Source organism: Nocardia sp. JW2, assembly GCF_051843015.1.
Classification (GTDB): Bacteria; Actinomycetota; Actinomycetes; order Mycobacteriales; family Mycobacteriaceae; genus Nocardia; species Nocardia coubleae.
Genome location: NZ_JBPXLK010000008.1, coordinates 114935 through 171599 on the forward strand (window position 1 = coordinate 114935; position 56665 = coordinate 171599).

Consider the following 56665-nt stretch of genomic DNA (forward strand, 5'->3'; position numbering starts at 1 on the left):
CCACCTCGGCCGCGCCCTACTCCACGACAGCCGGCCCCCTGCCCACGGCACCTTTTGACCCGCTCGACCGACGATGCCGAGCCCATCGTCGTTGCGCCGCACCGACGTCCAACGGCCGATGACACCCAACGCGTGGCGGCTACGTGGACTTGCGCCGGAACAGATCAGCGAGGTCGTCCGCTCGATCCGGACCGCAGGGGCCGCCCATCGGCGCGCTCGAACGACGCGCGGACATGCCCAGGGGCGGGCGGGCGACCGCTATCCGTCGCGCGCTTGCCGGGCGATCATCGACACCAGCTCCGAGACGAGTTCCTCGGCGGTGACACCCCATTTCTCCTCGCCGAGGTGACCGTTGACCTCCATGTCCGTGATCCCGTGCACGCTGGTCAGCAGCAGCGCGCCGATGCGGCGGACGTGCTCGGTGCCCACGACATCGCCGACGATGGTGAGGAATTCCTCCTGGGTCCGGTCGGCGGCGCGGACCGCCGCGGCGATCACGCCGGGGTCGCCCAGCGGGGCGGCGAACATGAGCCGGTAGGTGTGGGGGCGGCGGCGGCCGATCGTCATCAGCGCCAGCATGGCCCGGCGCAGCCTGTCGGCAGGGTCCGATCCGGTGTCGACGCGCACCTCGTGAGCCAGGTCGGCCAGCTGGTCGAGGGCCTCGGTCGCCACGACCGTCAGCAGGCTGTCCTTGTCGGGAAAGTGCCGGTAGGGCGCACCCCGGCTGACACCCGCGCGAGCACCGACCTCTCGAAGGGTCACGGCACCGGGACCCCCGCTGTCGAGCAGATCGGCGGCGGCATCGAGCAGGGAACGACGCGTCACAGCGGCGGACTCGAGGCGGCTGACCATGCCATCACTATACAGTTGACACTGTCACCTCGAATCCCTACGGTTGCTCAGATGACAACGTCACCTGAAAATCGGATCGGTACCCAGGGCTGCGTCGTGGTGACGGGAGCCTCGACCGGAATCGGCGCGGCGACCGCTCGCGAGCTGGCGCACCGCGGATTTCTCGTGCTCGCCGGCGTCCGCCGCGATCGAGACGCCGATGCCTTGCGAGCCCCGGGCATCGAGCCGGTCATCCTCGACATCACCGATCCCGACCACATATCGGCGCTGGCCACCCGCGTCGACTCTCAGACGACGCCGTTGCGGGCGGTGGTGAACAACGCAGGCATCTCGGTCAACGCCCCGGTCGAGGCCCTTCCGCTGAACGAGTGGCGCACGCTGTTCGAGGTCAATCTATTCGGCCATGTCGCGGTCACCCAGGCGCTGTTGCCCGCGCTGCTGCGGGAGTCCGGGCGGGTGATCAACATCAGTTCGGTCGGCGGGAAGATCGCCATGGCGACCTTCGGCCCCTACGCGGGAACAAAGTTCGCCCTGGAGGCGGTCAGTGACGCACTGCGCCGCGAACTCGCGCCGCTGGGGGTGGCGGTGGTGGTCGTCGAGCCGGGTGGCGTCCACACGGAAATGGGTGAGCGTGGCATCGCCACCACGACCCGCCTGGCCGAGGCCATGTCGCCGGATCACCGGGATCGCTACGGCCAGTTGGTCCAGGCAGTCGTGGCGCTCACCGCCGCGGGCACCACTGGCGGATCCACCGCCGAGCAGGCGGCCCGGGTCGTCGCCGAGGCGGTCACCGCCAGGCGCCCAAGCACCCGCTACACCGTCGGCCGCGACGCCGCCATGATCACTCGCCTGTCGCGGGTCCTCTCCGACCGGATGCTCGACCGTGTCGCAGCGGCGACCCTGCGTCGCCACCACCCGAAGGCCGCCGCATGAATCCCTGATCGACGGGAACGGTCGGCCTCCCGGCAGCTGCCATGACCCGCGCCCTGCTCATCGCCGGTCTTCACGAACCGGTTTCCGAGGACGAGGAAAAGCGCTGGCGCACAGCGTCATTCCCTCCGCAGTAGCGCCGGGGGTACTGTGCGCGATCGCGCTAACCCGTCTTGCGGTTTTCCCTGGCCTTGCGCCGGTAGGACAGTTCGTCCTCCGGGCGGTCGGTGATGGCGGTGGCTCGTTCGGCGGGGAAGTCCGCGATGGCGCCGGTCAGTTCCCGCATGGCGCCGCTGACCGCGATTCCGAAGACGCCCTGCCCGCCCTGCAGTAAATCGACGACTTCCTCGGGTGAGGTGCATTCGTACACCGAGGTGCCGTCGGAGAACAGGGTGATCCCGGCCAGATCGCCCACGCCACGACTACGCAGGTGATCGACGGCGATCCGGATGTTCTGTAAAGAGATGCCCGCGTCCAGCAGGCGCTTCACGATCTTGAGGACAAGGATGTCCTTGAACGAGTACAGCCGCTGGCTCCCCGATCCCGCCGCGCCCCGGATCGACGGAACGACCAACCCGGTCCGCGCCCAGTAGTCGAGCTGACGGTAGGTGATTCCCGCGACCTGACACGCGCTCGGCACCCGGTAACCGACCAGATCATCCGGAACCGAGTCGTCCGGGAACAAGCCAGGCTGCACTACATCCTGCGTTTGCTCTTCCACTGACCGCTCCTTGCTCTGCCGACGTTCTCGAGTACCGGAGTCACGACGGATGTTGCCCGACTTTCGAGGTTACTCCTGTCATTGTCGGACCCATACGGTCATCGGACCAAGCACCGTGAGCGGCGATTCCCTCGACCTCTACTTCAGGGTCAGAAAATAGTCCGGCCCTAGCTGTCGGTCGCCTTGAAATCGTCGGGGGACACCGAGTCGAGGAACTCCTTGAACTTCTCGACCTCGTCCTCGCGCTCGTCGGGCATCACCAGCCCGGCCTCGGCGAGCACCGGCTCCTCGGCGAAGATCGGGCATCCCACGCGCAACGCGATGGCTACCGAGTCCGACGGTCTGGCCGAGACCCGCAGGTCGCCGTCGAAGACCAGATCGGCGTAGAAGGTGCCCTCCTGCAGATCGACGATCCGCACTTCCTTGAGGGTGTGTCCGAGTTCGGTGATGAGAATCTTGATCAGATCGTGGGTGAGCGGACGGATGGGGGTGACCCCTTCCTGCTCGAGCACGATCGCGGTGGCCTCGGCCTGCCCGATCCAGATCGGCAGATACCGCTCGCCCGCCGCCTCCCGCAGCAGCAGCACGGGCTGGTTCTGTGGCTGCTCGACACGGATGCCGATAACGCGCATCTCACTCATGCTGTTACACCTCGCATGCTCGGGCGGCCTCCGTGGTTACGCTCCGCTGCCGCCTCCGGCCGCTGACCTCTCATGCGTAGTCCTGCCTCCCATACTCGCCGCCGACGGCACGACCGCTGCCCCGCCCGGTATCACGAGTCTAGGCGAATCCGGCCACCCGGCGCTCGCGCGCGTCAGCTACCCAACGCGTTGCGCACTGCGGCTTTCACCAGTGCCGCATGCAGGTTCAGTGACAACGCCGCCAATTCGCGAACTGTTTCCTCGGCGCGGGCCCGCGCGTCGGCGTCGCGGCTCTTCGCGATCGGTGCGGCGATCTGGGCGACCAGTGCCGCCTCCCGGTCGGCGGCCAGCTTGAACGCGCGCAGATGCCGTGCCTCCAAACCGAATTCGGCCATCGCCTTGGCCGCGCGCGCCAGCGTCACGGCGTCGGCCTCGAAGAATCCACCCGCCCCGGGGACGATGAGTCCGGCCCGGAGCAGGTCGTCGAGGAAACGCTCCTCGATGCCCGCCTTGGCGAGCAGATCAGCGCGGGTGAGCCGCACCGCGACATCGAAACGTAATTCTTCGGGCGTGATCTCCCCCGGAACGACACCGAGGCGGCGCGGCGCGGCGGCGGGCGCGTCGTCCTCGGTGTACTCCTTGACGCCACGCAGGGAGTGCGCGCGAGCTCGCGCCTCACGCACACCCAACGTCGCAGCACCGCTGTCGATCGCTTCCAACTGCTCCTTGATCACCTTCAACGGCAGGTACTGATCGCGCTGTGCGGTGAGCACGAAACGCAGCCGTTCGTAGTCGGCCACCGAGAACCGCCGGTATCCCGACGGTGTCCGTTCCGGCCGGATCAGGCCCTCCGATTCGAGGAACCTGATCTTGGAGATGGTGATGTCGGGAAAATCTGGTCGCAGCAGGTCGAGCACGGAGCCGATCGACATCCCTCCGCGCGCCCACTGCGCCGCCCCGGTCACAGCACTGCGCCCTTCGCGAGCACCAGCACCGGACGGGTCATCGCGAACCCGCGCCCGTCGACGACTCGGTGGCCTGCGCGCGCGGCCCCGTCAGGAAGACCAGCCGGAACTTGCCGATCTGGACTTCGTCGCCGTTCTGCAGCTCCGAGGAGTCCACCGGCTCCCGGTTGACGTAGGTGCCGTTGAGGCTGCCCACATCCACCACCTGGAACGAGTCGTCGTCCTGCCGGAACTCGGCGTGCCGACGGCTGACGGTGACGTCGTCGAGAAAGATGTCACTGTCGGGGTGGCGACCGGCCGACGTGGTCGGCTGGTCGAGCAGAAAGCGCGAACCCGCGTTCGGGCCTCGCTTGACCACCAGGAGGGCGGCACCGACCGGCAGGCCCTCGACGCCCTGCACCGGCTGTTCGCCGGCCGGCTCTCCGGAGCGCGACGAATCGACCTCGTTGAGGAAATCCGCGCGGAAGACCGATGTCGTCTCGGCCGCGGTCTCCCCGTAACCCGGGTCCCTGTTCTCGCTCACCGTTTCTCTCCTCCTCGAACCTGATTATCCATGCAAGCAGGTGCTGTCTTCGGCATTGACCGTACCCTGCCGGGGCGTGCCCGTGCAGGGAGAACTGTGAAGGCTGCGTCAGCCCCCGATAACTCCTTGATAACCCGCCGCATCCAGCAGTTCGGCGAGCGCCGCGTCCAGGCTCGCCGCGTCGTCGAAGGCGAGCTCGAACAACCAGCCCGCCTCGTAGGGGTCGCTGTTGAGCGTCTCCGGGGCCTGGACCAGATCCTCGTTCACCGCAACGACTTTGCCGCTGAGCGGGGCGTAGATGTCGGACACGCTCTTGGTCGATTCGACCTCGGCGATGCTCTCGCCCGCCGTGACGTCGGCGTCGGCGTCGGGCAGTTGGACGAACACCACGTCACCGAGCTGTGACTGGGCGTAGTCGGTGATACCGACACGGACCGCTGTGGGGCTGGTCCGCCGCACCCATTCGTGCTCTTCGGTGTAGTGCAGATCCTCAGGGGTCCGGGTCACAGGACGTCCTTTCGTCGTGAACGTTGCACGCAACAGTAACGGCTAGCTCCCTCGGTGCGGCACAGGCGGTATCGATCGTGCGACCGCGACCGCCAGACCCGCGTAGAGCACCCCGGTCCACACGTACAGTGCGGTGCCCCAGATCAACAGTGCCCAACCGAAGGCCCAGCCGAAACCCGCGCCCACCCAGTCCATTTCCCCGGTGAGCAGCCACGGCAGACCCGACATCAGCGCGAAGGTCGCCGCTTTGCCCAGGTAGATCACTTCCGGCGCGGGCAGCTCACGCCGTTTGTACACCGACAGGGTCACGGTGAGAACAAGGTCGCGAGCGATCAAGATCACTGCCAGCCACCACGGAATCAGGTCGCGCAGGACGAAGGCGGCCAGTGTCGTCAGCAGATACAGGCGGTCGACGAACGGGTCGAGCAGGGCGCCGAGGCGCGAGGACTGATCGAGCAGTCTGGCCAGTTTGCCGTCGAGGAAATCGGTGAAGCCGCTGGCGATCAGCAGGGCGAAGGCCCAGCCGTCGGCGTGTTCGACCAGCATCAACCACAGGAAGACGGGGATGCCGATGAGGCGGAGCACGCTCAGGGCGTTGGGCACGGTCAGGATGCGGTCGCTGAACACGCCACCGCCGTCGGTGTCGCTCGTGCCAGGCGTTCCCGATTCGGTTGCCACGCCCCTGCTTACCGCACCGACCCCCCGACGCGCCATCCGGCCACGCCGAAACCCGCGCCCATTTCGCGGCCGGTGATCGGTCGTGGCGCTGTCCGGCCGCCGAAGCGCTAACCTCGACAGTCGTGTCCGACAGTGGTATCGATCTGCGCTCCTCCGTCTCCTCCGAGCAGGCCCGCGCCCGTGGCCGTGCCGCCGCCGCGAAGGTGCCGGTGACCGAGCGCGATCGCCCGGCCGAGAGCCCCGACCGACCGGGGGTGCTCGAGTTCGTCGAGGCCAGCAATCAGGGCAGGCTGGAACACCTGCTCCCGTTGCGCATCGGCAGGATGGCGGCCTCGCCGTTCAGCTTCTTCCGCGGCGCGGCGGGCCTGATGGCCGCCGATCTCGCGGCCGGTCCGGACAGCGGTCTGCCCGCCCAGATCTGTGGCGACGCGCACGCCGCCAACTTCGGCCTCTACGGCACCCAGCGCGGCGAGATCGTGATGGATATCAACGATTTCGACGAGACGATTCTCGGGCCGTGGGAATGGGATCTCGAACGCCTCGCCGCGAGCCTCGTCCTGGCCGGACGCGAGAGCGGTGCCGACGCCGACGACTGCCTGCGCGCGGCCCGCGACGCCGCGGCCTCCTATCGCCGGACCGTCGCCGGCCTCGCCGAGCTGCCGTTCCTGCAGTCCTGGACCGATCTGCACGACGAGTCGATTCTCACCAAGGCCAAGGCCCAGGACCTGCACGACGACTTCAAGAAGGCCGCCAAGAAGGCGCGCAAGAACACCAGCGCGAAAGTGGTCGCGAAACTCACCGAGCACATCGACGATCACGAGACCGGCATCCGCAAGCACTGCTTCATCAGCGATCCGCCGGTCCTCACCCCGGTCGACGAGCAGGTCCGCGAGGCGGTGATCGACGGGTTGGAACGCTACGCGGGCACCATCCGGGAGTCGCGGCGCACGCTGCTGTCGCGGTTCGCGGTCTCCGATGTCGCGTTCCGGGTCGTGGGCACCGGCAGCGTGGGGCTGCACAGTTACGTGGTGCTGCTGCACGGCAACGACGGCGAGTCGCTGGTGCTGCAGGCCAAACAGGCGAGACCGTCCGCGCTGGCGCCTTTCCTTCCGGCGACCACGCACCGGCACGAGGGTGAGCGCATCGTCGCCGGGGCGCGCAGCGTGCAGTCCGACACCGACATCCTGCTCGGCTGGACGACCATCGAGTTCGACACGCCGCTGCCGTTCATCGTGCGTCAGTTCCGCAACTTCAAGGGCGCCATCGACCCGGCCGGGTTGTCGGCCGACGACCTCGACGACTACGGCAGGCTGGCGGGTGCCCTGCTGGCGCGGGCGCACGCGCGCTCGCTCGATCCGCGCACGCTGGCCGGGTACCTGGACGGTGACGGTGCCGACGACGACCGCTTCGAGGAGGCCGTGGCACGCTTCGCGGTGCGCTATGCCGACCGTACCGAAGCCGATCACGCGCAGCTCGTCGCCGCCGTCGAGGCGGGCGAGCTCGCCGCCGAGCCCAGCTGAGCCGCGCGGCGCCGGCCGGGCACCGGCCGCATCTTGACCGGCATCGGCACGCCGGCGAGCTACGATGTACGCCAACGGTTCTCGGCTTGCGGCGCCACCGACCAAGAAGGGCGGACCTCCATGCTCGTGCGCGTGCAGAATGCGGCAGGCACCGATGCCGAGCGGGCTCTGATCAATTGGCTGCGCACCTGGAAGGACCCGTCGAGTCCGCACGGTGTCGCCACCATCAACTGCAGCCTGTTCCACAACGATCGGCTGCACCAGTTCGACGCGGTGGTGTGGACGCCGACCAGCTGTGTGGTGATCGAGGCCGAAACGTTCACCGCCACCCAGCACGGTGTCCTCGAGATCCCGCTCAACGGCCCGTGGATGGTCTCCGGCGAATTGGCGCAGTTCGCCGGTGGTGAGAAGTCGACGCCGCTGGAACGCTCCAGGGAGCACACCTTCGCGCTGCAGGACTACCTCGCCGCGCGTGGGCTCGGGCAGCGTGCGGTGCACGGTCTCGGCCTGATCGTGCCGCAGCCCGGCGCCGATATCGACATCCATCAGGGTTGGCACGACCCCAGTTTCGATGTGGTCGTCACCGACGATCCCTACCGGCTCGAGCAGTACTTCGAGGTGCTCGCCGAGAAGGAACACAACCGGTGGACGGCCAACGACATCGCCATCGCGTTCCGTGGCCTCGGCATCCTGCCGTACCTGCCCGCCCCGCAGGATCTGCTCAACGAGGGATTCCTGGGGCCGATCGATGTGACGCTGTGGCACGGTGGGCCCACCCAGGCCCAGGCCGAGGCCTACGCGGAGGAGCAGGCACGGCTCGAGCAGGAGGCGCAGTCGCGGCGCGGTCTCGTCGCACCCTGGTACAGCCCGTGGAAGCTGTATCCCCGGGTCGGTGGTGATCTCGATTTCGGGCGTGCGTTCCTGCGGATCACCCTCGCCGTCGGGATGATCATCGCGATCGTGTGGGTGCTGTGGTTCGTGGTCACCGCCGTGCTCACCTACGGGCCTGCCTGAACCGAACGCTATCGTCGGGGCCGTGATCCACCCCGGCCAGGCACTTCGCACTACCGTCCTCGCGGCCTGCGCGAGCGTCACCGCCCTGATCCCGCTGACGTTTCCGGCCGACGACGGGGCGACCGATATCGACCGGGCGATCGCCGAGCCGGTGCGGCGTTCGGTCTCCCCCGAGTGGGGCTCGATTCTGGTGTCGCCGAGCAACGGCGCGACCGTGCTGATCGGGTTGCTGGTGTTTTGCTGCTGGTTCCTGGTGCGGCGCCAGTGGTGGCGCGCGGCGACGATGCTCGTCGTCCCGGAGCTCGCGGTGACGATCAATACGTGGTTGTTGAAACCTTTGTGGGACAGGCAGTTACACGACTATCTCGCCTACCCGAGCGGCCACACCGTCCACTTGGTCGCAGTCGCAACGACATTCGTGTGTCTGGTGACGAGCGCCCGGGCGCGGCTCGTGGTCGTCGGGCTCACCGCGCTGATGCTCGTCCCGGTCACCCTGGGGATGATCGAGCGGGGCTACCACCACGCCACCGATGTCTTCGGTGGCGCGGCGGCAGCGGTCACCCTCGCCGTGGCGGGGGTGTGGGCCGTCAGCTGCGGTCGAAAACGCTGGCGTCGTGCAGCATCTCGGCCCGCAGCATCGACTCCGGCACCCCCATCGCCTCCACCAGCGTGAGAGCGTCGGGACGCAGCCGGTCGACGAGCTCGTTCACCCCGCGGCGAACCGCCTTGGCCCGTTCCACCGACATGAACCGGTGCATGATGTACCATGACAGGTTTTCCTCCAGCGAGGAATACACGTAGAGGTCACAGACGGTTTCGGCCAGTGCCCTGGCATCGGGATCCTCGATGGTGGCGATCCCGTCGACGAATTCCTCGAGCACCAGCCGGTCGATGTGGGCGGTGCCCGCGGCGAGGATGTGGTCCTGGGCGTTGTTGAACGCCTCGAAGGGACCGGTGTCCTCGGCGCGGGCCCGCAACCGGTGCGCGGCGGTGCGCAGCAGGTAGTCCTCACGGTCGGCGAACAACTGCAGCTGCACGTCGCGCTTGGACAGGTCGCCCTCGTCGACCGATTCGTCGTTGCGGTCGCGCAGTGTCTGAATGAGTTGGCGCACACCGGTATTGCGGCGGACCACGTCGCCTGCCATGGTCGCGGCGAAGCGCACCCAGCCGAGTGCGTCCAGGTCGCGGACCTCGTCGGCGTAGGCGGTGAGCAGCTCCTTGGCGACCAGCTGGGTGAGGACCACATTGTCGCCCTCGAAGGTGGTGAACACGTCGGTGTCGGCCTTGAGCGTCACGAGACGATTCTCGGTGAGATACCCGGCGCCGCCGCAGGCTTCGCGGCATTCCTGGATGGCGCGCGTGGCGTGCCGGGTCTGGGCGACTTTCAGACCCGCGGCGCGCTTCTCCAGCGAACGCTGCGCACCGGGCTCGATCTCGGCGCCACGCTGGACGAGGTCCATCCGGCGCACCAGGTCGTTTTGCGCGAAGGCCAGCGCGAACGACTTCGCGACCAGCGGCAGCAGCCTGCGCTGGTGGCTGCGGTAGTCCAGCAGCAGGGTTTCCGCCCCGGTGTCGGGGTCGGCGAACTGACGCCGGGCCAGGGCGTAGCGCACCGCGATGCTCAGCGCCACGCGTGCACCCGCCGCGGCGGCGCCACCGACGCTCACCCGTCCGCGCACCAGCGTGCCGAGCGTCGTGAAGAAGCGCCTGCTGGGGTTCTCGATCTCGGAGCTGTAGGTGCCGTCCGGCGCGACATCGGCGTAGCGGTTGAGCAGGTTCTCGCGCGGGATGCGCACGTTGTCGAACACGATGCGCCCGTTGTCGACACCGGGCAGACCACCCTTGCGGCCGTCGTCGGAGGTGGTCACACCGGGCAGGTCGGCGCCGTTCTCGTCGCGGATGGGCACCAGGAAGCAGTGCACGCCCTGGTTCTTGCCCTCGGTGACGAGCTGGGCGAACACCGCCGCCATCCGGGCGTGCTCGGCGGCGCCACCGATGTAGTCCTTGCGCGCCGACGGCGTCGGGGTGTCGACCACGAATTCCTGAGTGGCCGGGTCATAGGTGGCCGTGGTCTCGAGAACCGCGACATCGCTGCCGTGCCCGGACTCGGTCATCGCGAAACAGCCGAGCAGGTCGAGCGAGATCAGCCGCTTGATGTAGTCGCGGTGCCGCTCGGTGCCGAGGTTTTCCACGGCGCCGCCGAACAGGCCCCACTGGACGCCGGATTTCACCCACAGCGAGAGGTCGGCGTAGGCCAGCATCTCGAGACCGGTGACCGCGCCGCCCGGATCGCCGGTGCCACCGTTCTCGGGGCGGAACCCACGCTCGGGGTAACCCATCCCCGCGATCACCCGCATCTGCTCGAGCACTCGCGCGCGGGCGTCCTTCAGATCGAGGTCGGGATCGCCGGTGAAGCGGTCGTCCGCCAGCTGGGTGCGTGCCTGTTCCCTGACCGCGCGCCACGGTCCGTCCAGCGCTGCGCGGAGGTGTTCTGCCGTCGTCGATGTGCCGGTAGCCATGCCTTCGACCATAGCCCGGTCGGCGACGTACCGGCGGCGGCGAAACTCCCTCGCACACCCTCTTGTGGACTGATTGAACACTCGTTTAGTATATTGAACATGTGTTTAACCAACAGCCCGTTTCGCAAGGATCCCCCACCGACCTGAGCACGGCCGCGCGCATCCGTGACGCCGCGATCGACCTGTTCGGAGAGCAGGGATTCGGTGTCGGCGTGCGTGCCATCGCCACTGCCGCCGGGGTGTCACCGGGCTTGGTCAATCACCACTTCGGGTCCAAGGACGGCCTGCGCGCGGCGTGCGACGAACGAGTGATCGAGATCATCCGCGACGAGAAGTTGCGGGCCATCCGCGCCACCGGTCCGACCGGGATGCTCGACGCGTTGGCCGAGATCGAGATCTACGCGCCCTTGGTGGCCTACATGCTGCGCAGCTTCCAGGCCGGCGGACCGCTTGCCGAGTCGCTGCTCGAGCACATGATCGACGACGCCGTGCAGTACACCCAGACCGCCGTCGACGAAGGCCGCATCAAACCGAGCCACGATCCCGTGGCCCGTGCCCGCTATCTGGTGCTCTGCCATGTCGGAGCCATGAACCTCTATCTGCAGATGCGTAGTCAGCGCGAGGGAAAACTCGACTACCGCAAGGCGATTCGCGAGCTGTCCACCGAACTCACCTTCCCGGCCGTCGAGCTCTACACCCAGGGCATGCTGACCGACCCGTCTCTGCTCGACTCTCTCCTCGAGGAGTAGCAATGCCGTCCCCCACCCAGCAGGTCGTCGAAACCCACGACCTGCGCAAAACTTTCGGTCGCTTCACCGCTCTCGACGGGCTCGACCTACAGGTCGGGCCCGGTGAGATCCACGGGTTCCTCGGACCCAACGGTGCGGGCAAGTCCACCACCATCCGCATTCTGCTCGGCGTGCTCCGGGCAACCGGCGGTTCGGCGCAGTTGTTCGGCCGCGATCCGTGGGCCGACGCGGTGTCACTGCACGAGCGGATCGCTTATGTGCCAGGCGATGTCACGCTGTGGCCGTCGCTGTCGGGCGGGGAAACCATCGACCTGCTCGCCCGCATGCGCGGTGGCCTCGACCAGGCGCGCCGCGCCGAGCTGATCGAGCGCTTCGAACTCGACCCGACCAAGAAGGCACGCACCTATTCCAAGGGCAACCGGCAGAAGGTGGCGCTGGTGTCGGCCTTCTCCGCCGAGGCCGACCTGCTGATCCTCGACGAACCGACCTCGGGCCTGGATCCGTTGATGGAGCAGGTCTTTCAGGAATGTGTGCGGGACGCCGCCGCGCGCGGCGCGACGGTGCTGCTGTCGAGCCACATCCTCTCGGAAGTGGAGCACCTGTGCGACCGGGTGACCATCATCCGCGCGGGCCGAACAGTCGAATCCGGTTCGCTGCGCGAACTGCGTCACCTGAGCCGCACCGCGATCACAGCCGAATTGATCGGCGACCCAGGCGATCTGAGCACGCTACCCGGTGTCGACGACGTGGAACGTGACGGTTCGACCCTGCGCTGCCAGGTCGACGCCGACAATCTGGGCGCGCTCATCCGGGTACTCGGTGACGCGGGCGTCCGGAGCCTGACCAGCACTCCCCCGACGCTGGAAGACCTGTTCCTGCGCCACTACCACGTCGATCAGCCCGAGAAGGTGCGCGCATGAGCACGCTCACCGCCACCGGTCGCTTCACCGGAACATCGCGTGCCGCAGACGAGTTCACCGGCACCGGGCAGATGCTGCGGCTCGCGCTGCGCCGTGACCGGGTGGTCGCCCCGCTGTGGGCATTGCTGATCGGGCTGATGCCGGCGATCCAAGTGGTGTCGATCAAAGATCTCTACTCCACCCAGGAACAGCTCGACAGTTTCGCCACGACGACAGCCGCCAGCCCGGCTCTGGTCGCCATGTACGGTCCGGTGTTCAGTTCGGCCCTCGGGTCTATCGGCACCTGGAAGGCCGGGGCCATGTACGCGCTCATCGCGATCGCGGCCGTGCTCACCGTGATCCGGCATACCCGGGTCGAGGAGGAGACCGGGCGTGCGGAACTGGTCGGCGCGACGAGCATCGGCCGGTTCGCCGGCCTCACCGGCGCGCTCCTGCTCACCTACGGCGCGTCGGCGATCGCCGGAATCGCCTGTGCGGCTTCGCTGCTCGCGACAGATCTGCCCCTCGCCGGGTCGGTCGCGTTCGGTGCGGCACTGGCCGGGTCCGGTGTCGTCTGGGGCGCGGTGGCCGCGGTCGCCGCGCAGCTGAGCACGGGTGCCAGGATCGCGCGTGGCATCGCCCTGGGATCCCTGGGTGCGGCGTTCGCGGTGCGTGCCGTCGGTGACGCGGGAAACGGTGTGCTGTCGTGGTTTTCGCCGGTGGGCTGGTGCCTGCAGATCCGGCCCTTCGCTCAGGAACGGTGGTGGGTGCTCGTGCCGCTGCTCGTCCTCGGTGCCGGTGCGACACTGCTGGCCTACCAGCTGCTGCGCACCCGTGACCTCGGTGCGGGCCTGCTGGCCGACCGGCCGGGCCCGGCTACGGCCGGCACCTCGCTGTCGGGACCGTTCGGGCTGGCCTGGCGGCTGCAGCGTGGGTCGCTGCTGGCCTGGACGACCGGTTTCGCCCTCTACGGTCTGCTCATCGGTGGCGCGGTGACGGGCATCGGCGACATGCTCGACGGCAGCGAATCGCTGCGTGATGTAATCACCTCGCTCGGCGGTTCGGACGATCTGGAGAAGTCGTTCATCGCCTACGCGATCGCGATGCTCGCGGCCGCCGCGTCGGCCTACTCGGTGTCGGCCGCGCTGCGACTGCACGAGGAGGAGAACACCGGTCGCACCGAAAGCGTGCTGGCGGCCGCTGTCGGCCGGATCCGGTACGCGGGCAGCCATCTGCTGTTCGCCCTCGGCGGTCCGGCGGTGGGCCTGCTGGCCGCCGGGTTGGCGATCGGTGTGGTCTGGGGTGCGACCGGTGGCGACCCGGGAAGCAAGATCGGCCAGGCGCTCGCCGCGGCGGCCGTGCAACTGCCCGCCGTGTGGGTGGTCACCGCCGTCGCGGTGCTGCTCGTCGGCGCCCTGCCCCGGTTCGCGCCGCTGAGCTGGGGTGTGTTGAGCGCGATGGTCGTCGGGTTCTTGCTCGGCTCACTGGGCAGCTTCCCGCAGTGGGTGCTCGATCTGGTGCCGTTCGTGCATCCGCCGAAGCTGCCGGGCGCGGAGTTCACCGCCACCCCGATCGTCTGGTTGCTCGCGGTCGCGGGAACCGGCATCGCGGTGGGCTTGTTCGCCTACCGTCGCCGCGATCTGCGCTGAAAGGGACTGGGCCGGTGCGTGTTCGGCGCACCGGCTCAGTACGCGCCCTCGCCCCGGGTGACCACCCCGATGGTTCGGGCGATGAGGGCGACATCCAGCACCATCGACCAGTTCTCCACGTACGACAGGTCCAGGCGCACCGAATCCTCCGGTGACAGGTCCGAGCGTCCACTCACCTGCCACAGCCCGGTGAGCCCCGGCTTCACCAGCAGCCGCCTGCGCATCTCGCCGTCGTAGGTGTCGACCTCACGCTGCACCTGCGGCCTCGGCCCGACCACGCTCATCTCACCGCGCAGCACATTGAAGAACTGGGGCAGCTCGTCGAGACTGTATTTGCGCAGGAAGCGGCCGACCGGCGTCACCCGGGGATCGTCTTTGACCTTGAAGAACACCGGGTTTCCGCCGTGCTCGGCGATGAGCTCGTCGACGGCGGTGTCGGCATCCGGGCGCATACTGCGGAACTTGATCATTCGGAACGGCACGCCGTCGCGGCCGATCCGCTCCGACAGGTAGAAGACCGGGCCGGGGCTGCTCAGCTTCACCGCCAGCGCGATGGCGAGCAGCACCGGAGCGCTGAGCAGCACCACCATGGCCGCGAAACAGAAGTCGAACAGCGCCTTACGAGTGGACTTGGCCCGCCCGTAGCGCGGGCGGTCGATGTGCAGCATCGGCATCCCGGCCACCAGCCGGTGATTGAGGCGCACACCGGCGATATCCACGACACCCGGTGCCACGATCAGATCGACGCCGAGCGGGTCGAGTTCCCATGCCATGCGCCGCAATTCGGCCGGGCCCAGATGGTCGGTCGCCGCCACGGCCACCGAGCCCGCCCCGCTGCGGCGCACGGCGTCGAGTACGGAGCGGTCGTCACCGAGAACCGATGCGCCGCCGAGGGTTTCGACCCGCTCCCCCGACCCGGTCGGCACGCACACCCCGACCACCCGATACCCGGAGGCCGGGTCGTCGGTGAACGCCGTAGCCATGGCGTGGGCGGCTTCGGGCGAGCCGACGACGAGCACCGCGGTGTGGCAGCGGCCTTCGGCCCGCAGGCTGCGCAGCTGCCTGCGCCAGGCCAGTCGCCCGGCGATCAGGCCGAACAGCCCGGCGGGCAGGGCGATGGCCAGGTAGCCACGGGCGAATTCGATGCGGAACAGCAGTGCGAGGATGGCGAGGACACCGAACAGGCGCAGACTCGCCGAAACCAGCCTGCGGAATTCCTCGCTGCCGGTGCCGATCACCTGGGGTGCGCGGGTGCCGTACCCGTGCAAGAGCGCGAGCCAGCCGAGCGCGAGGGCGAGCGACACCGCGGAGTAGCCGATGTCGTACGGCAAGGGCCAGGCCAGCGTCGAGTCGACGGGTCCGTCGAACCGCAGCACCTGCGCGGTACCCACGGCACCGACGACAGCGACGGCATCGGTGACGACCAGGCGCCGCACGAACGCGGTCTGCCAGCTTTCCCGTCGCAAGTCGTGCACCGCGTGCACGCCGGTGACGGCATCCATCTCGCCACTACTGGTGAGCTCGTAGCTCATGAACCGACACACCTCCCCTATCGGGAGTCGAACCCTTCCGATCGCCGGCGACCAGAACGCGACCATTGCGGTGGCCGCTACGCCCCTCGATTCGAAACCCGTGGGACGATCGTTACACACCGCCGAAATTCCTCCACATCGAAGCGCAAGCGCCACAATGTGATCCAGAGATTAGCCCAGCGGCGCGGAGAGCGGTGGACGAGATGACGGAAAGTCCATGGCAATTCGATATGAAAGCAGGAAAAACGATTTCTCGAGTGGGTGACATCACACCCGTGGGAGGAATGGTCGCCTTCGCCGGAAATTAGCCGATCGCGGTTTCACCTGGCCTGATCCCCGATATGGGCACCGCGGTGTTTGCCAGGTCGCAACATTTTCCGGCGGCTATGGCCTGGGCCGCGCTGTAACGTCTCGTGCCGCAGGACCGAAGTTCGGCATGTCCGGCATCGGCCGCGACAATTCTCGCGTCTGATGAAGGTGGACCCGTTGCAATGTCGGCTGTGTGATTCCGGGCAGCTCACGAGCGTGCTCGACCTGGGCGCCACCCCGGCGTGTGAGAGCTTCCTCGACAGCGAGCGGCTCGAGTCACCCGAAATGACCTATCCGCTGCATCTGCGACTGTGTGAACAATGCCTGCTGTTGCAGATCCCGGCGCTGATCACCCCCGAGGACACGTTCACCGAGTACGCCTATTTCTCGTCGTTCTCCGACAGCTGGGTGCGTCATGCCGAGGACTTCGTCGACACCGCGGTGCGTCGTCTGGGTCTCGGTGCCGAATCGTTCGTCGTCGAGGTGGCGAGCAACGACGGATATCTGCTGCGGCACGCGGTGGCACGCGGTATCCCGTGCCTTGGCATCGAACCGTCGGTCAATGTCGGTGCCGCGGCCCGCGCGGTCGGTGTGCCGACGGAAACCACGTTCCTGCACGAGGATTCGGCCGCGCGGGTGCGGGCCGAGCACGGACCGGCCGATCTGGTCGTCGCCAACAACGTCTACGCCCACATTCCCGATCTGCGCGGTTTCACCCGGGCGCTGCGCACCCTGCTCAGCGACGACGGCTGGCTCAGCATCGAGGTGCACCACGCGCTGAACCTGGTGCGCCACGGCCAGTTCGACACCATCTATCACGAGCATTTCCAGTACTACACCCTGCATGCGGCGCAGCGGGCGCTCGCGGTGGGCGGCCTGACGGTCGTCGACGTGGAGTTGCTCGACACCCACGGCGGTTCGCTGCGGCTGTGGGCGCGTCCGGACGCCGTCGCCGAGCCCGGTCCGCGGGTCGCCGAGGTGCTCGACCTCGAACGCGAAGCCGGGCTGCACACCCCCGCCGGATATCTGGACCTGGCGCCACGCGCGGAGGCGGTGCGCCAGGAGTTGCTGCGCTTCCTGCTCGACTGCCGTGCGCAGGGCAAGCGGGTCGTCGGCTACGGTGCTCCCGGCAAGGGCAACACCCTGCTCAACTACTGCGGTATCCGACCCGACCTGCTCGAGTACACCGTCGACCGCAACCCCTACAAACACGGGCGCTACACCCCTGGCACCCGCATCCCGATCCATCCGCCGGAGCGCATCGACGCGGACCGGCCCGACGTTGTGCTCGTGCTGCCCTGGAATCTCGAAACCGAGATCAGCGCGCAGCTGCGCCACGTGGGCGAATGGGGCGGCGAACTGGTCTACCCGCTGCCGGTGCTGCACCGCGGCGAGCTGCAAACGAAAGTGAATCGATGAAGGTCGTGTTGTTCTGCGGCGGATACGGCATGCGCATGCGCGGCGGGTCCGACGACATCGTGCCCAAGCCGATGCAGCTGGTCGGTCCCCGGCCGCTGCTGTGGCACGTGATGCGGTACTACGCGCACTTCGGGCACAAGGAGTTCGTGCTGTGCCTCGGCTACGGTGCCGAGCACATCAAGAGCTTCTTCCTCACCTACCAGGAGACGGCGTCCAACGACTTCGTCATCCGCGACGGAAAGGTCGAACTGCTCGGCACCGATATCAGCGACTGGTCGATCACCTTCGTCGACACCGGGGTGGAATCGGCGATCGGTGAGCGGTTGCGCCGGGTGCGCGAGCATCTCGACGGTGACGAATTCTTCCTGGCCAATTACGCCGACGTGCTCACCGACGCACCGCTCGACACCATGATCGAGCGTTTCCACGCCTCGGGGGCGGCGGCGTCGATGATGGTCGTTCCCCCGCAGTCGTCGTTCCACTGTGTGGACATCACCGACAGCGGCGAGGTGAAGGACATCATGCCGGTGGCGCGGATGCCGCTGTGGGAGAACGGCGGATTCTTCGTGCTCAGCCAGGAGATCTTCGATCTCCTGCCACCCGGTGGCGACCTGGTGGCCGACGCGTGCGGCACGCTGGCCGGGCAGGGTCGCCTCTTCGGATATCGGCACCTGGGCTTCTGGAAGCCCGCCGACACGTTCAAGGAGCGCGCCGAACTCGACGACGCCTACCGCAACGGTTCGCGGCCGTGGATGGTGTGGGAGTCGGCGTGATCGGTTTGTTCACCCGTCCGCCGAAGCGGATCGCGGTGCTCGGTGCGCACTGTGACGACATCGCCATCGGTATGGGTGCCACCCTGCTCGCGCTCACCGCCGCAGACCCGGAGGTCGAGGTGCGGGCACTGGTTCTCGCCGGCGGCGGCACCGCGCGCGAGGACGAGGAACGCGCGGCACTCACGGCGTTCTGTTCCGGGACGAAACCCCAGCTAGAGGTGCTCGACGTGCCGGACGGGCGCGCACCCGCGCACTGGGACCGGATCAAGGACGCGCTCGGCGCGTTCCGCCGCGGCGGTGAACCGGAGGTGGTGTTCGCGCCGCATCGCGGTGACGCCCACCAGGATCACCGGTTGCTCGCCGAGTTGGTGCCAACCGAGTTCCGTGACCACCTGATCCTCGGCTACGAGATCCTCAAGTGGGAGACCGATACTCCGGCCCCGACGCTGTACCACCCGATGGATGCCGAACTGCTGCACCGCAAGTCGCGGTTGCTGCACGAGCACTATCCGTCGCAGGCAGGCCGGGACTGGTTCGACGAACAAGCCTTCCTCGGATTGGCCCGGATGCGTGGCGTGCAGTGTCACGCGCCGTATGCCGAGGCGTTCGTGCTCGACAAAGCGATCATCAGATGGGAACAGACGTGAACATGCGGGTACTTGTCACCGGGCATCAGGGGTACCTCGGCACGGTGATGGTTCCGCTGCTGCAGGCGGCGGGCCACGAGGTCACGGGCCTGGACATCGGGTACTTCGCCGAGTGTGTGCTCGGCGAATTCGCCGGTGACCCGGCGGGTCTCGCCGTGGATCTGCGGGAGGTGACGGTCGAACAGTTGCGCGGGTTCGACGCGGTGATCCACCTGGCGGCCCTGTCCAACGATCCGCTCGGCGCACTGGCGCCCGAGATCACCTACGACATCAACCATTACGCCTCGGTCCGGTTGGCACGCCTGGCCAAGGAAGCAGGGGTGCGCCGGTTCCTGTACGCCTCCACGTGTTCGGTGTACGGCGCGGCGGGCGAGGAGCTGGTCTCCGAACAGGCGCCGCTGCGCCCGATCACGCCCTACGCCGAGAGCAAGGTGCGGGTCGAAGACGATGTGGCGGCGCTGGCCGACAGTGACTTCGTCCCGGTATTCCTGCGCAACGCAACGGCTTTCGGGTTCTCGCCGCGGCTGCGTGCCGATATCGTGCTCAACAACCTGGTCGGATACGCGGTGCTCACCGGTGAGGTGAAGGTGCTCTCCGACGGCACACCGTGGCGCCCGCTGGTGCACGCCGCGGATATCGCGACCGCGTTCGCGATGTGCCTGACCGCGCCGGCGGCCGACGTCTCGTGCCGCGCGTTCAATATCGGCACCGAGGTCAACAACCTCACCGTCGCCGAGATCGCGGGGGCCGTGGTGGACGCGGTGCCGGGTTCGCGGTTGGTGATCACCGGTGAGAGCGGTGCCGATCCGCGCTCGTACCGGGTCGACTTCTCGGCCGCGCGCGAGGTTCTCGGCTACGAGGCGACGTGGACGGTGCCCGCGGGTGCCGAGGAACTGTTCACCGAGTACACGACGCGGGGACTCACGTCCGAGGCGTTCTTCCAGCGTTTCACCCGGCTGCCGCACCTGCGTGGGCTGTGCGAGGCGGGTGTGCTCGACGAGCGGTTGCGCCGGATCAGTGCGCGGGCGTCAGCGTAGCGCGCAGCCGCGCCCAGCTGCCCGCGCGCGCGTCGCGGTCGGAGACCACGGTCACCGGCAGCGGCCAGTCGATGTCGAGGTCGGGGTCGTCGTAGGCGACCCCGAGGTCTTCGGCGGGGTCGTGTGGGCGGTCGATGCGGTAGCACACATCAGCGATATCGGTGAGCGCCTGGAAGCCGTGCAGGAAGCCCGGCGGCACGTACAGGTGGTGGAACAGCTCGTCGTCGAGGCGGAAGGCTTGCCGCGTACCGAATGTGGGCGAGCCGGGGCGGATGTCGACGAGCACGTCGTGCACCGCGCCGTGTGCGCAACGCACCAGTTTGGCTTCGCCACGACCGCCGCGCCCGTGCATACCCCTGATCACCCCGCGCTTCGACCGCGACTGCGAGTCCTGGACGAATCTCGCTGCGGCACCGTCGATTCCGAGGTGGGCGTCGAATTCTTCGGCGTCGAAGGTGCGGGTGAACAGGCCGCGGTCGTCGCGGAACGGCTCGGGGACGAGCACAACCACATCGGCCAGTTCGGTCGTTTCGATACGCACGAGGACATCGTGCCATGACCCGCCGCTGCCGAGGTTGCGGCGACACCGCGCTGCGCACCCTGCTCGACCTGGGCACGGTGCCCGCCGCCGACCACTTCCCACCTCGCGATTCCCCGGTGCGGCCGACCGAGTCCGGGCATCCGCTGCGGATGGACCGGTGCGCGGCGTGCGGGCTGGCCCAGCTCGCCGACGACGACACCGTCACCGCCGAGCCGCGCGGGATCGAGCCGCAGGCGCTGCGCGATCAGGCGGCCGACGCGATCGACCGGGTGCGTGCGGCCGGTCTGCTCACCGGCGCGACCGTGACCGAGTTCGGCAGTCCGCACGGCGGTACCTGGTTGCCGCTGCCCGGTTTCACCGAGACCACCGGGCCCGCCGATGTGGTCCTCGACTGTTTCGGCGTCATGCACGAACCCGACCAGCGCGCCGCCTTCGCCGCCCGCGCCGCCGCGACCGCACCCGCGGGCGTGCTGCTCGTGCAGTTCCATTCGCTGGCCGCCATCGTGGCGCAGGGGCAGTGGAACGCGTTGCGGCACGGCCACTTCGCCTACTACTCCCTCGCTTCCCTGCGTACCCTTCTCGCCGCGGCGGGGATGAGCGTCGTGACGGCATGGGACTTCGACCTCTACGGCGGCACGGTGCTGGTCGCCGCGCGGCACGGTTCACATCCCGCCGACCGGGCGGTCGAGCAGTTGCTGGCAGCCGAGGAGGAGGTGCTTGCGGCGGCAAGCGGACTGCAGCAGGTGGTGGATCGCCACGTCGACGCTCTCCACGATTGGCTGGAAGACCGTGCCGCCCGGGGTCTTCGGACCTTCGCCTACGGCGCTGCTTCCCGCGCTGTCGCCCTCCTGGCGATGGCGGGCGCGCACCGGGAACTCCTCGCCGGCGTGGCCGACGCCTCGCCCGGCAAACAGGGCCGACGCATGCCAGGAACCGACGTCCCCATCATCTCCCCCACCGACCTGGTGGCGGCCGAACCCGACGCTGTCCTGCTCACGCTCCCCGACCTCCTCCGCGAAGTCCGAGCTTCCCTCCCGCAACTCGACGGCCGCTGGTTCGTCGACGATCCTCTCCGCCCACGGAAGGTCGACCGGTAGCCGATTCCCGTCAACTCGTCGTCCCCGATCCGCACGACCCGCCGGAAACCCACTGGCCGAGCGCCGCGCACGGCCGATGGGGCCCACCGTCGAAGGACGGCCGGTACGCCAGGACCCACCCGACGTCCGACCTGCGGGCCGATTCACCGAGGTTTCACGGTGAGCCCGGTGCTGCCGACGTCGAGTCCCCGGCCGGTGTCGACATCGCTCGGTCCCCGTCGCCGACCACCGTGTCGAACATGTGCGGGCGGGTCCGGGTGCGGTTGTGCCGGGTGGCGATCTTCGCGAGTCCCGCTTCGCGGAGCCGAGCGCGCAGGGCGTGTTCCTCGGTGATCCGGCTCAGCGCCTCGCGCAGGGCGTGTGGGTCGTCGGGGCGGACGCATACCGCGACGTCGGTGCTCACATTGCCGCCGTGGTCGGTCGCGACCACGGGGACGCCCACGCTCATCGCCTCGAGCACAACCAGCGGTCCCGCTTCGGGGAGGACGCTGGCCGAAACGAGGACGTCCCAGCCTCGGATGGTCGGCAGTGGGTCGACGTGGCCGAGGAAGCGCACACGGCCGGCGAGGTCGGGTTCGGCCGCGCGGTCGCGCAGGCGCGCCAGGTACGGTTCGTCGCCGGGCAGGGCCGTTCCCGCGATCTCGACGCACACGCCGGGCAGTGCCGCGACGGCTTCCAGCAGCACGTGGTGGCCCTTCCACTCGGTGATCACTCCGAGGATGCCGACCACGGGGTATGAGCGATCCAGCACGGGTGCGGGCTCGACCGGCCACGGCACCCCGAGCCAGGCCACCTCGGTCTCGATCCCGAGCGCGCGCACCGGGGCCGCCGCCCGTTCGGACACCGCGACGGCCCGTGCCAGCGCCATCCGACCGATCCGCGCAACCGCGAATTGTCTTGTGCTGGCGAGAATGTCGTGTACCAACCAGACCGTGTCACGACGCCGGGGCACCGACATCGCCACGGCGGGCAGGGCCATCGTCGAGTTCACCACCAGCCGCGCCCGGCCACCGCGCGAGGCCTTTCGCAACGCGGCGGCGGCCAGCACCCAGTGCCACAGCATCACCAGTGCGGCCGCGAACCGCGCACCGCCCTGCTGACCCGACAAGCCGAGTTCCGGGATCGGCACATGTCCCACCGAGCCGGGCAGCCGTTCGCTGAGCGCGCCGACCGGGCACGCCACCCGCACCCGGTACCCGCGCGCCACCGCCAGCTCGATCAGATCGAGCATCACCTTCTCCGCGCCCGAGGCCTGTGCGCTGTGGGCGACGAACAGCAGGTCCCGATCAGCGCCCGGCACGCAGCACCTCCGCGTGGTTGCGCACCACGGTCACCGCCGGTTTCTCGGAGTAGTCGCGGCGCAGCAGACCGAAGTTGTCCTCGAGGTCGTGCGGGTCGGCGCCCGCGTCGACCAGCGAGTAGACGAACACGGGGCCGATATCGTGGATGGCGGCGACCATGCCGAGTCCCTGATCGATGATCTGGGCCTGCACGTCTTCGCTCACGGCGCGCGCACCGGAACCGGTCGGCGCACCGAACTCGGTGGGCCACAGCTGCATCGTGGTGTCGTGGTTGGCGTCCATGATGCGCCGGATCCGCATGAGGTTGCCGAAGGCGTTGTACCAGCTCTGCGATTCGGGCAGTTCTGGGTACGAGTACGGGTGCACGGCGACGGCGTCGAAGTCGGGGGCGGCGCCGATGGCGTAGAGCGCTTCGACGAAGGTGGCGGGGGCGATGTCGCGGCCGTCGTCGGCGGCAGGCGCCAGGCCGCCGACGAGGATCTGCCCGTGCGGCTGACGGGCGCGCACCGCGAGCGCGGCTTGCCGCAGCAGGTGCGCGTAAGTGGCGACATCGGGCTTCGGCGCGAAGAACGCGGTCACATTGGGTTCGTTCCAGACCTCCCAGTGTGCGATCTGGTCGCGATAGTGATCCACGGCGTCACCGACGAACCGCCCGAACAACACCGGTTGCGGTGCGGTCTTGCTGCCGCCGTCGCCGCCGTGCGGGCCGGCCCAGGCGGGCGCGTAGGTAAGGATTGCCAGCACCGAAAGATTGTGGGCGCGCGCGGCACGCACGGCACGGTCGGTGGCCGACCAATCCTGTTCGCCGCGAACAGGTTCGATCACCGACCAGTCGATGTCGATCCGCACCCAGGTGGCGCCGGTCTGCGCCACGATACCCATCTGCCGGTCCAGTTCCGCGGCGTCGAGCTGCAGCCAGGTGTGCCCGCCCGAGATGCCGAGACCGCCGCGCACCACCGGTTCAGTGCTCGCCGTCGGCTCCGGTGCGCACCCGAGGACTGTCGCCATGACGACCACTGCGGTCAATCCCGCCCGAGCGATTCGCCACAGTGTCATCGGTTTCCGGTCCTCGCAAGCTTCGTATGGTCAATCCCTCGGTCCTTCGCATGATGCTTCCGGCGATGAGAACGTATATCAGGCAGGCCAGGGCGCAGGTGAGAATCCACGGGGGCGCCCAGTGCCGTTGGGCCAGGCTCGCGACGACCACGACGGCGACGGCGACACCGGTGAGCGCGGCCACCGTGGCGACCGGGAGCAGCCGCCGCAGCCGTACCGTCGCGAGCACCGCGATCCACACCGAGATCAGCAGCACCACCTGGGCGATCAATCCGGCGATGGCGGCGCCCTCGTACGACATCCGGTCGATCAACGGCCACGCGACGCCCAGGTTCACCGCGAGCGCCAGCGCGGCGATCCACGGGATCAGGGTGTTGCGTCCGGTCGCCATGAGCGCGACCAGGCCGAGGTTCGCGACCGCACCGAGCAGGCCTGCGGCCACCTGGACGCGGCCCGCGTCGGCCGCCTCGACGAAGTTCTCGCCGAACAGCAACCCGATCACCTGGCCTGCGACCGGCCAGAAGGCCACGAGGGCGAGCAGGCCCAGGGCGATCAGCGCGACATTCGCCTGCCGGAAGTAGCGCCGGAAGCGGGGCGGGTCGTCGGGCCACAGCGCGATCAGCAGGGTCGTCAGCGGCGCGACGACCGAGACGGCGGCGGTGTCGAGCAGGTCGGCGAATTTCATGCCGACGGCGAACAGTCCGACGGCTTCGAAGCTGTCGGCGTGCCCGAGCAACAGCAGCCCGACCTTCTGCAACATGATGATGAGCGCCAGCCCGATACTCAGTGGCAGCGCCTCGCGCAACATCGGCCCCCACCAGCGCAACTCGATGCGCCGCGCCGGAATGGGCCCGCCGAGGCCGCGCGTCACCGCGACGATCTTCACCGCGACCGCGACGACCTCGTAGGCGATGGCAGGCACCACGACCCACAGCAGCGTCGGCGCCCACAGCACCGCGGCGACCGTGAGCGCCAATTGGACGCAACGCGCGAGGGATTCGGCGGCGGCGACCAGGGTCAGGCGCATCGTCGACTGGAACAGAATGGTCAGCGCGTGGCTCGGGGTGGCGATCACCACTACCAGTCCGGCCAACGCCGTGGCCGCGACAACCGGTGTGGGACACCGCATCACGAGGACATAGCCGATGGCGAGCCCGTAACCCACCAGGCCGAGAACGGTGCGCAGCACGATGAACGAGGCGGCCACCTCGGAGGCCTCGGTGGGATCGCCGTGCACGAGTTTGCCGATGACCGCCCGCCCGACCCCCAGGTCGGTGACGATCGCCAGCATGCCGAGCAGCCCGAAAACGAACGAGAAATAGCCCCATTCGACCGTCGGCAGCGATCGCGCGATCAGGGTGGTGCCGAGCAGGCCGAGCGCGGCGGCGAAGATCCGGGCGGCCAGCATGGCGGCGGTGTTGTTGGCCGCCGCGCGACCCGATTGCGCGCGGCGCCTGCCCGCGGCTTGCTCGTCGATGGCGGCGGTCTGCTCGCTCACGGCAGCAGTCCCGCTGTGCGATAGGCGACGACGGTGGCCTCGGCGGTGGCCTGCCAGCTCAGTTTCGTCATCGCGACCAGGCCACGGTCGCGCAGTTCCCGATTGGCGGCCTCGTCGTGCAGCAGCGGACGCATCGCCCGCACCCACGCCTCGGGGTTCGTGCCCTCGACCAGGACCGCACCGTCACCGCAGACCTGGTGCAGCGCGCCGACCGCGCTGGCGACGACCGCGCCACCGCAGGCCATGGCTTCCACCGGCGGCAGACCGAAGCCCTCGTATTCCGAGCAGTAGGCCACCACGGTCGCGGCCGCGTAGAGGGCGGGCAGGTCGGCGAGGTCCACGTAGCCGAGCCCGATCGCCGAGGCCGGTGCCTGCGGTCCGTCCGACCCGGCGCCCGCCAGCACGAGCGGGATGTCGAGGTCGCCCGCCACCTGCGCCAGCATCGCGACCTGTTTGCGTGGTTCGACGGTGCCGACCTGCAGCACGAAGCGTGGCGGCAACGCGTACCGGGCGCGCACCCGGTCCACGGCGGCCTCGTCGGGCACCGTCGCCCAGGCGGCCGGGGCGAGCGGAACGACGACGGCATCGCGTCGGAAGCGGTCCGCGATGCGCTCGGCGGTGAATTCGGAGACGGCGATGAGCAGGTCGGCGCGGGTCAGCGACATCCGCAGCAGTAGTTGCTCGCCGCGGGCCCGGTAGCGGCTGAACGCCCACGGCACGTCGAACACCGACAGGTCGTGCACGGTGCTGACCGTGGCCCTCGGGCCGGTGAGCGGGATGTCGACATCGAGTCCGTGGAACACGTCGGCACCGCGCTGCGGGGCGATGCCGTGCCAGGCCCGGCGCGCCCCCGCCGCGACCGGTCGCGTCACCGCGGCGATGCCCTCGGGCAGCACGGGCGCGGCATCGGCCTGGACCAGCGCCGACAGCGTGGTTCCCGGCATCAGGCCGGCCATCCTCGCCAGCAACTCACGCTGGTAGGTGGCGACACCCGCACCGTTCGGCCGGAACGCCAGCGCCCCGAAACACACTGCGCTACTGGAGTATTCATTCATGACGGCACCTGTTCGGGGACAGTGTTCGGCGCGGCGGAGACCGGCTCGGGTCGGCGTTGCGTGACGGCACACCCGACGACCGCGGCGAGCAGCCAGAAATAGAAGTCGGTCGGGAAGATCTCGAAATAACTGGACGCCACCGCCGCTACCGCGCTGGCGAGCACCGACGCCGCGACACCGAGTGCCAGGGCCGAGTCCGGTCCGCGCAGTGCACGGGCACCACGGAACGCGAGCAGGAAGATCGCGACAAGGATGGCGCAGAACAGCCACACCCCGATCGGCCCGAGCTCGATGAGCAGCTTCACGTAGTAGTTGTCGGGTTGATAGGGACGCCCGTAGATCTGGACCTCACCGGTGGCGTACGGCATCTCCCCTGCCATCGGCCCGAGTTCCTCGACGAGCAACCGTGCCGCGGCCGCACCGGTGGAACCGAGTCCGTCACCGAAGGGATGACTGCCGACCGTGCGCATCACGGTGTTCCAGCCGGTGCTGCGGTCGGCCAGGCTCGACGAGGAGAACAGCGAACTGCTGGCCTGCGAGGACACCGCGATCCCGCCGACGACGACCACCGCGACGGACCCGAGGATCACCGGCATCAGCTGGCGGCGATACCGCACGACCGCCAGCAGCAACGCCCCGACGAGCAAACCGGCCAGCGCCGCCCGCACCACGCTCGCCGCGGCGCCGAGCACCAGGATCGGGGTGGCCATCAGGAACATCCGATTGCGGGCGCGCCGAGGATCGGCCAGCGCCACCGAACCACCCACCAGCAACACCGTCACCAGGTAGAACGCATAGGGGAACGGTTGATTGAACGTGCTGAAGGACCGGAGCAGACCACCGGCGAAGCGGATCGTCTCGTTGTACTCGTAGCCCATCTTGGCCAGCCCGGCACCGCCGATCACCTGTTGGGCCAGGCCGAACAACGCGATACCCACCGATTCGACCATCATGATCGTCACCAGCAGATCGCGGTCGCGGGGGGTGAAGGGGCGCAGGTAAAGGAGCAGCGGGATCACGACGAAGTAGAAGAACGTGATCTTGATGGCGAACAGCCCGAGCGTTCCGGCCGTGACGAACGCCGACACCACACCGAACACACACAGCGCGGCACCGAAGGGCACCCACGGCAGCGCCGGACGCGGCTCTGTCTGCCGGTGCGGAACGAACAGTGCCACGGCCAGCGTCAGACACAGCAGCGCCTCTTTCCAGCCCGCCACCTGCATCCAACCCGGAGCGATCTCGAGCAGACCGTTGAACGGGACGAGCGCCGCCACCAGCAGCACCCCGCGCTGGGGCCGGAAACGAATCCAGCGCAGGAATACCCAGCCCACCGGGACGGCGGCCAGGTACAGCAGCGAGCTCATCGCGCCTCAGCCCCGCCCGGCCAGCTGCCTGGCCCGCGCACCGAGGCGGACCAGCGCCTGCCGGACCACGGTGGCATCGCCGGCGAGCACGTCGACCGGACGCACGAGATCCCGGTATTCGCGGCGCGCGTGATGGTTGAAGCGCACCACGTCGGAGAACTTGCTCAGCGTCGAGGTGGTGGAGGAATGGTTGAAGATCGACGCCCGGTTCACCGCGAGCGGGCGGTTGTGCCCGTAGAACCCGCCGTGCGCGCACAGCCGCGCGATCAGGTCGATGTCCATGGCGTAGAAGAAATCGGTGCGGAAGCCGCCGGTCGCCTCGAACTCGCGGCGGCGGAACAGGAACGCGGCGGTGGGACACAGGTCGTCGGGCAGCCTGCGCACGAAGGTGCGTACCGCCGCTCGCGAGGACTTGCGCCCGATCAGCCCGGCCAGCCCGCGAGCTCTGGCCAGGACGGTGCCGTCGTCGTCGATGATGTCGAATTTCGCGCCCGCGACGGCGATTCGTGGGTCGCGCAACGTCTCCACCTGTGCCGACAGGCAATCCGGAGTGATGAGGTCGTCGGCGCAGACCAGTTTCACCAGCTCGCCACCGGCGAGGCTCATCACCCGGTTCCAGTTCTGGGTCATCGGGAGCACGGTGTCGTTGCTGTGGAGCCTGATCCGTTCGTCGTCGATGGACCGGACCAGTTCACCGGTGCCGTCGGTGCTGGCGTTGTCGAGGACGACGATCTCGAAATCCCCGAACTCCTGGGCACGGATCGAATCGATGGTCTCGGTGATGGTGCGCGCCGCGTTGAATGCCGGGACACAGACCGATACAGGCACCCCCACCACAGCACATCCTCCAAGACATTCAGCAGGCCCGCGTCGCGCGTCGGGTGCCCGTTTGCGTGCACAGTACCCGCCGAGCAATCGACATTCACATCGAGACGACGGGCGATAATGTTTCACGATTCCCAGTACGGGTACTCATGACGCTCGCCACAGTGCTCAGAGTTCGCTAGTCAGTGGAACCCCAGCTAACATCGCTGCACAAGATCGGCGAAATGTGGGGACAGCGTGAGCGAGACCGACCCGGCGGACACGGGCGCCGATTCCCCGGCCATGTCCGGGGTGAACATTGCCGACCATCTGCGCGAGCTGCTGCGCGCCCTGCCGATCGCCCTGGTCGTCGCCGCGATCGTCGGTGGTGTGGTGTGGGTGGTGCGCGACGGCAGTCCACGCACCTATGAGGCGAGCCTGACCGCGCAGATCTCGCAGCAGTCCATCGGTGCGGTCTTCAACGAGCTCACCCAGCCCTACATCGTGCTCGTCACCGAGAGCCGGGTGCTCTCGGATGTGGTGAAGAACGGGCTCGCGCCGTCGGAACAGGATCTGCGGCCACGGGTTTCGGCCATGACCGGTCCCGCGCCCTCGCTGTTGATCATCAAGGCGCAGGCGGGGTCGCCCGAGCAAGCCGAGAAGCTGGTCTTCGCGGTGCAGCAGTCCCTGGACAGTGTCGCCTCGCAGATGCGCACCGAGGCCATCGCCCGTTCGGCGGCCGACCTCGAGACGCATCGGCGCGCGGTGGAGGACACCTTCACCAAACGCCTCGCCGACGACCCGCTGCGCCCCGAACTGAGCTTCGACGCCAGGGATGTGGCCCGCGAGATGGAATTCCGGCAGGTGCTCGGCATGCCGCGACTGACGGTGGTGGCGAATCCCCGCTCGGAACTCGTCGCCCCGCATCCGGTGCAGGAGGGCCTGTTCGCAGCGCTGGCCACATTGATCATCGTCGCGGAGTCGGTGGTGCTCGCTCGTGGTGCGATCGTCCGGCGTGGTGGTCTTCGCCGCGGCGGGGCGAAGCCGGATCCTGCGCAGGCCTCGCCGACACCGGATCTGAGGAAGCCGGAACCCGCCGAGCCGCAGCCTGCCCCGCCGACACCACCGGCGCGCACCGACACCGCGACCGTGCCGCACGTGACCGGCAGCGCGAGTGTCCACTACGACCCCGCGACGACGGTGCTGCCACGGCAATGGCCGGTGCGGGCGGCACCGGTGCCGAAGTCCTCCGGTCCGCGCGAGAACTGAGGCGCCGACCGTGATGTCGAGCCTGACCTTCGGCCCGATCCGCCACGGCGACAGCCTCGTTCGCCTGCGCCCGCCGCGATTGTCGGACTTCGACCGGTGGCGTGAGATCAGGTTGCGTGACCGGGCCTGGATCGAACCGCACTGGGGCACCTCACCGCTGAGCTGGGAGCAGCGGCACACGCCACGGATCTGGGCGCGCGAGTGCCTGGTGGCTCGGGCCGATATGCGGGCCGGTCGCCGGTTCGTCGGCGTGATCGAGGTCGACGGGTGGTTCGCGGGGCAGATCGAGTACACGATCATCGACGCCGACTCGGGGACGGCGGAGGCCAGCGCCTGGATCGATGCCGGTGCGGCCGGTCGCGGTCTGATCGGCCGGGCCCTGCTGTTGTTGTGCGACTACATGTTCCGCGTGCACGGGGTGGCGCGGGTGCTCGCCCCGGTGTCCGTCGACAACGACCCGGCGCTGCGCTGCCTGCGGGGTCTGGGCTTCCGGCACGAAGCGACGATGGTCCGGGCCTACGACGCGGGCGGTGCGCGCAAGGACCACACGCTGTGGGCACTGACCCCTGCCGATCTGGCGGCCGCGCAGCTGCCGCCGCTCGTTCCGGCCGATCCAGCGGACGTTCCTGTCGTGGAGCCGAGAACTTCCAGGTCGACCTACCCACCGAGCACCGCACCGGGCGCAGTCGCGGCGAGTACCGGCGTACCGCGCGCGGTGGTCGCACTGGCCGCCCTGCGATGGTCGGTGTGGTCTGTGCGGGAGAAGCTGCGGCGCTACCGACCCGCCGGCCCGGTTGCGCTGATCTTCCCCGAGGGTCCGAACACGGTGGTGCGCACCCTGACTCGCATGGACAGGGCGCAGTGGAGTCGGGTGCGACGCACAAGGGTGACGGCGACGAGCTCGTTCCCCCGGTCCCGGCAGGAGGGACTCCGCACCGAGGAAGGTTCCTCGGCCGGGCAAGACCGGTCGAAGAGCCGCGCCCAGTGGTATCGCACGCTGTGGCACACCCGATTCGGCCTCCGATCACCGAGTGGACTGCGCCTCGTACTCGACGTGAACGGTACTTACGCAGGCGAATTCCACCTCTACGATTCACCGCTGCCGTGCCAGGCCACCGGGCTCTACACCTGGGTCGATCCACTCCGGGTCGAACCCGAACTGTGGGCGGCAGCACTGCGCTCGGTCGTCGAGCACGCTTTCGCGGAGCTGGGTGTGCGGCGGATGGCGGCCGAGATTCCCGTCGGCGACACCGTCACCGCCGCGGTGGTCGCCGCCGCCGGCTTCGCCCACGAGGGACTGCTGAGGGCCCATCGCGGGCCGAGCGGACTGTGTGCAGATCACGATCTCTGGGGGCTCACCTGATGCGCGACTTCACCCGAAGCACCGAAATCCAGGCGCGTCTGCACGACCTCGTCCCCGGCGGCGCGCATACCTATGCCCGCGGCGCCGACCAGTACCCCGAGTCGATGGCACCGGTGCTGATGCGCGGCAAGGGCGCTCGCGTCTGGGATGCCGACGGTAACGAGTTCGTGGAATACGGGATGGGATTGCGGTCGGTCACCCTCGGCCACGGGTACGAACCGGTCCTGCGTGCGGCCACCGAGGCCGCCGCCGACGGCATGAGCTTCTCCCGCCCCACCGAACTGGAATTGCTTGCCGCGCAAGACTTCCTGAACCTGGTACCGGGTGCCGACATGGTGAAGTTCGCCAAGAACGGCTCCGACGCGACCACGGCGGCCGTTCGGCTCGCCCGCGCGGTCACCGGGCGCACCACCGTCGCGGTCTGCGCACAGCCGTTCTTCTCTGTCGACGACTGGTTCATCGGCACCACCGACATGTCCGCAGGCATCCCCGCCGTCGACACCGTGACATTCCCCTACAACGATCTCGACGCGCTCGCGGCGGTCCTGGCGGGCGAGACGGTGGCGGCGGTCTTCCTCGAGGCGGCGACCGCGCTGGCCGAGCCACTACCCGGATACCTGGAAGGCGTTCGCGCACTGTGTGATCGGCACGGCACGCTGCTGGTGTTCGACGAGATGATCACCGGCTTCCGGTGGTCGGCAGGCGGCGCCCAAGCGGTCTACGGGGTGACACCCGATCTGTCGTGCTGGGGCAAGGCGATGGGCAACGGATTCCCGCTGTCCGCACTCGCGGGCAAACGCCAGTACATGGAACTCGGCGGCCTGCGCACCGATCGCGACCGGGTATTCCTGCTCTCCACCACCCACGGCCCCGAAACCGCCTCGCTCGCGGCGTTCCGCGCCGTGGTGCACGCCTACCGCACCGAGGACCCGATCACCCGCATGGAAGAGGCGGGCCGAGCCCTCGCCGACGGTGTGAACGCCGTCGCCGCCGAACACGGCATCACCGACCACCTCCAGGTGCGCGGGCGCCCGTCGTGCCTGATCTTCCGCACCCTCGACGCCGAAGGCCTACCGTCGCAAGCCTTTCGGACCCTGTTCCTGCAGGAACTGCTCGAGCACGGCGTGCTCGGACAGTCCTTCGTCACCTCCGCCGCCCACGACGCCGAGGCCGTCGCCGACACGGTCTCCGCGTGCGCCGGGGCCGCCGGGGTGTATCGCCGCGCGATCGAGCGCGGCTCCGTCGACGGGCTGCTGCGTGGCCGCCCGGTCGCGCCCGCGTTGCGCCGCACCGCCGCACCCCGCCGGATCGAAACGAGAACCTCCCCATGACCCGTGTCGCCATCGTCCACGAACGATTCACCGAATTCGGCGGCTCGGAGGCCGTGGTCGGCGAGTTCGTCGAAACCTGGCCCGACGCCGAGGTTTTCGCGCCCATCGTGGCGCCCGGCGGACTGCGCGAGCCGGTGCGCGCGGTGCACGACACCTGGCTCAGCCGCGCCCACACCGTCACCGGCGGCAGGCACGCTCCCCTGCTACCGCTGGTGCCGCGGGCGTTGCGGCGCATGCCGCTTCGCGACTTCGACGTGGTCGTGGTGAGCCACCATGCCTTCGCCACCCAGGCCGCGCTCGCCACCGACGCACCCGTGGTCGCCTATGTGCACAGCCCGGCACGGTGGGCGTGGGATCGGGAATTCCGCGCCCAGGAAGCGGGCGGCCGGCTGGGTCAGCTCGCCCTCGGTGCGCTCGGAACCCTCGCTCGCCGTGGCGAATTGCGCGCCGCACCCCGCCTCACCCATGTGGTCGCCAACTCGCATGCCGTCGCCGACCGGGTACGGGATTGGTGGGGTCTGCCCGCCTCCGTCGTGAATCCGCCGGTGCAGGTCGCCCGCTTCACGCCCGATCCCGGGGTCGGGCGGGAGGACTTCTTCCTGTGCGCGGGCAGGCTCGTGCCCTACAAGCGCGCGGATCTGGCGATCCGCGCGGCTCAGCGCGCGGGCGTGCGGCTGGTCGTGCTCGGCGAAGGCCGGTTCCGGGACCAACTCGAAGAGCTCGCCGGGCCGGAGACCACGTTCCTCGGTGCCACCTCCGCCGACGTCCTGCAGGACATGTACCGGCGCTGCCGGGCGCTGCTGATGCCGGGCATCGAGGACTTCGGCATCGTCCCCGTGGAGGCCATGGCCTGTGGCACGCCGGTGCTCGCGGTCGGCACGGGTGGCTCGCTCGACACGGTGCGACCCGGCGTGACCGGCGAATACGTGCCGCCGGGCCACGACGACGCGGTCGTCGCCGCCCTCGCCGAACGGATGCGCGACTTCGATTCGGGCACCTACGATTCCGCGAAGATCCGCGCACACGCCGACAGCTTCGCCCCCGACAAATTCCGCGCCAGGATGGCCGACACCGTCGCCGGAGTACTCGCCGCGCACCGTTAGCGAGAAGTTGCCCGAAACTCGGAGTTACGGAAATCAGCTGTCACACATACCCTTTGACCTGCGACGACGGGTGACAATTCCCACACGGTGACAGACACCCCGTCGCTTGCCCCCTTTGTTACCGACGAGTACGGTTAGCCCCACCCGGACGACGACGTTCCCGGGTTCTCGTGATCCCCACATCCACCGCCGCATGCCGGATCACTTTTGCGCACACCGTGTTTCGAGACATTTTCAGGAGGGGCGATGGTTTCCTACATCGTGACGGGCGGTACCGGTTTTCTCGGTCGGCGAGTGGTACGTGAGCTGCTCGCCGCCGACCCGGCCGCGATCGTGCACGTGCTGGTGCGCGCCGAGTCGCTGGCCAAGTTCACCGCGCTCAACGCGCAGCATCCCGACGGCGATCGCGTGTTCGCCCTGGTCGGCGACCTGACCGCCGAAGGGCTCGGCTTGGGCGATGAGCCGCCGCGCGCCGACCATGTGCTGCACCTCGGCGCGGTCTACGACATGACCGCCGACGAGGAATCCGCCCACGCGGCCAATGTGAACGGCACCCGCGCGGTGATCGAGCTGGCCCGCAGGCTCGGTGCGGTCCTGCACCACGTGTCCTCGGTGGCGGTGGCGGGCGATCATCACGGCAAGTTCTTCGAGGAGGATTTCGACCTCGGCCAGAACCTCACCTCGCCCTATCACCGCACCAAGTTCGCGGCCGAGAAGCTGGTCCGCGAGGCCGGCGACGTGCGGTGGCGGGTGTATCGCCCCGCGATCGTCGTCGGTGATTCGCGCACCGGCGAGATGGACAAGATCGACGGCCCGTACTACTTCTTCCCGGCGATCGCGGCGCTGTCGGATCTGCCCGCCGAACTGCCGCTGCCGCTGCCCGATCTGGGTGCCACCAATGTGGTTCCGGTCGACTACGTGGCCGAGGCGATGGTGCGCCTGGTGCGCCGCCCGGGGCTGGACGGGCGCACATTCCACCTGGTCAACCCGCAGCCGCAGCCGTTCGGCGAGATCTACCGTGCGCTGGCGAGCGCGGCGGGCGGGCCGACCGGGATCGGGACCGTGCCGGGCAGCGCGTTCGCGCTGCGCGGGCTCGGGCAGGTGCCCGGTGCGCACGCGGTGCGCGACTTCCTGTTCGAGCAGGCGGGCATCCCCGCGGAGGTGGCGCCGCATGTCGGTTTCACCGCCGAGTTCGTCTCGGACTCCACGCGGGCGCTGCTGCCGGGGCTCGAGGTGCCCGCGTTCGAGACCTACGCCGCCCGGCTGTGGGAATTCTGGCGGGCCAACCTCGATCCGCAGCGCGGCCGTGTCGAGTCCGGGGCGCATCCGCTCGCGGGCCGCACGGTGCTCATCACCGGCGCGTCGTCGGGCATCGGCCTGGCCACCGCGCATGCTGTCGCGCGTCGTGGCGCGGTGGTGCTGATGGTGGCGCGCGGCGTCGAAGATCTCACTGCCGCAGCGGAATCCATTCGTGCCGACGGTGGGTCGGCTTTCGCCTACCCGTGCGACATCACCGATGCCACGGCCGTCGGCGCGCTGGTGCAGACGGTGCTCGCCGAGCACGGCCACGTCGATTATCTGGTGAACAACGCGGGCCGTTCGATCCGGCGCTCGGTGGCCAATTCGGTGGACCGCATGCACGATTTCGAGCGGACCATGGCAGTGAACTACTTCGGGGCGGTGCGGCTCATCCTCGCGCTGCTGCCGTCGATGCGGGAACGCCACTTCGGCCACATCGTGAACATCTCCTCGATCGCGGTGCAGACCAAGGTGCCGCGCTTCGCCGCGTACGCCGCGAGCAAGTCGGCGCTGGACAATTTCAGTGACATCGCCGCGGTCGAAAACCGTGACGCCGGAATCACTTTCACCTCCATCCGGATGCCACTGGTCCGCACCCCCATGATCGCGCCGACCGAGCTCTACCGGGCGCTGCCGCTGCCGGATCCGGAGCGGGCGGCGGGCATCGTGGTCCGCGCCCTGCTCGAACGCCCCGACCGCATCGACACGCCTGTCGGCACGTTCTCGCAGGCGGTCGAGATGTTCCTGCCGTCGCTGAAACGGACCATCATGCACACCGGGTACCGCCTCTTCGGTGAATCGACCGCCGCGCAGGGCAAGCAGGAACCGGTCATCGCGGAACCCGCCGAGACGACCGAACCGTCGCGTGGACCCCTCACGGTGCTCGGCCCGGTCCTCGCCCCGCTGATGGTGGTTCCGAGTCCGGCCGCGCGGATGAGCCGGATGCTGCCCGGCGTCCACTGGTGATCTGAGTCCCGGTCACGACACTCGCTGTGTCGGGGGGTGTCGTGACCGGGTCGGGTCATCCCACAGCTGCTGATGGCCTGGCCCACGTCATGTGGGGCGGGATAATCCCGGTGATCAGGGCAGCTGACGGCAGACCCACTCGGCCAGAGTCGTCGGCGTGGTGGTGAGCAGGGTTCGGGGGTCCTCCGGGAGGTAGTCCGTGCTGAGACCCGCTGCCATTCCGGCGATTCCGGCGATTTGGCCGTCACCGAGCCCCGCCGATCGCAGGGCGTTGCGGAACTCCCGGTCGGAGAGGTGGATCGGGGTGACGTCGCGCCCGAGTTGTGCGCCGAGGATCTCGGCCACGCGCGCGAAGGTGAGATCCTCGGGTCCGTGGACCGCCTGGACGACGCGGCCCGACCAGTCGTCGGACAGCAAGCGCACCGCGGCGACCTCGCCGATATCGCGGGGATCGACCCACGGCATGGCGTGATCCAGTGGCCAGGGCGTGGACAGGGTGCCCGCCCGGATCTCGTCGAGTTGAGGCAGCAGGTTCGTGAAGAAGTACCCGCATCGCAGATGCAGCACATCGGCACCGGTGGCGTCGAGTAGCTCCTCGGTGCGTGCGAGTCCGTCGATTTCTCCGGCGCCGGAACGTTTCTCGGCTCCCCCGCTGCTGAGGAACACCGTCTTCTCGATGCTGTTCTCGACTACGGCCCGCGCCGCGGAGGCACCCATCAGCGCGTAGCCGGCTACCGGATCACCGTCCACCAGTGCGGGCGGGTCGACCCAGAACAACCGATCGGCCCCCTCGGTGGCCCGCACCACGGCGTCCGCGTCCCCCAGGTCGACCTGCACCACGTCGACCAGTTCCCGAACGCCGTCGTCGAGCCGCCCCGGGTGCCGCATCAGCACCCGCGGCCGAACTCCCGCCTGCACCAACAGCCGCACCACCCGCGACCCCACGTGTCCCGCGGGAGTGGTGACCACGATCCTCTTCGTTCGATTTCCCATAACCGCACGATAGAAGCCATCGCGGTCACTTTCCGTCCGCGCATGCCGGTGTCACCACGTCCGCAGGACCGATCGGGTGTCCCATGGTGATGAAGGTGGCCTTCGGGCCGATCATCACACCGGAGCCCAGCCGGATCCCCGCGTAGTCAGGAACGTACTTCCCTCCGGCGGGCGACTTCACAGCCGGGCGTTCACCTGTCCCGCCGCATCGGCGAAGGCCCATTCGTAGGTGCCGTGGGCGGCGGGGAAGATGCCGCCCGCGCATACCGGATCGCCTGCGGCGCAGTAGTTCTGCGTGCGATCCGCGTACCACGGGTGGACTGTTCCGCCGACGAGGCGGAGTGGGTCGCCGAACAGCAGTACCGCGAGGATACGGTGGGACAGCTCGGGCGGGAGTGTCCACATCCCCGGAAGTACCAGTGCGGCAGAAGAACCCAGTACACCGTGGGTGACCACCGCACCCTGCGAATAGCCGACCAGGATGAACCGCTGGTCCGGGCAGGCGGCCGAGCGGGCGACGAGATGACCTGTCATGGCGCGGGTCCCCTCGCTCACCGAGGACGGCACCAGCAGATCGGCGGGGTATTCCACGCGGTGCGCACTGGTGTCCACCGCCAGATGCTCGCGCAGGACCGCGTAGAGCGGGTCCCCGACGGCGGCCCCTAGATATCCGGGCTCCGTTGTGCCACGGGCGATTACGACGTCCACCGCGGCACAACCCTGTGCCCACGCCGTAGGTCCGGGCGTTATCGCCGAACCGATTCCCGTGGCGAGAAGCCACACCGACAGCATTGTCGCTGTGCGCTTCCAACCGATACGCATTACCTTCCGATAGGCCATGGGGACCACCTGCTCACGCCGTTGTGAGGATTAGAGAACCGAGCAGTTACCGCCTGCCTCAACGGCATTCGGGGTGCTCAGAGGTGGAATACCCGGTCATCGGCATCGGCACGGCATGCGTTGCGCATCCCTTGCGCCACGGTTGCGTCTCGGATCGCCTGCGGCACAGGGCCGCCCGAGGGATTTACTTCTTCTTGGACTTCTTTTTGTACTTCGGCTTGTCGTTGTCGGGTTCCCACTCGTAGCCGGGGGTGTTCTTCTCGCAGTAGGAGTCGGCCACGTGCACATCGCCGAGGTCGCGTTCGCACCAGCGTGACTTGCCGCAGGAGGTGGCGCCGAGGGACGCCAGCACGGCGAGGGCGAGCACGGCGGCGCCCGCGCGGATCCGGACCTTCATGGTTTCTCGAGCCTTTCTTCGGTGAACATCGCTGGTCAGGTGAATTCCAGGACTCCCCCCGGTCACCGTCGCAGCAATGCTAGCTTTCCTACATGTCGAGCGCAGCACCTCAGCCCACCGATGATTTCTCCCCCGACGCGATCGTGGTCGGCTCCGGGCTCGCGGGCCTGGTCGCCACCCACGAGCTGGTGTTGGCCGGACGCAAGGTGCTCGTGGTCGATCAGGAGAACCGCGCCAATCTGGGTGGGCAGGCGTTCTGGTCGCTGGGTGGGCTGTTCCTGGTCGACACCCCCGAGCAGCGCCGCCTCGGCATCAAGGATTCCTACGACCTCGCCCTGCAGGACTGGATGGGGTCGGCCGGTTTCGACCGCCTCGACGGCGAGGACAGCATGGCCGTGGAGTGGGCGCGCGCCTACGTCCGCTTCGCGACCGACGAGAAGCGGGACTACCTGCACGCCTTGGGTTTACGCATCACACCGATCGTCGGCTGGGCCGAACGCGGCGGCTCCCTCGCCGACGGCCACGGCAATTCGGTCCCCCGTTTCCACCTCACCTGGGGCACCGGCCCGGAGGTCCTGCGGGTGTTCCTCGAGCCCGTGCTGGCCGGTGAGGCCAAGGGCCTGGTGCGGTTCGCGTTCCGCCACCGGGTCGACGAACTGGTGGTCACCGACGGTGCGGTCACCGGTGTGCGCGGCAGCGTGCTCGCACCGAGCGACACCGAGCGTGGTGTCGCCTCGAACCGGGACGTGGTCGGCGACTTCGATTTCCAGGCGCCTGCGGTGCTGGTGAGCACGGGCGGTATCGGGCACGCGCACGACATCATCCGCCGCAACTGGCCGACCGAGCGCCTCGGCCCGTGCCCGGAGACGATGATCTCGGGCGTACCCGCCTACGTCGACGGGCGGATGCTCGGCATCTCCGAGAGCGCGGGCGCGGCCCTGGTGAACCGCGACCGCATGTGGCACTACACCGAGGGCATCAACAACTGGGATCCGGTGTGGCCCGATCACGCCATCCGCATCCTGCCCGGTCCCTCCCCGCTGTGGTTCGACGCGAACGGTCGACGCATGCCCGCACCGTGCTTCCCCGGTTTCGACACCAATGCCACGATGCGCCAGATCCTGTCGACCGGCTACGACTACTCCTGGTTCGTGCTGAACCAGACCATCATCGAGAAGGAGTTCGCTCTCTCCGGCTCGGAGCAGAACCCCGACATCACCGGCAAGGACTGGAAGCTCACGCTGCGCAGCCGCCTCGCCAAGGGCGCACCGGGTCCGGTCGAGGCGTTCAAGCAGCACGGTGTGGACTTCGTGGTCGCCGACTCGCTCCCCGCCCTGGTGGACGGCATGAACGAGATCGCGCGCGGGCCCAAGCTCGATGCCGCCGAACTGGAACGGCAGATCGTCGCTCGCGATCGCGAGGTGACCAACCCCTTCACCAAGGACGCGCAGATCGCGGCGATCACCGCCGCCCGCAAGTACATCGGCGACAAGTTGCAGCGGGTGGTCACCCCGCATCGCATCCTGGATCCGGCCCACGGCCCGCTCATCGCGGTGCGGCTCAATGTGCTGACCCGCAAGACGTTGGGCGGCTTGCAGACCGACCTCGACTCGCAGGTGCTGCGCCCGGACGGTTCGGTGTTCGACGGCCTGTACGCCGCCGGTGAGGTCGCCGGGTTCGGCGGCGGCGGTGTGCACGGGTACAACGCGCTCGAGGGCACGTTCCTCGGCGGCTGTATCTTCTCCGGCCGCGCCGCGGGCCGGGCGATGGCGCGCCGGAGCTAGTCAGCCGCGCCCGTGCCGGGGTGTCAGCGCGCGCGATGCCTCGTTGGCGACCTCGGCGAGGGCGCGCGCCAGCCGGGCGGTGTCGAGGGCGGCGCGGTCGCCGTTCACAGTGCCCGACAACGAAATAGCGGCTACCGCCACTCCTCGGCCACGGATCGGCACCGCGACACAGCCCACGCCGGGTAGCGATTCCTCGGTGTCGACGGCGACGCCCTGACGGTGCCGGATGCGGGCCAGTTCTCGGTGCAGTTCCACCCGGTCGATGATGGTGCGGGCCGTGCGGGCGACGGTGTTGCCGCGCAGCGAAGCCTCGGCGATGCCGGGTTCGAGCGTGGCCAGCAGCGCTTTGCCGAGGGCCGTACAGTGCGCAGGCAACCGGCCGCCGATGCGGGTGGGGATCGCCACCTGCCCGCGCCTGCCCGCGCGATCCAGGAACAGCACCTCGCGGCCGTCGAGCACGGCGAGGTGCCCGACCAGGCCGGTGCGCTGGCTGAGGTCGTAGAGCAGCGGGCCGACCACTTCACGTAGTTCGTTGTGTTCGGCGGCGAGCCCGCCGAGTTCGAGCACCCGCAGCCCGAGGCGGTAACCGCCGGGAGTGTGTGCGAGCCAACGCAATCGGATCATCTGATCGAGGATGCGATGCACCGTTGACCTGGGCAGGCCGGTGCGCTCGGCCAGGCCGAGCAGAGTGAGGGTCGGGGTGGTCGCGTCGAAGGCGTCGAGGATGAGTGTCATCCGCTCGATCATCGACGTGGGCGGTGTCCCGGCCGACCGGGCCGATCCGGTCCACAGTTCCTCCGGCGCCGGTTCGGTCACGATGTCGACCGTCATAGATCCAACCTCCACAGTGTGTAGCGAATACAGCCTAGAGCTGTCCGTGCCGCAGACGCACCATTTCGCTGGACCGAGCGGTACACACCGGCCGAATTCGCTAGCGGCGGGCCTCTTCGAGGCGGGCGGCGCGCTCGACGAGGAGCGCGGCGGGGCCGGTCGGTGGGCTGCTACGCCGCCAGATGGCCCGGAACTTGCGGGTGAGGCGGGTGGCATCGGTCGAGGACACCTCGACCAGGGCGCCGGTAGCCAGATCAGGTGCGGCGATCAGGCGGCTCAGCACCGCCGGGGCCATCCCGGTTCGCGCGGCGGCAACGATGGCCGCGGCCGAGCCGAGTTCGGCGGCCGGGCCCGCCGGTGCGCCCTCGCTGCTGAGCAGGTCCCAGACGGTGTCGCGGGTGCCGGAGCCGGGTTCACGCCAGAGCAGGGCGGTGTGGGCGAGCTCGGCGAGTGTCACGGGGGTCTTCCGGCGCGCCCACGGGTGGTCCCGCGCCACGACGACGACCAGTTCGTCGGAGCCGAGCACCCGGCTGCCGAGCCCGGCCGGGGGGTGTGGACCCTCGACGAAACCCACGTCGGCGGCGCCGTCGCGGACCAGGGCGGCGACCTGGGTGGAATTCTCGACGTCCAGGGCGACGATCACCTCGGGATGGTCGGTGCGCAACGCCGCCAGCCAATGCGGAATGCGATGATCGGCAATGGTTTTCGATGCGGCGATCCGCAGGCGCGTGGCCTGGGCGGCACGCAGCCGGTCGATGTCGTCGACGAGGTCGCGCACGGCCGCGAGCACCGGCCGCGCGTGCTCGACGACGGCGCGGCCGGCGTCGGTGAGTTCCGATCCGGTCGGCCCGCGGTCGAGCAGTTTGACCCGCATTCGGCGTTCCAAAGCGCTGATGCGCATGCTCGCGGCGGGCTGGGTGATGCCGTGGCGGCGCGCGGCGGCGCCGAGACTACCCAGCTCGGCGACCGACACCAGCAGATCGAGGACGTCGAGGTCGGGGGTTCCCGGTGGCAGCATCACGCACCGGTCGCCGGTGTGCGGCGCAGGTTCTTCGCGACCCCGTAGAGCGCGATCACCGGTTTGAGCGGCATCCACTCCCCGAATCGGTAGTCGCGCCCGCGCACCAGGCGGGTAGCGAGCTCGGGGCTCTGCTCCGCGAGGTAGCGGCGGGCGACGGCGGCGTGCGTCGGCAGGGAGACGATCTTGATCCGATCGACGTCCTTCAGGAACGGGAGGGCGAAGGCGATGTTCTCCCAGGTGGATCGGCTGTTCTCCTCGAGCACGAGCTCACCGGTGTATCCGCGTTCGCGCGCGTAGCGGGCCAGCAGCGATGCCTCGGTGTCGGGCCCCGCGCAGGCACCGCCGCACAGCACCAGCCGCGATTCGCTCGCCCCTGGGTCGAGGGAACGCAGACCCGCGCGCACTCGCCATCGGTTCATGGCGTTAGCGCTGCGACCGGCATTGCGGTATCCGAGCACGACCACCGCCTCCGATCCGCCGGTGTCGGGGCGCGTCTCGGTTCGGGACGCACGCCAGTTCACCCACTCGCCCCACAGCATGGCGCCGAGGGCGGCGGCGGCGATCCGGCTTCGTGTGCGCACCTCTCCAGCAAACCACGATGATCTCCGCGAGGCGCCGAATACGCACCTGACCTCGGGTTTCAGCACCAGCCGGTGAGCGCCATCAGCGCCAGGCTCGAGGTGCCGAGCACCACGCCGATGGCGCCGCCGAGGAGCAGCGGACGTGGACCCGCGGACCGCAGGCGGTCCAGGCTCAGGGACGTGCCGATGGCGGCCAGGACGGCGGTGATCAACCAGCCGCTCGTCGCGGCGAGTGGCTCGGTGAGAGCCGGGGGCAGGACCCCGGTGGCGGCGACGATGGACGACGCCACGAACATCACGACGAACAGCGGGAAGCTCTCGCGCAGGGAGCCGGGGGATGTGCCCGTTCGCTCGGCCATCCGTCGGCGTCCCAGATGCAGGCCGAGGCAGAGCGGGACGATGGCCAGACTGCGGACCAGCTTCACCACGACGGCGAACTGCGCGGCACCCGCCCCGAACACCACCCCGGCGGCCAGCACCGAGGAGGTGTCGTTGATGGCGGTGCCCGCCCAGAGGCCGAACGCCTGCGGCGACATCCCGATCGCCCGGCCCAGCGGTGGATAGACGAGTACCGCAACGACATTGAAGACGAAGATGGTGCCGAGTGCGTAGGCCACCCGTTGCCGATCGGGTCGGAGCACCGCCGTCGCGGCCGCGATGGCGGAGGCACCGCAGATGGTCGACCCGGCGGCGATCAGGGTGGCCGACTCACGATCCACGGCGAGCATCCGCCCTATGACGAACGCGGCGACGGCACCGGCGACGAGTGTGCCGACCAGTACGACAGCGGTCTCGCGCCCCACACCGAGCACCGAACCCATCGGCAGACCGAGCCCGAGCAGCACGATGGCCCACCCGAGCACCCGCTGCCTGGCCACGTCGAGGCCCGGCTCGAACCTCGCACTCCCCCGGCGCCGCAACCACATTCCGGTCACCGCGCCGGCGATCAGGGCCACCACCGGCGCTCCGGCCATCGGCAGCGCCTTGCCCACCGGGGTGGCGACGGCGGCCAGCAGCAGTGCCAGAGCCAGGCCCGGCGCGACAGTTCCTACGCGATTCACCTCCCCACCATCGCCGGGCCGCGCACCCCCGGGTAGATCCCGATCCACGACGAGCACATAAGCATGGCTTATGCCGCGACACGGCTGCGCCCGCGTGCTTGGACGAGCGGTCCGTGGGTAAGGCGGAGGCAGGATCGAGCCGGCATGGAGTGCCGCCGAAGACAGGAGGATGTTGTGAGAGCTGGTTACCGGATCGTCACCGCCGCGGCCGTCGCGGGTGCCTTCGCCCTGAGCTCGGCCGCGGTGGCGAACGCCGAGGAACCCGAAGCGCCGAAGACCCCGCTGGTCCAGTACATCGAGTCCTGGCCACCTGCCCCGGAGAACTGCAACCGGGTGTGGGATCCCATCGAGGACGCGGCCGAAGACTCCGTCCCACCCCAGTACGAGGCCGAGTTCGAGGCATTCGACGACTGGTGCGAAGGCGACGAGGACTGACGGGAGGGTCGCCGCGGGTTCGTCACCGCGGCGACCTTTCCGCCGTCACCCGTCGTCGAAATCCGGTTCGGCGGTGAGTAGTTCGTCGGCTCGGGCGAGAGCCGCGTCGAGGTCGTCGGTGACGCTGTCGAGCAGGGACATGCCGTCGAGCATGTCGGTGAGTTCGGCGCGGAGGGCGTCGATTTCGGCGAGCGCGGGGTCGACGGTCGTCCAGGCGACGGTGTCGGACCACCAGGTGTCGCGCTGGATCCAGGACCAGACGACATCGCGCACCAGCACCGCATCGGTGGTGAACAGATGGCGGTGGTCGGTGCCCGCGCTGTGCTCGATCTCGTAGGTGCCGTCGGGCAGGTAGCGGGCCTGGATGTGGTCCGGCCCCCGCGTGAGCAGGAGGAAGGGGTGGTCGGGGGCCGGGTTCACGGCGTCGGCGCCGGGGCGGGCGGGGTCGACGGCGCGTGGCGCGCCCGCACCGTCACCGACGTGGACCACGACCTCGGGCAGGTCGACATGCTCGGCACCCATCCGGCCAGTGTGCCGGACGCCGCCCCTCGACCCGTGACCGGCATCGTCGCGATAATCGGACTGCGGGATCGGACGACGGCGACTAGCCTCGCACCCATGACCTGGCAGGCGCCCGAACTCGTGCCGACCCGCACCCTGGTCGGCGCCGACGAACGCCCGATGTTGCAGTCCTGGTTGGACTTCCATCGTCAGACGTTGCTCAACAAATGCGGCGGGCTCGATGCCGCGCAGCTGGCGAAACGTTCGGTTCCGCCGTCGAACCTGTCGCTGCTCGGGTTGGTTCGTCATCTCACCGAGGTCGAACGCGGCTGGTTCCGGGTGTCGGCCGCCGGCGAGGACATCGGCCCGGTGTACGCCTCCGAACTCGAACCCGACGCCGACTTCGACGACCTGGATTCGCGTCCGGCACCGGAGGTCTTCGACCTGTTCCACGCCGAAGTCGCCGCCTGCGACGCCGCGGTCGCCGACCTCTCCCTCGACCATGTGTTCCAGGTGCCGTGGCGTTCCGACGGCTACACGCTGCGCTGGGTGTATCTGCACATGATCGAGGAGTACGCTCGCCACAACGGGCACGCCGACCTGCTGCGCGAACGCATCGACGGCGTGACCGGCAGTTTCTGATCAGCCGGTGATCACGTCGGCGGTGAGCTGATCGAGACCGTCGAGCACCGCCTGGGCCTGGGCGAGTGCCTCGGCCGAGGCCGGGAACTCCGGGCGCGGCACCGCGATCACCCGCATCCCCGCGGCGTGCGCGGATCGCAGGCCGTTGGTCGAATCCTCCACCGCCGTACAGTTCTTCGGGTCGACTCCCAACCGCTGCGCGACGGTGAGGTACACATCGGGCGCGGGCTTGCCGCGACCCACCTCCTCGGTGGACAGCACGACCGCGAAACTCTCCATCAGCCCGGCCTTCTCCAGAACGAGCGCGATCAAGGAGGCAGGAGAAGAGCTGGCGAGCCCGAGCTTCCAGGAATCCGCGCAGCGGCGAACGGCGTCGACGGCGCCGGGCAGCAGCGGCAGGTGCTGGGCGTACTCGTCGGCCATCAGATCGATGACATCGGCGGCGACCTTGTCGGCCGGTTGGGCGACACCGAGGTCGTCGGCCAGATACGACGACCACTCCACGGTGGACATGCCCATCATGCGCTGCTGCGAATCCGGTTGCCAGCGACCACCATTGACGGTGACGTAGTCTTTGCGGACCTTTTCCCAGACGGGCTCGGAGTCGATCAGCACACCGTCCATGTCGAACACAACCGCCGCGATACTCATGCCAAGCCTCTCGCCGTCGATGATGATCGGCATCGAGCCTAACCGACCGGCGGCGGTCCCCCGCGCGAACGCCCAGCTCGGAAACGATAACGTGTTGCATATGGACGAGAAGAACGTCGGCGACTCGCGGCCCGACCAGACGCATCACGAGGGCGGCTTCCGGCCGATGGCCGAACTCATCGAAGCGCGCGCGAGCGAGAGCGACACCCTGATCGGCGGACCGCACTACGGCGAGTTCATCGAGCAGGTGCGCGAGCTGATGGACCGCGCGCGACTGGCGAACCCGTCCGACGAGCTGGCCAAGGAGACGATCGTCGCGCTCGAGCAGCTCAATGCACGCCTGGACGAGGCCGTGGTCGACGAGTGGTCCTCGCCGAGCTGGACGCGCACCGATCTACCCGCGCGCGGCAACATCACCCTGCCGCCGTACACGGTGGTCAGCGGTGACCGCGACGGGGTGACCGCGAAGGTCACCTTCCGTACCTTCCACCTGGGCGGCAACCAGGCCGCGCACGGTGGGCACATCTCGCTCGCCTTCGACGACATCCTCGGCATGACCGCCGCCCTGGCCACCGGTGCGGTGACCCGCACGGCCTCGCTCACCGTCGACTACCGGTCGGTCACCCCGCTCAACCGTGAACTCACCGTGCGCGCCCATGCCGAACGACGCGACGGCCGCAAGGTGTACCTGAAGGCGACCATGCACGACGGTGACCGTCTCTGCGCCGAGGCCAACGGCCTGTTCATCGTGCTCAAGCCGGGGCAGCCCTGACATTACGATCGGCCTGATTCCAAGGCCGTCCGCGTGGCGCCGGGTGGCGCAATACCCGGAGCGGGCCGGGTTCGCGCAGGTCGCGCGACCCGCCACCCGGCGCAAACAGATCAGCACGATTTCGTGCCGTTCCGCGTGCCGCGGGCACCGGCGTAATCGCCACTATCGTCGCTGTTCATGCAGGTCAGCGAGAGAACAGGCACGAAAGAGCCGGGGCACGACCGGCGCGCCGATCGGGCTCGTCGCGTCGCCGACGTGGTGCGCCACCAGATCCTGTCGGGTGCGCTCGACGGTACGGTGCCCGGCGAGCAGGAGTTGGCCGCCGAACACGGCGCCTCCCGTAATACCGTCCGCGCGGCGCTGGCGCTGCTGCGCGACGAGGGACTCATCGACCGTGCCCCGAAGGTGGGCACCCGGGTGGCGGCGCGCAAGTTCGATCACGGACTCGACGTGCTGCTCGGTTTGCAGGAAACCCTCGCCGAGCACGGCACGGTGCGCAACGAAGTGCGCGTGGCGGGCACCGTCACCGCGCCGCCCGCCGTGGCCCGCAGGCTCGGGCTCACACCGGGTGAGCAGGTGGTCTACATCGAGCGGTTGCGGTTCCTCGCCGACCTGCCGCTGAGTCTGGACCTGACCTACCTCGTCCCGGACATCGGCGCCGAGGTGCTGGCCCATGATCTCGCGAGCACCGATGTGTTCGTCCTGCTCGAACAGATCACCGGCCGCTCGCTCGGTGACGCGGAGATCGCCCTCGAGGCGGTGGCCGCCGACCCGCACACCGCCGTCACCCTCGACGCCCCGGCCGGTGCGCCGCTGCTGATGCTCGAGCGGCTCACCCGCCTCGACGACGGCAGACCCGTCGATCTCGAGTACATCCGCATGCGCGGCGATCGAATCACCATGCGCGGCAGCCTCGTGCGCAGCGCACCCGAATGGAAGGTCCGTTAGATGGCCCTCGTGCCCCAGCGCGCCGACGTCCCCGTGACGATCGACGAATCCCTGTGCATCACCGGCTGCACGTTGTGCGTCGACATGTGCCCGCTCGATTCCCTTGCCATTCACGAGGATTCGGGCAAGGCCTACATGCACGTCGACGAGTGCTGGTACTGCGGCCCGTGCGCCGCGCGCTGCCCCACCGGCGCCGTCACCGTCAACATGCCCTACCTGCTCCGCTGAACCCGGGAACCCCACGCATGAAGATCACTCGCTTGCTGCCCGTCGCCCTTGCCGTCGCCCTCGCCGCGGCCGGGTGCTCGCTCGAAAGTTCGACAGCCGCACCGGCCGGCACCGTCAGGGTCGTCATCGGCTATCAGTCCAAGACCATCAACACCGTCACCGCGGGCACGCTGCTGCGCGCGCAGGGCTACCTGGAACAGCGCCTGCAGCGCATCACCGATTCGGGTGGTGCGAAGTATCAGGTGGAGTGGCAGGACTACGACACCGGTGCGCCGATCACCGCCCAGATGGTGGCGGAGAAGATCGATATCGGGTCGATGGGTGACTACCCGTTGCTGATCAACGGTTCACGCACGCAGGCCGCCGAGCGTTCCCGCACCGAACTGGTGTCGATCACCGGCTACAACCCCAAGGGTGCGCTGAACATGGTTGTGGTGCCGCAGGATTCGCCCGCGCGGTCGCTGACCGACCTGGCCGGGCAGAAGATCTCGGCCAGTGTGGGTTCGGCGGGTCACGGCACCCTGGTGCAGGCGTTGAGCCGGGCGGGAATCGATCCGGCGAAGGGTGTGGAGGTGCTCAACCAGCAACCCCAGGTCGGGGCGACGGCACTGGAATCGCATCAGGTGAGCGCGCTGTCGCAGTTCGTGGCCTGGCCGGGTCTGCTGGTGCAACAGAACAAGGCCAAGCTGCTCTACGACGGTGCCGAGCTGAATGTGCCGACCTTCCACGGGGTGGTGGCCCGGCGAGCGTATGCGGCCGAGCATCCCGAGGTGCTGCAGGCATTCCTGGCCGCACAGCTGGACGCGACCGCCTTACTCAACGAAAAGCCTTTCGAGGCAGCCGATCTCGTCGCCAAAGGCTCCGGTCTCCCGCGGGAGGTCGTGTACCTCTACAACGGTCCGGGCGGCACCAGCTTCGACACCACGCTCAAGGCGAAGCTGATCGAGGCGTTCAAAGGCGATGTGAACTATCTGAAGTCGATCGGTGACTTCGCCGACCTCGACATCGACGCGTTCGTCGAGGACGGGCCGCTGCGGCAGGCGTTCGCCGAGACCGGCCGCGATTACGACGCGACCCTGGCCGAGTCGACGAACCCCAGCAAGGTCACCGGCACCGACCCGGTGTGCGCTGTGCCCGTGACCGATCCGGCCCTGGCCGGTGAGGTGTGGGTCGAGGGCGCCGAGAAGCCGCAGCCCGCCGCGAATCCCGACTGCCTGCTGCGGGCGGTGCAGGCCGCCGAGGCACAGGGCAAGACCGTTCGCGCGGCCTACGTTCCCGATGCGGAACTCGGCACCCGCTGGTTCGCGGACAAGGCGATCTGGTTGCGTGACGGCACCCGGCACCTGCCATTCACCACCCAGGCCGCGGCCGACCGCTATCGGGGCACCCACCGGACAGCCATCGCTGTCACCTACGACCAGGCCGTCGCGGAGGTTCGCGGATGACCCCCACCGCCCGCGCTGCTGCGGTACCCACCCCGATCATCGAGACCACGGCGGCTCCCGCATCGCCGGAAACGCCGGTCGGCACACTGTCCACCACTGGAAGTGACGTCACCACCGCCGACTCCTCGGGGTGGACTTCGCGGTTGATCCGGGTCGGGTCGGTGGTGGCGGCGATCGGGCTGTGGCAGGTGCTCACCGCCGGCGATGTGCGGGCCGGGCTGCGGTTCGACACGCTGCCCACGGTGACCGAGATCGTCGCCGAATTCGGGGAGCACCTGGGCAGCGGGCAGTACTACCTGGATGTGGCGCAGTCGCTGATCCGGATCGTCACCGGGTTCGGGCTGGCCGCGGTCGTCGGGGTGCTGGCGGGCATCGGCCTGGGCCGGTCGCGGTTGCTGGCCGATGTGTTCGGTCCGCTGGCCGAACTGGTGCGGCCGATTCCGGCGATCGCGCTGGTCCCGGTGGCGATCCTGCTGTTTCCCAGCGACGAGTCGGGCATCGTCTTCATCACCTTCACCGCCTCGTTGTTCCCGGTGCTGGTGAGCACCCGGCACGCCACGCGCGCGCTGCCGACCATTTGGGAGGACGCCGTCCGCACCCTCGGTGCGTCGCGGCGCGAGGTACTCACCAGGGTGGTGGTGCCCGGGATTCTGCCCGGCGTATTCAGCGGGTTGTCGGTGGGTATGGGGGTGGCCTGGATCTGCCTGATCTCCGCGGAGATGATCTCCGGTCGCCTCGGGATCGGCTACCGCACCTGGCAGTCCTACACCATCGTCGACTACCCGGCCGTGTTCGTCGGCATGATCACCATCGGCGTGCTCGGCTTCCTCACCTCCGGAATCGTCGAACTGGCCGGTCGGCGGGCCACCCGCTGGCTGCCGAGAGAGGTCGCCTCATGACCATCGCCACCGCCGTCTCGACCGGCATGCGCCTCGATCTGGAATCGGTGCGCGTCGGCTACGGCACCAGAACCGTTGTCCGCGACCTGGATCTGTCGATCAGCGCCGGGGAGATCCTCGTCCTGGTCGGCAAGTCCGGCTGCGGCAAGTCCACCCTGTTGCGTGCGATCGCCGGACTGCGCGAGCCGAGCGGCGGGACGATCCGGGCCGACGGTGATGTCGTCACCCGGCCGTCGGCGGATCGGGCGCTGGTCTTCCAGGACGACGCGCTGCTGCCGTGGCGCACGGCTCGCGCCAATGTCGAACTGGCGCTGCGTCTTCGCGGTGTCGCGCGAGCGGAGCGCCGGGAACAGGCGTTGCGCTGGCTCGGCGAGGTCGGGCTCACCGGGTACGCCGACTACCTGCCTCGCGATCTGTCGGGCGGGATGCGTCAGCGTGTGCAACTCGCCCGCAGCCTGGCCGGTTCGCCGCGCGCGGTGCTCATGGACGAGCCCTTCGGCGCGCTGGACAGCCAGACCCGCGCCGAAATGCAGCGCCTGCTCGTCGACACCTGGCGCGCACACCCCACCACCATCGTTTTCGTCACCCACGACCTCGACGAAGCGCTGCGCCTCGGCGACCGGATCGCCGTGCTCGGCGCAGGCACGCTGCGCGCGGTCGTCGAGGTCCCCGACCCGCGCGAACCGGTCGACCGCACCGCGCTGAGGTCCCGAATCCTGGAGTCGCTGTGAACATTCCCGATCTGGACGACCGCGTCCGCCTCGACTGCGACGTGCTCGTGATCGGTGGCGGAACGGCGGGCACCATGGCCGCGCTCACCGCCGCCGAATCCGGTGCGAACGTGCTGCTGCTCGAGAAGGCGCATGTGCGCCACTCCGGTGCCCTGGCCATGGGAATGGACGGCGTGAACAACGCCGTGATCCCCGGCAAGGCCGAACCGGAGGACTACGTCGCCGAGATCACCCGCGCCAACGACGGCATCGTCGACCAACGCACCGTCTACCAAACGGCGACAAGAGGTTTCGCCATGGTGCAGCGACTCGAACGTTACGGGGTGAAGTTCGAGAAGGACGAGTACGGCGAATACGCGGTGCGCCGGGTGCACCGCTCGGGCTCGTATGTGCTGCCGATGCCCGAGGGCAAAGACGTGAAGAAGGCGCTGTACCGGGTGCTGCGTCAGCGCAAAATGCGGGAGCGGATCCGGATCGAGAACCGGCTCATGCCGGTGCGGGTACTCACCGCCGACGGCCGCGCGGTCGGCGCGGCCGCATTGAACACGCGCACCGGCGAATTCGTCGAGGTCGCGGCCAAGGCGGTGATCCTGGCGACGGGCCCGTGCGGCAGGCTCGGGCTGCCTGCCTCGGGCTACCTCTACGGCACCTACGAGAACCCGACCAACGCCGGTGACGGGTACTCGATGGCCTATCACGCCGGCGCCGAGCTCTCGGGCATCGAGTGCTTCCAGATCAACCCGTTGATCAAGGATTACAACGGCCCGGCCTGCGCGTATGTGGCCAACCCGTTCGGCGGCTATCAGGTCAATGCCGAGGGTGAACGGTTCGTGGACTCGGACTACTGGTCGGGCCAGATGATGGCCGAGGTGAAGCAGGAGATCGAATCCGCGCGCGGCCCCATCTATCTCAAGGTGTCGCACCTGCCCGACGAGACGCTGTCCACCCTCGAATCGATCCTGCACACGACCGAACGCCCCACCCGCGGGACGTTCCACGCCAACCGCGGTCACGACTACCGAACCCACGACATCGAGATGCACATCTCCGAAATCGGTTTGTGCAGTGGGCATTCGGCCTCGGGCGTGTGGGTGGACGAGAACGCGCGCACCACGGTTCCCGGGCTGTACGCGGCCGGTGACCTGGCGTGCGTGCCGCACAACTACATGATCGGCGCGTTCGTCTACGGCGACCTCGCGGGTGCGCACGCGGCGTCGACGCTGACCGAGGTCGAGGCGCCGGGTTCGCTGCCCGCCGATCAGCTCGCCGAGGCACACGAACTGATCTACCGTCCGTTGCGGCAGCCCGAGGGTCCGCCGCAGACCCAGGTCGAGTACAAGCTGCGCCGGTTCGTGAACGATTATGTGGCGCCGCCGAAGACGGCGGCGAAACTGTCGATCGCGGTGGAGACCTTCGAGCGGATGCGCGCCGAGGTCGACGGGATCGGTGCGACCACACCGCACGAGCTGATGCGCGCGGTGGAGGTCCAGTTCATCCGGGACTGCGCCGAGATGGCCTCGCGCAGTTCGCTGACCCGCACCGAATCGCGGTGGGGGCTCTACCACGATCGCGCCGATCTGCCCGACCGCGACGACGAGTCGTGGAATTTCCACCTGAATCTGCGCAAGACCGCCGACGGGGAGATGGAGTTCGTCAAGCGGTCGGTGGCGCCCTATCTGGTGCCGGTGCCCGGCCTCGACGACGTGCCGTCGGCCGAGCCGATCGTCGAGGTGATCGCCCAGCCGGAGCTGGTCGGCACCCGGGCACCTCAGCGGGAGACGCCGGTGCGCGAGGTTGCCGCGCCGGTGTCGCCGTCCTCGCCACGACTGGTCACGTTGCTCGCACTGGATTCACCTGCGGTCGAGGATATTTCGAGTTACTTGAACGATGCCGATCCGGTGGTTCGGGTAGCGGCGCTGTCGGTGTTGACCGAGAACACCCCCGAGGGATTCGCCGACGAACTGGTGCGTGCCCTCGGTGACGAGGCCGCCTCGGTGCGCCGTGCGGCCACCGAAAGCCTGCGCGAACTGGTGGAGGTCCTGCCCGGGCCCGGCGAACTGGCCTGGCATCTCAGCTCCCCCGACCCGCTGGTGCGTGCCACCGTAGTCGATCTGCTGCGCGCACTGCGAGCAGGGACGACCACGGAATTCCGTGTCGCACTGGGCGATACGGATCATCGTGTGCGGATCGAGGCGGTGCGTGCGCTGGTCTCGCTCGACGACGACGCCGCGGTCGCCTCGATCGCAGGCGATGCCAACCGGGAGGTGCGCATCGCGGTCGCCCAGGGGCTTGCCTCGATCGGGGCGGGCGGTCACGAGGTGATCCGCACCCTGGCCGCCGACCCTGACCCGCTGGTCCGCGCCGCCGCGCTCACCGCCTACGCCGCCCTCGGCACCGACGACATCACCGGTCTCGTCGCCGCACTGCACGATTCCGCCTGGCAGGTTCGAGTCGGCGCCGCGAAAGGCCTGGCGGGTGTGAGCCCGGAGGTGGCGGTCGAACCGCTACGTGCGGCCCTGTCCGACCGCCATCTCGACGTCCGCAAGGCAGCGGTCCTGTCCCTGTCCACTTGGTTGGACAGCCCCACCGCACTCGACGTCCTCGAATCCGCGGTAACCGACCCCGACGCCGACGTCCGCGCCTACGCCCGCCGGGCGGTCACCGCCGCAGGCCGCACACCCGCCGCCGACCCCCTCCCGGCGGATGCGGTCGCCTGACAACCCGTTCGCCCCTGAAGAAGGGCGAAAAATGCTGGCGCAAAAGCATATTGGTTGGAAAGCGGCGGCGAGAGTAGTCGCAGGCGCGATGGTGATGTCCGGTGCGGTCAGGTCATCGGGGCGCAGCCGTACGGCGCCCCGGGCGTTCCGTACTTCACCATCCACGCCGGAGGCAGCCTGTGGGGTGGTTATACGACGACGGTCACCTGAACTGGACGAACCACACCACCGGCGCTGCCGGCTCTGCTCGGGAACCTCGGAAATCGTCTAGGACTGGATGCGGCCTCCCGGTCTCCCGAGGCCGCACCCTTCATATCGGCGACCACTGAACGGCTCCGGCTCACCGGGTGCCGCAATTGCGTGGTGTCGGGCGTGAAGTTTCGGGAATGATTGCACCATGGTCTCTCTGGTGCAGCACGTCGCGATCGATTGTGCGGACGCCTATGCGCTTTCGCTCTTCTGGAGCAGTGTCACCGGCAGCCCGACACACCCGGAGGACGGGCCGGGCGCCGAGGAGACTCAAGTCCTGCTCGCAGAGGGCCCGGTACTCCATTTCAACCAGGTACCCGAGACCAAGACGATCAAAAACAGAATCCATCTGTGCCTGCGCCCCGAAACCTCCCGTGATCAGGAGGTAGACCGCCTGCTCGGCATCGGCGCCACTTTCGTCGCCGATCACCGGAATCCCGCCGGTTCGGGCTGGGTGATCCTCGCCGACCCCGAAGGCAACGAGTTCTGCGTGCTGCGCAGTGATTCCGACCGTCCCGACCTCTAGGCGCGCGCCGGCCATGGTTCAGCCGTCCTCATTCCCCAGCTTGACCTTTCGCTGCGCCCACGCTCGGCGCGGACCGTGCACCCCTGGACACTCGACCACACACCACACGGCCACGATTGATCCCAATGCCACGCTTGTGCGGTGTCCCCGTGGCGGCTACGGCCTGCCAGCAGGGCATCGGCTCCTCAGAGCGCGTCCCAATGCCACGGCCGGGCGACCTCGCCTCGCAGGCACGCCAGACGGTGCCGCACCTGGTTGGCTGCGTTCTCGCTGCTCGATGACCGAGACAGGGCGAAGACAACCCATCGCAACTCTTGAATGTCGGCAAGCAGCCGGAAGGCCGGATCGGTAGTGACGTCAGCACCATACGCATCCACAAACGATCGGTAATCGGCTTCTGACAAGCGGTCGAAGTCGGCACGGTCAGCAGCTACCTGAATGAGGTCCCATGCGGGACGGCCCAACGAAACACGGTCCAAATCAACAACTATCGGAACGCCATCGAGCGGCACAACGACGTTGCCCTGCCACGCATCCCCATGAATCACTGTGCGCTGCAACGGCTCTCCAAGAGCCAGGTACCTACTGGACAACGTGTCGAGGTGTTCCAGCAGCCAGGCACGATCGTTATCCCCGAGCTCATCTGCGGACGTGATGACTGCGCGCAGGCCGGCGAGTGGTTCGTGCTCCGGTAGAGCAAAAGTCGTCGGTGGCGCGAGTGCGTGCAGTCGGCGAAGCACAGTTGCGAGTTCGGTCGTGCTCGCCGCGCGATGGGCCGGAATACGCTCCCACCACGTCACCGGGCGATCGTTCACGACCGCAATCGGGTTCGGCACGTCAGCGACTCGAACCGTAGGCAAGCCAGATGCGTTCAGCCACTGGGAGATACGCAGCTCCCGCATTGCCGAGTCCGCCGACCCCACCTTGCCGACCCGACCAACGAGGTCGTCGACCACGAATATGCTGTTCGACCCGGCCCGTACGAGTTCCGCGTGCGTCGGGTCGAGGCCGCTTCTGGCCGCCGCCCGCTCGAGAATGGCCCGCGCGCCCAGTTCTGCAGCTTCGGATCTGTTCATTTCGCTCGCTTATGTGGTGCTGTGGCGGCGATCATCGCTCGCAGTAAGAACTTCGGCTTCCAGGAGCATCTGGTCACCGACAGCCGAGGGGATCGACCTACGGTCGGACGAAGGGAGATTCTGGCGTGCCGCTTGGGCAGATTCGCCCGTAAAAGCACGGTAGGCGCGGATTTCTTCGGTCAAACGACCACGAGCAGCCATCGCATTCCAATCGGGACACCGCCGCCCTGAGTGCCCACCATGGTCGGCAGGCCCGAGTGTGGCCTGCGTGCGCGGATGGGTGTGATGAAACGTGCCGGGTGGAGCGAACCGCTTCTTCATCCCTTAGTCGACGCCGCCACGGGCGCGGCGCGGCGCCGGGGAAGGACCTCCCGAGGGCCCACACCCATAGTGGCGGTCGCTTCCGCTCCGGTCAAACACCTTTCCCAGCGTGTCCCGGGACTGGTGGATCTCTAGATAACCCCATTCCCATCTGCGATGTGCATGCCGCCACTCCCTTCTCTTAAAGTCCTATATCGACTGGGACTGCGAACGAGGGAAAAACCCGTAACGCTCTTTCTGGACGTTCTTTGTGAATATGATGTCAACGGTTGTATCGTCCAAACCGTTAGGAGGATCGGTGTTTTCGAAGATGATCACTTGCCCAGTGCAATTGCGTTGGAGATCGTTGTAGAACGCTCCCGCAATTTCATCTGACACCACAGCATCACTGCTCGGTGCACTGCCGAAGGCGACAGGGCCCGGAGTGGCACCTCCGTCCGGTGGCCGATACGTAACCAATGGCGAGTCGAGGACGACAAAGCCTGGGTGTGGGAGATCGCGCTCAAAGCAGTACTGCGCAAGCGCCAACGTGAACGCGGCGTGGAGGATTGCGCGGACGCCTTTTCCATGGGCTGAGCGCAGTTGATCATCGGCAATAACGTCTTGCTCAGAGACGTCGTACCGCACGCTTTCGGGGTCAGGAAACCGCCAAGCGGCCAGTCGCGCGGACAGGGCAGCGGAAAACTCCCGTTGAGCCCGGAGATTTATCCCTGCGCCGACCGCCGAGGTAGCCGCGGCCGCCTCGTCTGCGACGACCTGCTTCATCTTTTCCAAGGAGGCGACCTGCTCGTAGAGCCCCAGGCTGCGCTCGACATGAGATCGAGCCTCGATCAACTCCCGCAGATCGCGATTGCGCTCTTCGAGCACTGCATCCAGTTCAGCCAGCCGTCGCCGATGGGCATCGAGGTCTTCCAGCGTGTCCGTAAGCTCGGTCTGCAATGCGAAACCACGCTGAGCGACCTCCTCGATGGTCGCTGCCAGATCCTGCGCGAGGTCTCTCGTGCGTCGAAGCTGCGAGTCGATCGCTTTTCCGAATGCCGTTGTGTCACCATCGCATTCAGTATTCAGGTGCTGGTTCTCAG

56 protein-coding genes (2 of these 56 cut by a window edge) are annotated in these 56665 nt (G+C 68.6%); 29 read left to right on the forward strand and 27 right to left on the reverse strand.

Going from position 1 to position 56665, the window contains the following annotated elements; translation table 11 throughout:
* Positions 1–58 carry the final stretch of an SfnB family sulfur acquisition oxidoreductase gene (locus ACSVDM_RS14000; protein ID WP_439265298.1) on the forward strand. 1172 nt of this gene lie to the left of the window's left edge, so only the last 58 of its 1230 coding nucleotides appear in the window; its start codon lies beyond the left edge, outside the window; it ends in the stop codon at positions 56–58.
* Between the two features lie 200 nt (positions 59–258).
* On the opposite strand, the gene ACSVDM_RS14005 is transcribed toward ACSVDM_RS14000, so the two are convergent.
* Positions 259–852, reverse strand: coding sequence for a TetR/AcrR family transcriptional regulator (locus ACSVDM_RS14005; RefSeq protein WP_439265300.1), 594 nt, complete (start codon positions 850–852; stop codon positions 259–261).
* Positions 853–903: 51 nt separating this feature from the next.
* Here ACSVDM_RS14005 and ACSVDM_RS14010 point away from each other — a divergent pair, with 51 nt between their 5' ends.
* Positions 904–1785, forward strand: coding sequence for an SDR family oxidoreductase (locus ACSVDM_RS14010; RefSeq protein ID WP_439265302.1), 882 nt, complete (start codon positions 904–906; stop codon positions 1783–1785).
* A 160-nt stretch (positions 1786–1945) separates the two neighbouring features.
* Here ACSVDM_RS14010 and ACSVDM_RS14015 read toward each other — a convergent pair whose 3' ends face one another.
* From ACSVDM_RS14015 to ACSVDM_RS14040, 6 genes are all read right to left on the reverse strand, one after another.
* Positions 1946–2503, reverse strand: a complete 558-nt coding sequence (locus ACSVDM_RS14015) for a MerR family transcriptional regulator (RefSeq protein WP_133734085.1) — start codon at positions 2501–2503, stop codon at positions 1946–1948.
* Positions 2504–2670: 167 nt separating this feature from the next.
* A complete protein-coding gene (locus ACSVDM_RS14020; RefSeq protein WP_067488679.1) occupies positions 2671–3144 on the reverse strand; it encodes a bifunctional nuclease family protein in 474 nt (157 codons plus the stop codon).
* Between the two features lie 173 nt (positions 3145–3317).
* Entirely contained in the window at positions 3318–4076 is a 759-nt protein-coding gene (ftsR, locus tag ACSVDM_RS14025; protein WP_439265304.1) for a transcriptional regulator FtsR, read from the reverse strand.
* Positions 4077–4146: 70 nt separating this feature from the next.
* Entirely contained in the window at positions 4147–4632 is a 486-nt protein-coding gene (gene odhI, locus ACSVDM_RS14030; protein ID WP_067488683.1) for an oxoglutarate dehydrogenase inhibitor Odhl, read from the reverse strand.
* Positions 4633–4740: 108 nt separating this feature from the next.
* Complete coding sequence (gene gcvH, locus ACSVDM_RS14035; protein ID WP_067488684.1) at positions 4741–5139, reverse strand: glycine cleavage system protein GcvH; 399 nt, start codon at positions 5137–5139, stop codon at positions 4741–4743.
* Between the two features lie 42 nt (positions 5140–5181).
* On the reverse strand, positions 5182–5817 hold the full coding sequence (locus tag ACSVDM_RS14040; RefSeq protein ID WP_067638947.1) for a CDP-alcohol phosphatidyltransferase family protein: 636 nt from the start codon (positions 5815–5817) through the stop codon (positions 5182–5184).
* A gap of 122 nt (positions 5818–5939) precedes the next feature.
* Here ACSVDM_RS14040 and ACSVDM_RS14045 point away from each other — a divergent pair, with 122 nt between their 5' ends.
* From ACSVDM_RS14045 to ACSVDM_RS14055, 3 genes are all read left to right on the forward strand, one after another.
* Positions 5940–7337, forward strand: a complete 1398-nt coding sequence (locus ACSVDM_RS14045) for a DUF2252 domain-containing protein (RefSeq protein WP_439265307.1) — start codon at positions 5940–5942, stop codon at positions 7335–7337.
* A gap of 132 nt (positions 7338–7469) precedes the next feature.
* The gene (locus ACSVDM_RS14050; protein ID WP_243749953.1) at positions 7470–8351 is read left to right on the forward strand and encodes a nuclease-related domain-containing protein; all 882 of its coding nucleotides are present in this window, start codon (positions 7470–7472) and stop codon (positions 8349–8351) included.
* 22 nt (positions 8352–8373) lie between these two features.
* Entirely contained in the window at positions 8374–9024 is a 651-nt protein-coding gene (locus tag ACSVDM_RS14055; protein WP_439265309.1) for a phosphatase PAP2 family protein, read from the forward strand.
* Here the strand turns inward: ACSVDM_RS14055 and ACSVDM_RS14060 are convergent.
* Positions 8939–10870 (reverse strand): acyl-CoA dehydrogenase family protein, encoded by a 1932-nt coding sequence (locus ACSVDM_RS14060; RefSeq protein ID WP_439265311.1) that lies wholly within the window; start codon positions 10868–10870, stop codon positions 8939–8941. The genes ACSVDM_RS14055 and ACSVDM_RS14060 overlap by 86 nt on opposite strands.
* Before the next feature lie 101 nt (positions 10871–10971).
* Here ACSVDM_RS14060 and ACSVDM_RS14065 point away from each other — a divergent pair, with 101 nt between their 5' ends.
* Genes ACSVDM_RS14065 through ACSVDM_RS14075 form a run of 3 tightly spaced genes read left to right on the forward strand, consistent with a single transcriptional unit; the run spans position 10972 to position 14167 of the window.
* A complete protein-coding gene (locus ACSVDM_RS14065) occupies positions 10972–11619 on the forward strand; it encodes a TetR/AcrR family transcriptional regulator (RefSeq protein WP_181698864.1) in 648 nt (215 codons plus the stop codon).
* A 2-nt stretch (positions 11620–11621) separates the two neighbouring features.
* On the forward strand, positions 11622–12539 hold the full coding sequence (locus ACSVDM_RS14070) for an ABC transporter ATP-binding protein (RefSeq protein WP_439265313.1): 918 nt from the start codon (positions 11622–11624) through the stop codon (positions 12537–12539).
* Complete coding sequence (locus ACSVDM_RS14075; protein WP_439265315.1) at positions 12536–14167, forward strand: ABC transporter permease; 1632 nt, start codon at positions 12536–12538, stop codon at positions 14165–14167. The genes ACSVDM_RS14070 and ACSVDM_RS14075 overlap by 4 nt, the downstream gene beginning before the upstream one ends.
* Before the next feature lie 35 nt (positions 14168–14202).
* Here ACSVDM_RS14075 and ACSVDM_RS14080 read toward each other — a convergent pair whose 3' ends face one another.
* Positions 14203–15699, reverse strand: a complete 1497-nt coding sequence (locus tag ACSVDM_RS14080; protein WP_067638956.1) for a sugar transferase — start codon at positions 15697–15699, stop codon at positions 14203–14205.
* A 486-nt stretch (positions 15700–16185) separates the two neighbouring features.
* Here ACSVDM_RS14080 and ACSVDM_RS14085 point away from each other — a divergent pair, with 486 nt between their 5' ends.
* The 4 genes from ACSVDM_RS14085 to ACSVDM_RS14100 are packed head-to-tail and all read left to right on the forward strand — an operon-like array spanning position 16186 to position 19884.
* Complete coding sequence (locus tag ACSVDM_RS14085) at positions 16186–17427, forward strand: methyltransferase domain-containing protein (RefSeq protein ID WP_439265507.1); 1242 nt, start codon at positions 16186–16188, stop codon at positions 17425–17427.
* Complete coding sequence (locus ACSVDM_RS14090) at positions 17424–18200, forward strand: glucose-1-phosphate cytidylyltransferase (protein ID WP_439265317.1); 777 nt, start codon at positions 17424–17426, stop codon at positions 18198–18200. Before ACSVDM_RS14085 ends, ACSVDM_RS14090 begins: the two co-directional genes overlap by 4 nt.
* On the forward strand, positions 18197–18847 hold the full coding sequence (locus tag ACSVDM_RS14095; RefSeq protein WP_439265318.1) for a PIG-L deacetylase family protein: 651 nt from the start codon (positions 18197–18199) through the stop codon (positions 18845–18847). The genes ACSVDM_RS14090 and ACSVDM_RS14095 overlap by 4 nt, the downstream gene beginning before the upstream one ends.
* A 2-nt stretch (positions 18848–18849) precedes the next feature.
* The gene (locus tag ACSVDM_RS14100; RefSeq protein ID WP_439265509.1) at positions 18850–19884 is read left to right on the forward strand and encodes an NAD-dependent epimerase/dehydratase family protein; all 1035 of its coding nucleotides are present in this window, start codon (positions 18850–18852) and stop codon (positions 19882–19884) included.
* Here the strand turns inward: ACSVDM_RS14100 and rfbC are convergent.
* Positions 19862–20425, reverse strand: a complete 564-nt coding sequence (rfbC, locus tag ACSVDM_RS14105) for a dTDP-4-dehydrorhamnose 3,5-epimerase (protein ID WP_439265319.1) — start codon at positions 20423–20425, stop codon at positions 19862–19864. The genes ACSVDM_RS14100 and rfbC overlap by 23 nt on opposite strands.
* Before the next feature lie 14 nt (positions 20426–20439).
* Here rfbC and ACSVDM_RS14110 point away from each other — a divergent pair, with 14 nt between their 5' ends.
* Positions 20440–21522, forward strand: a complete 1083-nt coding sequence (locus tag ACSVDM_RS14110; protein ID WP_439265321.1) for a class I SAM-dependent methyltransferase — start codon at positions 20440–20442, stop codon at positions 21520–21522.
* Positions 21523–21676: 154 nt separating this feature from the next.
* On the opposite strand, the gene ACSVDM_RS14115 is transcribed toward ACSVDM_RS14110, so the two are convergent.
* Genes ACSVDM_RS14115 through ACSVDM_RS14140 form a run of 6 tightly spaced genes read right to left on the reverse strand, consistent with a single transcriptional unit; the run spans position 21677 to position 28633 of the window.
* Positions 21677–22822 carry a glycosyltransferase family 4 protein gene (locus tag ACSVDM_RS14115; RefSeq protein ID WP_439265323.1) on the reverse strand — a complete coding sequence of 382 codons (1146 nt, stop codon included), beginning with the start codon at positions 22820–22822 and terminating at the stop codon, positions 21677–21679.
* Complete coding sequence (locus ACSVDM_RS14120; RefSeq protein ID WP_439265325.1) at positions 22809–23831, reverse strand: beta-xylosidase; 1023 nt, start codon at positions 23829–23831, stop codon at positions 22809–22811. The genes ACSVDM_RS14115 and ACSVDM_RS14120 overlap by 14 nt, the downstream gene beginning before the upstream one ends.
* Positions 23785–25377: an oligosaccharide flippase family protein gene (locus ACSVDM_RS14125; RefSeq protein ID WP_439265327.1), complete on the reverse strand. Its 1593-nt coding sequence runs from the start codon at positions 25375–25377 to the stop codon at positions 23785–23787. The genes ACSVDM_RS14120 and ACSVDM_RS14125 overlap by 47 nt, the downstream gene beginning before the upstream one ends.
* On the reverse strand, positions 25374–26432 hold the full coding sequence (locus tag ACSVDM_RS14130) for a glycosyltransferase family 4 protein (protein WP_439265329.1): 1059 nt from the start codon (positions 26430–26432) through the stop codon (positions 25374–25376). The genes ACSVDM_RS14125 and ACSVDM_RS14130 overlap by 4 nt, the downstream gene beginning before the upstream one ends.
* The gene (locus ACSVDM_RS14135) at positions 26429–27799 is read right to left on the reverse strand and encodes an O-antigen ligase family protein (protein ID WP_439265331.1); all 1371 of its coding nucleotides are present in this window, start codon (positions 27797–27799) and stop codon (positions 26429–26431) included. The genes ACSVDM_RS14130 and ACSVDM_RS14135 overlap by 4 nt, the downstream gene beginning before the upstream one ends.
* 6 nt (positions 27800–27805) lie before the next feature.
* Complete coding sequence (locus ACSVDM_RS14140) at positions 27806–28633, reverse strand: glycosyltransferase family 2 protein (protein WP_439265332.1); 828 nt, start codon at positions 28631–28633, stop codon at positions 27806–27808.
* Positions 28634–28861: 228 nt separating this feature from the next.
* Between ACSVDM_RS14140 and ACSVDM_RS14145 the strand changes: the two genes are divergently transcribed.
* From ACSVDM_RS14145 to ACSVDM_RS14165, 5 genes are all read left to right on the forward strand, one after another.
* A complete protein-coding gene (locus ACSVDM_RS14145) occupies positions 28862–29872 on the forward strand; it encodes a hypothetical protein (RefSeq protein ID WP_439265334.1) in 1011 nt (336 codons plus the stop codon).
* 13 nt (positions 29873–29885) lie between these two features.
* Positions 29886–31235: a GNAT family N-acetyltransferase gene (locus tag ACSVDM_RS14150; RefSeq protein WP_439265336.1), complete on the forward strand. Its 1350-nt coding sequence runs from the start codon at positions 29886–29888 to the stop codon at positions 31233–31235.
* On the forward strand, positions 31235–32566 hold the full coding sequence (locus ACSVDM_RS14155; RefSeq protein ID WP_439265337.1) for a glutamate-1-semialdehyde 2,1-aminomutase: 1332 nt from the start codon (positions 31235–31237) through the stop codon (positions 32564–32566). Before ACSVDM_RS14150 ends, ACSVDM_RS14155 begins: the two co-directional genes overlap by 1 nt.
* On the forward strand, positions 32563–33669 hold the full coding sequence (locus ACSVDM_RS14160) for a glycosyltransferase (protein WP_439265339.1): 1107 nt from the start codon (positions 32563–32565) through the stop codon (positions 33667–33669). Before ACSVDM_RS14155 ends, ACSVDM_RS14160 begins: the two co-directional genes overlap by 4 nt.
* 246 nt (positions 33670–33915) lie before the next feature.
* A complete protein-coding gene (locus ACSVDM_RS14165) occupies positions 33916–35934 on the forward strand; it encodes an SDR family oxidoreductase (RefSeq protein ID WP_439265341.1) in 2019 nt (672 codons plus the stop codon).
* A gap of 114 nt (positions 35935–36048) precedes the next feature.
* On the opposite strand, the gene ACSVDM_RS14170 is transcribed toward ACSVDM_RS14165, so the two are convergent.
* The 3 genes from ACSVDM_RS14170 to ACSVDM_RS14180 form a co-directional block, all read right to left on the reverse strand.
* On the reverse strand, positions 36049–36927 hold the full coding sequence (locus ACSVDM_RS14170; protein WP_439265343.1) for an NmrA family NAD(P)-binding protein: 879 nt from the start codon (positions 36925–36927) through the stop codon (positions 36049–36051).
* 177 nt (positions 36928–37104) lie between these two features.
* The gene (locus tag ACSVDM_RS14175) at positions 37105–37635 is read right to left on the reverse strand and encodes a cutinase family protein (RefSeq protein WP_439265345.1); all 531 of its coding nucleotides are present in this window, start codon (positions 37633–37635) and stop codon (positions 37105–37107) included.
* A 316-nt stretch (positions 37636–37951) separates the two neighbouring features.
* The gene (locus tag ACSVDM_RS14180) at positions 37952–38164 is read right to left on the reverse strand and encodes a hypothetical protein (RefSeq protein WP_067488734.1); all 213 of its coding nucleotides are present in this window, start codon (positions 38162–38164) and stop codon (positions 37952–37954) included.
* A 92-nt stretch (positions 38165–38256) separates the two neighbouring features.
* Between ACSVDM_RS14180 and ACSVDM_RS14185 the strand changes: the two genes are divergently transcribed.
* A complete protein-coding gene (locus ACSVDM_RS14185) occupies positions 38257–39948 on the forward strand; it encodes an FAD-binding dehydrogenase (RefSeq protein WP_357143524.1) in 1692 nt (563 codons plus the stop codon).
* Here ACSVDM_RS14185 and ACSVDM_RS14190 read toward each other — a convergent pair whose 3' ends face one another.
* The 4 genes from ACSVDM_RS14190 to ACSVDM_RS14205 form a co-directional block, all read right to left on the reverse strand.
* Complete coding sequence (locus tag ACSVDM_RS14190) at positions 39949–40779, reverse strand: IclR family transcriptional regulator (RefSeq protein ID WP_067488737.1); 831 nt, start codon at positions 40777–40779, stop codon at positions 39949–39951.
* Positions 40780–40879: 100 nt separating this feature from the next.
* Entirely contained in the window at positions 40880–41800 is a 921-nt protein-coding gene (locus tag ACSVDM_RS14195; protein WP_439265347.1) for a LysR substrate-binding domain-containing protein, read from the reverse strand.
* On the reverse strand, positions 41797–42381 hold the full coding sequence (locus tag ACSVDM_RS14200; RefSeq protein WP_439265349.1) for a YdcF family protein: 585 nt from the start codon (positions 42379–42381) through the stop codon (positions 41797–41799). The genes ACSVDM_RS14195 and ACSVDM_RS14200 overlap by 4 nt, the downstream gene beginning before the upstream one ends.
* A 59-nt stretch (positions 42382–42440) precedes the next feature.
* Positions 42441–43442 (reverse strand): YeiH family protein, encoded by a 1002-nt coding sequence (locus ACSVDM_RS14205; protein ID WP_439265351.1) that lies wholly within the window; start codon positions 43440–43442, stop codon positions 42441–42443.
* A 174-nt stretch (positions 43443–43616) separates the two neighbouring features.
* Here ACSVDM_RS14205 and ACSVDM_RS14210 point away from each other — a divergent pair, with 174 nt between their 5' ends.
* On the forward strand, positions 43617–43877 hold the full coding sequence (locus ACSVDM_RS14210) for a hypothetical protein (protein ID WP_439265353.1): 261 nt from the start codon (positions 43617–43619) through the stop codon (positions 43875–43877).
* Positions 43878–43922: 45 nt separating this feature from the next.
* On the opposite strand, the gene ACSVDM_RS14215 is transcribed toward ACSVDM_RS14210, so the two are convergent.
* Positions 43923–44399: a hypothetical protein gene (locus ACSVDM_RS14215; RefSeq protein WP_439265355.1), complete on the reverse strand. Its 477-nt coding sequence runs from the start codon at positions 44397–44399 to the stop codon at positions 43923–43925.
* 96 nt (positions 44400–44495) lie between these two features.
* Here ACSVDM_RS14215 and ACSVDM_RS14220 point away from each other — a divergent pair, with 96 nt between their 5' ends.
* Positions 44496–45020 (forward strand): DinB family protein, encoded by a 525-nt coding sequence (locus ACSVDM_RS14220; RefSeq protein WP_067639007.1) that lies wholly within the window; start codon positions 44496–44498, stop codon positions 45018–45020.
* On the opposite strand, the gene ACSVDM_RS14225 is transcribed toward ACSVDM_RS14220, so the two are convergent.
* Positions 45021–45704: an HAD family hydrolase gene (locus tag ACSVDM_RS14225; protein WP_439265357.1), complete on the reverse strand. Its 684-nt coding sequence runs from the start codon at positions 45702–45704 to the stop codon at positions 45021–45023.
* A gap of 67 nt (positions 45705–45771) precedes the next feature.
* On the opposite strand from ACSVDM_RS14225, the gene ACSVDM_RS14230 reads away from it, so the two are divergent.
* From ACSVDM_RS14230 to ACSVDM_RS14265, 8 genes are all read left to right on the forward strand, one after another.
* Positions 45772–46443 (forward strand): PaaI family thioesterase, encoded by a 672-nt coding sequence (locus ACSVDM_RS14230; protein ID WP_067489130.1) that lies wholly within the window; start codon positions 45772–45774, stop codon positions 46441–46443.
* Positions 46444–46620: 177 nt separating this feature from the next.
* Positions 46621–47391, forward strand: a complete 771-nt coding sequence (locus ACSVDM_RS14235; protein WP_357143512.1) for a GntR family transcriptional regulator — start codon at positions 46621–46623, stop codon at positions 47389–47391.
* Positions 47392–47619 carry a 4Fe-4S dicluster domain-containing protein gene (locus ACSVDM_RS14240; RefSeq protein ID WP_019046727.1) on the forward strand — a complete coding sequence of 76 codons (228 nt, stop codon included), beginning with the start codon at positions 47392–47394 and terminating at the stop codon, positions 47617–47619.
* Between the two features lie 17 nt (positions 47620–47636).
* The gene (locus tag ACSVDM_RS14245; protein WP_439265360.1) at positions 47637–49064 is read left to right on the forward strand and encodes an ABC transporter substrate-binding protein; all 1428 of its coding nucleotides are present in this window, start codon (positions 47637–47639) and stop codon (positions 49062–49064) included.
* Positions 49061–49963 (forward strand): ABC transporter permease, encoded by a 903-nt coding sequence (locus ACSVDM_RS14250; protein WP_439265362.1) that lies wholly within the window; start codon positions 49061–49063, stop codon positions 49961–49963. The genes ACSVDM_RS14245 and ACSVDM_RS14250 overlap by 4 nt, the downstream gene beginning before the upstream one ends.
* The gene (locus tag ACSVDM_RS14255; protein WP_439265363.1) at positions 49960–50694 is read left to right on the forward strand and encodes an ABC transporter ATP-binding protein; all 735 of its coding nucleotides are present in this window, start codon (positions 49960–49962) and stop codon (positions 50692–50694) included. The genes ACSVDM_RS14250 and ACSVDM_RS14255 overlap by 4 nt, the downstream gene beginning before the upstream one ends.
* A complete protein-coding gene (locus ACSVDM_RS14260; RefSeq protein WP_439265365.1) occupies positions 50691–53411 on the forward strand; it encodes a fumarate reductase/succinate dehydrogenase flavoprotein subunit in 2721 nt (906 codons plus the stop codon). The genes ACSVDM_RS14255 and ACSVDM_RS14260 overlap by 4 nt, the downstream gene beginning before the upstream one ends.
* 397 nt (positions 53412–53808) lie before the next feature.
* Positions 53809–54186 carry a VOC family protein gene (locus tag ACSVDM_RS14265; RefSeq protein WP_439265367.1) on the forward strand — a complete coding sequence of 126 codons (378 nt, stop codon included), beginning with the start codon at positions 53809–53811 and terminating at the stop codon, positions 54184–54186.
* A gap of 185 nt (positions 54187–54371) precedes the next feature.
* Here the strand turns inward: ACSVDM_RS14265 and ACSVDM_RS14270 are convergent, their stop codons facing one another.
* Complete coding sequence (locus ACSVDM_RS14270; RefSeq protein ID WP_439265369.1) at positions 54372–55262, reverse strand: phosphotransferase enzyme family protein; 891 nt, start codon at positions 55260–55262, stop codon at positions 54372–54374.
* Positions 55263–55772: 510 nt separating this feature from the next.
* Positions 55773–56665, reverse strand: the 3' portion of a protein-coding gene (locus ACSVDM_RS14275; RefSeq protein ID WP_439265371.1) for a hypothetical protein. The gene runs 991 nt beyond the window's last position; the window shows 893 of its 1884 coding nt (coding positions 992–1884); its start codon lies beyond the right edge, outside the window; its stop codon occupies positions 55773–55775.

Coding starts and splice junctions, on each gene's coding strand:
- ACSVDM_RS14075 (WP_439265315.1), top strand. CDS start 12,536: ATGAGCACGCTCACCGCCACCGGTCGCTTCACCGGAACATCGCGTGCC.
- ACSVDM_RS14270 (WP_439265369.1), bottom strand. CDS start 55,262: ATGAACAGATCCGAAGCTGCAGAACTGGGCGCGCGGGCCATTCTCGAG.
- ACSVDM_RS14060 (WP_439265311.1), bottom strand. CDS start 10,870: ATGGCTACCGGCACATCGACGACGGCAGAACACCTCCGCGCAGCGCTG.
- ACSVDM_RS14080 (WP_067638956.1), bottom strand. CDS start 15,699: ATGAGCTACGAGCTCACCAGTAGTGGCGAGATGGATGCCGTCACCGGC.
- ACSVDM_RS14185 (WP_357143524.1), top strand. CDS start 38,257: ATGTCGAGCGCAGCACCTCAGCCCACCGATGATTTCTCCCCCGACGCG.
- ACSVDM_RS14100 (WP_439265509.1), top strand. CDS start 18,850: ATGCGGGTACTTGTCACCGGGCATCAGGGGTACCTCGGCACGGTGATG.
- ACSVDM_RS14165 (WP_439265341.1), top strand. CDS start 33,916: ATGGTTTCCTACATCGTGACGGGCGGTACCGGTTTTCTCGGTCGGCGA.
- ACSVDM_RS14090 (WP_439265317.1), top strand. CDS start 17,424: ATGAAGGTCGTGTTGTTCTGCGGCGGATACGGCATGCGCATGCGCGGC.
- ACSVDM_RS14010 (WP_439265302.1), top strand. CDS start 904: ATGACAACGTCACCTGAAAATCGGATCGGTACCCAGGGCTGCGTCGTG.
- ACSVDM_RS14160 (WP_439265339.1), top strand. CDS start 32,563: ATGACCCGTGTCGCCATCGTCCACGAACGATTCACCGAATTCGGCGGC.
- ACSVDM_RS14230 (WP_067489130.1), top strand. CDS start 45,772: ATGGACGAGAAGAACGTCGGCGACTCGCGGCCCGACCAGACGCATCAC.
- ACSVDM_RS14135 (WP_439265331.1), bottom strand. CDS start 27,799: ATGAGCTCGCTGCTGTACCTGGCCGCCGTCCCGGTGGGCTGGGTATTC.
- ACSVDM_RS14250 (WP_439265362.1), top strand. CDS start 49,061: ATGACCCCCACCGCCCGCGCTGCTGCGGTACCCACCCCGATCATCGAG.
- ACSVDM_RS14020 (WP_067488679.1), bottom strand. CDS start 3,144: ATGAGTGAGATGCGCGTTATCGGCATCCGTGTCGAGCAGCCACAGAAC.
- ACSVDM_RS14240 (WP_019046727.1), top strand. CDS start 47,392: ATGGCCCTCGTGCCCCAGCGCGCCGACGTCCCCGTGACGATCGACGAA.
- ACSVDM_RS14120 (WP_439265325.1), bottom strand. CDS start 23,831: ATGGCGACAGTCCTCGGGTGCGCACCGGAGCCGACGGCGAGCACTGAA.
- ACSVDM_RS14190 (WP_067488737.1), bottom strand. CDS start 40,779: ATGACGGTCGACATCGTGACCGAACCGGCGCCGGAGGAACTGTGGACC.
- ACSVDM_RS14255 (WP_439265363.1), top strand. CDS start 49,960: ATGACCATCGCCACCGCCGTCTCGACCGGCATGCGCCTCGATCTGGAA.
- ACSVDM_RS14005 (WP_439265300.1), bottom strand. CDS start 852: ATGGTCAGCCGCCTCGAGTCCGCCGCTGTGACGCGTCGTTCCCTGCTC.
- ACSVDM_RS14220 (WP_067639007.1), top strand. CDS start 44,496: ATGACCTGGCAGGCGCCCGAACTCGTGCCGACCCGCACCCTGGTCGGC.
- ACSVDM_RS14070 (WP_439265313.1), top strand. CDS start 11,622: ATGCCGTCCCCCACCCAGCAGGTCGTCGAAACCCACGACCTGCGCAAA.
- ACSVDM_RS14225 (WP_439265357.1), bottom strand. CDS start 45,704: ATGCCGATCATCATCGACGGCGAGAGGCTTGGCATGAGTATCGCGGCG.
- ACSVDM_RS14110 (WP_439265321.1), top strand. CDS start 20,440: ATGACCCGCCGCTGCCGAGGTTGCGGCGACACCGCGCTGCGCACCCTG.
- ACSVDM_RS14245 (WP_439265360.1), top strand. CDS start 47,637: ATGAAGATCACTCGCTTGCTGCCCGTCGCCCTTGCCGTCGCCCTCGCC.
- ACSVDM_RS14155 (WP_439265337.1), top strand. CDS start 31,235: ATGCGCGACTTCACCCGAAGCACCGAAATCCAGGCGCGTCTGCACGAC.
- ftsR (WP_439265304.1), bottom strand. CDS start 4,076: ATGTCGATCGGCTCCGTGCTCGACCTGCTGCGACCAGATTTTCCCGAC.
- ACSVDM_RS14265 (WP_439265367.1), top strand. CDS start 53,809: ATGGTCTCTCTGGTGCAGCACGTCGCGATCGATTGTGCGGACGCCTAT.
- ACSVDM_RS14215 (WP_439265355.1), bottom strand. CDS start 44,399: ATGGGTGCCGAGCATGTCGACCTGCCCGAGGTCGTGGTCCACGTCGGT.
- ACSVDM_RS14130 (WP_439265329.1), bottom strand. CDS start 26,432: ATGAATGAATACTCCAGTAGCGCAGTGTGTTTCGGGGCGCTGGCGTTC.
- ACSVDM_RS14150 (WP_439265336.1), top strand. CDS start 29,886: ATGTCGAGCCTGACCTTCGGCCCGATCCGCCACGGCGACAGCCTCGTT.
- ACSVDM_RS14170 (WP_439265343.1), bottom strand. CDS start 36,927: ATGGGAAATCGAACGAAGAGGATCGTGGTCACCACTCCCGCGGGACAC.
- ACSVDM_RS14235 (WP_357143512.1), top strand. CDS start 46,621: ATGCAGGTCAGCGAGAGAACAGGCACGAAAGAGCCGGGGCACGACCGG.
- ACSVDM_RS14180 (WP_067488734.1), bottom strand. CDS start 38,164: ATGAAGGTCCGGATCCGCGCGGGCGCCGCCGTGCTCGCCCTCGCCGTG.